Here is a 57016-nt window from a genome sequence, read left to right on the forward strand (position 1 = left end):
TCGTCGGCAAGCCGATGGCGCAACTGCTGCTCGGCGACAGCTGCACCGTGACGATCGCGCATTCCCGCACGAAGGATCTGCCCGAGGTCTGCCGCCGCGCGGACATCGTGGTCGCGGCCGTCGGCCGGCCGCAGATGGTGAAGGGCGACTGGATCAAGCCGGGCGCGACGGTGATCGACGTCGGCATCAACCGCATCCCCGCGCCCGAACGTGGCGAGGGCAAGATGCGTCTGGTGGGCGATGTGGATTTCGCCTCGGCGGTCGAGGTCGCGGGCGCGATCACCCCGGTTCCGGGCGGTGTCGGTCCGATGACCATCGCGTGCCTTCTGGCCAACACACTCACCGCCTGCTGCCGGGCGAACGGCCTCGCCGAACCCGAAGGCCTGACCGCCTGAGGTCTGCTCCGATCCGCTCCCTGCCCGGACGGGTCGAACCGGCATCCGCCGGCCCTGAAACTGCACCCAACACACAAGAAAATCCAACGGGAGTTCACCATGTCCAGATACTGCCTCACCGTCGCCTGTCCGACGAAGCGCGGCATCGTCGCCGCGATCTCGACCTATCTGGCCGAGACCGGCTGCAACATCACCGACAGCTCGCAATACGATGACACCGGCACCGGGCGGTTCTTCATGCGGGTCAGCTTCGCCTCGGAGCAGGGCCTCGCGCAGGCCGACCTCGAAGCCGGTTTCGCCCCGATCGCCAAGGAATTCGCCATGGCCGCGAAGTTCCATGATGAGCGCGAGAAGATGAAGGTCATCATCATGGTCTCGCGCTTCGGGCACTGCCTGAACGATCTGCTGTATCGCTGGCGCATCGGCGCGCTGCCGATCGACATCGTGGCGGTGATCTCGAACCACATGGACTATCAGAAGGTCGTGGTGAACCACGACATCCCGTTCCACTGCATCAAGGTCACCAAGGAAAACAAGACCGCCGCCGAGGCCGAGCAGATGCGCATCGTCCACGAGGCCGGGGCCGAGCTGATCGTGCTCGCGCGCTACATGCAGATCCTGTCGGATCAGATGTGCAAGGAAATGTCGGGCCGGATCATCAATATCCATCACTCCTTCCTGCCGTCGTTCAAGGGCGCCAACCCCTACAAGCAGGCCTATGAGCGCGGCGTGAAACTGATCGGTGCGACCTCGCATTACGTGACCGCCGACCTCGACGAGGGTCCGATCATCGAACAGGACACCATCCGCGTGACCCATGCGCAGTCGCCCGACGATTACGTCTCGCTCGGCCGTGACGTGGAAAGCCAGGTGCTGGCGCGGGCGATCCACGCCCATATCCACCACCGGGTGTTCATGAACGGCAACAAGACCGTGGTGTTCCCGGCCTCGCCCGGCTCCTACGCTTCGGAACGGATGGGCTGAGGCTCGCCGCATCCCGGCCTCTCTTCGCGCGAAGGGGGGCTGGATCGCGCGACGGGGCCGGTCTATCCTCGCTTTGCCCGATTTTCGGGCGGAACCGAAGGAAGCCTGCAGTGACCGTCCCCTCGCGCCTTTTCGCTGACACCCCGGCCCTCGGGGCGACGGTGCGTCAGGTGCTCGACACGCTGAAGGGCCGGATCGTCGCCGGGGAATATCCGCTCGACGCGCGCCTGCCGTCGGAACGCCAGCTCGCTCAGGACATGGGGGTGGCGCGCAATACGGTGCGCGAGGCCCTCGATATTCTGGAAGGGCAGGGGATGATCCGCCGCCGTGCGGGCGCGGGCACCTTCGTCGCTCATGACCCGGCGGGCAGCAAGGCCTCGACCGCGCCGGTCGCGGCCGAGACCGGGCCGTTGCAGCTTCAGGTGATGCGCGGGATCCTGGAACCCGAGATGGTGCGCCTCGCCATCGTCGCCATGCCGCCGCGCCGGATCGAGGCGCTCGGCGCTGCGCTCGGCCGGATGGAAGAGGCATCGGGCGATGTCGCGGCCTTCCTGCGCCTTGAGGAAGAGTTCCACCGCCTGATCGCCGAGGCGACCGGCAATCCGCTGCTGATCGCCTGTTACGCGCTGGTGATCGAGGCGCGGCGGCAGGAATTCCGCACCGCTCTTTATCGCCGCCGCCTCGGCCCGGCGCGGATCGCGGCCAGCCTGCGCCGCACGCGCGCGCTGTTCGACGCCATCGCCGCGCGCGACATCGAGACCGGCTGCGAGCTGATGCGGCTGGGGCTGGTCGAGGATCAGAAGATCCTGCTCGGCGAGGACGACTGAGCCGCGATCTTGCCGCGCGCGCGGTGCTGCCAGCTTTGCCCAAGCTCCGCCATGTGCCGCATCAGCACCCCGTGATGGCGCCCGAGCCAGCCGAGAACCGAGCCGAATTCCGCGATCCTCGCCCGGCCCTCGCGCAGGCGCACCACCGGCCAGTCACCGACGAGCGCGTTGTCGATGCCGTAAAGCTCCGCCCCCCACCATTCGGCCGGGCCGAAGATATGCGGCATCTTCTGGCCGCGCTGCATCGCCGACAGCACCCGCACCGGATCGGCGCTGCCCGCGACCTCGGCCGCGCCGTGCCACAGATCGAGGATCGAGGCATATTCCCAGCTCACCGCCGACCACAGCCCCGGAAACCGCCGGGTGTAGCTGTCGAAGAAGCTGCGCGGGTTGCGGAAGAAAAAGGCGGTATCGGCCAGCATCGGATCGTCGAAATCCGGGAACTGGAAGGTGTAGCGCGCCATGAACCCGGCCGAGGTGCGCGCGATCATCTTCGGATAATCGTCGGCGGTGCAGGCGATGACCTCGCCGCGGAAGCCGCGGGCATGGGCGGCCTCGGTCAGCGCGGCGATCATCGGCGGGGCTGACGAGCACCAGCACAGCACCTCGGGGTCGTCTTGCAGCATCGCGGCGACGATGCCGTCTGCGTCATGATTGTCGGGCGCATAGCGGATCTCTCGCAGCCGGGTGAACCCCGCGACCTCGAAGGCCGCGCGATAGACCGCGAGCGAGGGCAGCCCGAGGCTGTCGGTCTGCGCGCACAGGGCCACCCGTTTCAGCGCCGGACGGTTGCGCGCCAGCCACTCCACCCCGGTGACGTTGAACAGCGGATGCAGCTCCGCCGGCGCGATCAGCGAGGGCGTGTCCGGCCCGAGGTCCGAAGGCAGCAGCGTCGCCACCAGCGCGCGGCGCGCCATCAGCCAGGGCAGCGCCGGCGCCAGCGTATCGCCGCCGAGCGTCAGGATCAGCCGCGCCCGGCGCAGTTCGATCAGCTCGCGCGCGGCCTCGAACGTGGTCTCGGGGGAGAGCGCGCTGTCGCGGGCGACGATCTCGATCGGCCGCGTCCGCCCGCCGAGGGTCAGCCCGCCGTGATCGTTCATCTCCTCGGCCCACAGCTCGGCGCCGGCGAGACCGGGCCGCCCCCAGCCCGACTCGGGCCCCGACAGCGGCGCGAGAAAGCCGATCCGCACCGGCGCCGTGTCGCGCCCGCGCGGCAGCGATCCGGCGGCGGCAAGGCGCAAGGCGAAGGAGGCGCTGCCCATAAAATCACCCGAAGCAGGACGGAGGCGGAAGTCTTGGCCCATTTTTGCGTCACATGAACATTCAGGCAAGAAAAATAATTGACAGGAAACACCACCGTGCCGGCTTAATTGGTCCATACCGAATGAGCCAATAATCATAACAGGTCCAATTCGGAACAAGAACAGACCAACAGGGAGACTACCATGACCAAACGCGTTGCCGTGATCGGTGCCGGTCCCTCGGGCCTTGCCGCGCTGCGTGCCTTTCAGTCCGCCGCCAGGAAAGGCGCGGAAATTCCGGAGATCGTCTGTTTCGAGAAACAGTCGAACTGGGGCGGGCTGTGGAACTACACCTGGCGCACCGGCGTCGACGAGAACGGGGAACCGGTTCACTGCTCGATGTATCGCTACCTGTGGACCAACGGTCCGAAGGAGGGCCTCGAATTCGCCGATTATCCGTTCGAGGAACATTTCGGCAAGCAGATCGCCTCTTACCCGCCGCGCGCGGTGATGTTCGATTACATCGAGGGGCGGGTGAACAAGGCCGGCATCCGGCCGTGGATCCGGTTCAGCTCGGTGATCCGCTGGGTCGAATACGATGCGGACGCGGACGATTTCACCATCACCGTGCACGACATGACGAAAGATCACGTCTACAAGGAGCGGTTCGACAACGTCATCGTCGCCTCGGGCCATTTCTCCAGCCCCAACGTGCCGGACTACCCGGGCTTCGATCACTATTACGGCCGCATCGTCCATGCCCATGACTTCCGCGACGCGCGCGAATTCGCCGGTCAGGACGTGCTGGTGGTGGGCTCGTCCTACTCGGCCGAGGACATCGGTTCGCAGTGCTGGAAATACGGCGCGAAGACGGTGACCTCGTGCTATCGCTCGGCGCCGATGGGGTTCGACTGGCCCGAGAACTGGGAAGAGAAGCCCGCCCTCGTCAGGGTCGAGGGCAAGACCGCCTTCTTCAAGGACGGCAGCTCGCGCCATGTCGATGCGATCATCCTGTGCACCGGCTACAAGCACTACTTCCCGTTCCTGCCCGACGAGCTGCGGCTGAAGACCAAGAACCGCCTCGCGACCGCCGACCTCTACAAGGGCGTGGTCTATGTCCACAATCCGAAGATGTTCTACCTCGGGATGCAGGACCAGTGGTTCACCTTCAACATGTTCGACGCCCAGGCCTGGTATGTGCGCGACATCATCCTCGGCCGGATCGCGGTGCCCGCCGACAAGCAGGTGCTGATGGCCGACGTGGCCGAGCGCGAGGCGCGCGAGGAAGCCTCGGACGAGGTGAAATACGCGATCGAGTATCAGGGCGATTACGTCAAGGAGCTGATCGCCGACACCGATTACCCGAGTTTCAACGTCGATGGCGCGATCGAGGCCTTCCTCGAATGGAAGCACCACAAGAAGGACGACATCATGGCGTTCCGCAACCACAGCTACAAATCGGTGATGACCGGGACGATGGCGCCCGCCCATCACACGCCGTGGAAGGATGCGCTCGACGACTCGATGGAAGCCTATCTCGCGAACTGAGCTGTCCTCCTCCGGGGGGGCCTCGGTCCCCCCGCCTTTTTTCCGTGCAGGAGACGAGATGACCCTGACGTTCAGCGATGCCCCGTTCCGTCCGGGCCCGCCGCGCGCGGCCCCCGCCCGCCGGGTCGCAGGCTTTTCCCGCGCCCCGGGGACGGAGCGGTATTCCGTGCCGGGCCGTGGCGCCATCGTGGTCGAGATCGCCGCCGGCGACCGGATTTCGGTGACGAATGACGAGGGCGGCCAACGCTGCGAGCTTGTGGCCGCGCATCCCGATGGCCGGCTCGATTGCGGCCTTCTGGGCTGGCAGGCCGATACCCCGGCCGAGGGGCTGCGCGCCCTGCTGCCCGATCTGCCGAAACTGCGTCTGGCGCTTGCGCGCCGGGCGATCGGGCTGACCGACGCGCGCGCCATCGGGCTGTTCGGGGCGACATCGCGCGCCGGCGAGGCGGCGGCCTTCGTCGCGCAGGGGCCGGGCTGGCTGATCGTCGCCGCACCCGCCGCGCCGATGGCGGCGGAGGGGCAGGACACCGCGACGCCCCTGTCGCTGAGCGTCCAGCGCGCCGCGCCGCGCGCTTTGGCACATTTCGCGCTCCCGGATCCTCTGGCCGATCCGAAGATCGACCTGCGGGTGAAATCCTCGAGTGCCGAGGCCTATCTGGTGCGCGCGGGCGATTACATCCAGATCCTCGACGTCGACGGCCGGCAATGCACCGATTTCCAGTGCTTCGACGCCCGCAAGCTCGACCGCGGGATCGTCCATCCGCTCGACGTCACGGTGACGCGCACGCTGCTCGGTCACAATTACCCGATGCCGGGGCTGCACGGGAAATACTTCGATCAGCAGATGCAGCCGCTGGTCGAGGTGGTGCAGGATACCTGCGGGCGGCACGACACTTTCGGGCTGGCCTGCTCGGCCAAGTATTACGACGACATCGGCTATCCCGGTCACGCCAACTGCACCGACAATTTCAACCGCGCGCTCGCCCCCTATGACATCGAGGGTCGCGCCGGCTGGATGGCGGCGAACTTCTTCTTCAACACCGGGATCGACGCGCATGGCGTGATGTATGCCGACGAACCCTGGTCGCGGCCGGGCGATTATGTGCTGTTGCGCGCGCTCAGCGACATCGTGTGCGTGTCCTCGGCCTGCCCGGACGACACCTCGGCCGCCAATGGCTGGAACCCGAGCGACATTCACGTGCGCAGCTATTCCGGGGCCGAGCGGTTCAGCCGCGCCTCGGCCTGGCGCCCCACCCCCGACGCGGAGCCGATCATGACGCGTGAAAGCGCCTTCCACCCCCGTTTCGCCGCGATGACGCGCGATTTCGTCGACTATCGCGGCTTCTGGCTGCCGAACTCCTTCCCGGGCTGCGATCCGGTGGAAAGCTACTGGGCGGCGCGCGAGGGCGTCGTGGTCATGGACCTGTCGGCGCTGCGCAAGTTCGAGGTCACCGGCCCCGACGCCGAGGCGCTTCTGAACTGGGTGCTGACGCGCGATGTCTCGAAGCTCGGTCACGGGCAGGTGGTCTATTCGGCGATGTGTCACCCGCATGGCGGCATGATCGACGACGGCACGCTGTTCCGTCTGGGCGATCAGGCGTTTCGCTGGATCGGCGGCACCGACGAGGGCGGCGTGTGGATGCGAGAGCAGGCCGAGGCGCTCGGCCTCAATGTGCTGGTGCGCTCCTCGACCGATCAGATGCACAACATCGCGGTGCAGGGGCCGAAATCGCGCGCGCTGATGTCGGAGATCGTCTGGACCGCGCCGCATCAGACCGCGATCGCCGAGATGGGGTGGTTTCGCTTCACCGTCGGGCGGATCGGCGGGCCGACCGGGGCGCCGGTCGTGGTGTCGCGCACCGGCTACACGGGCGAACTCGGCTATGAGATCTTCTGCCACCCGAAGGATGCCGGGGCGGTCTTCGACGCGGTTTGGCGTGCGGGCGAACCTCTGGGCATCCGGCCGATGGGGCTTGCCGGCCTCGATCTGTGCCGGATCGAGGCGGGGCTCGTCTTCGCGGGCTACGATTTCAGCGACCAGACCGACCCGTTCGAGGCCGGCATCGGCTTCACCGTGCCGCTGAAATCGAAGACCGCCGATTTCGTCGGCCGCGAGGCGCTGATCCGGCGCAAGGAAACCCCGGCGCGTCGCTTCGTCGGGCTGGAACTCGACGGGCAGGAGCCCATCGCGCATGGCGATTGCATTCGCATCGGCCGCGCGCAGGTGGGCGAGGTCTGCTCGGCCATGCGCTCGCCGCGCACGGGGACGTGGATCGCGCTCGCGCGAGTCGATGTCTCGGTCTCGGCGCCGGGAACGGCGGTCGAGGTCGGCCGGCTCGACGGTCATATCAAGCGCCTCGCCGCCCGCATCGCGCCCTTCCCCTACTACGACCCGAAGAAAGAGCGGCCCCGTTCGTGAGGGCCGCCGCACCATCAACCGACAGGACAGAACAATGACTGCATCTTGGAGATTCTCGACCCTCGCCGAGCGCCACCGCGCGCTTGGCTCGAAGCTGGAAGACTGGTCCGGCATGGGCACCGCCTGGAGCTATGACGGCGACCCCGTGGCGGAATACATGGCGATCCGGACGAAGGCCGGGCTGATGGACGTCTCGGGGCTGAAGAAGGTGCATATCACCGGCCCGGGCGCGAGCCATGTCATCGACCGCGCCACCACCCGCAACGTCGAGAAGCTGATGCCGGGCCGCGCGGTCTATGCCGCGATGCTCAACGACGCCGGCAAGTTCATCGACGATTGCGTGATCTACCGCACCGGCCCGAACGCCTTCATGGTGGTGCATGGCTCGGGTCAGGGGTTCGAGCAGCTGACCATGGCCGCCTATGGCCGCGATGTCTCGGTTCGGTTCGACGACAACCTGCACGATCTGTCGCTGCAAGGGCCGCTCGCGGTGGATTATCTGGAGAAATACGTCCCCGGCATCCGCCAGCTGCGTTATTTCGGCCATATGCAGACCTCGCTTTTCGGGGTGCCGGCGATGATCTCGCGCACCGGCTACACCGGCGAACGGGGGTATGAGCTGTTCGTGCGCGGTCAGGACGCGCCGATGGTCTGGGACCGCATCCTCGAGGAAGGTGCTGCGATGGGCATCATCCCGTGCCGGTTCACCACGCTCGATCTGCTGCGCACCGAAAGCTATCTGCTGTTCTTCCCCTATGACAATTCCGAGATGTATCCGTTCGAGGACGAGCCCTGCGGCGACACGCTGTGGGAACTGGGTCTCGATTTCACCGTCTCGCCGGGCAAGACGGGCTTTCGCGGCGCCGAGGAGCATTACCGCCTGAGGGGCAAGGAGCGCTTCAGGATCTGGGGGCTGAAGCTCGCGGGCGATGTCGCGCCCGAGAACGGCGCGCCGGTGCTGCGCGACGGCAAGAAGGTCGGCGTGGTGACGCAGGCGATGCACTCGCCGCTCAACGACTGGACCGTCGCCATCGCACGCCTGCCGGTCGATTGCGCGAACGAGGGCACGGCGCTGACGGTGCAAAGCGCCGAAGCCGGCGAGATCGCCGCCACCACCGCCGCGATGCCGTTCTTCGACATCGACAAGGCGCGCCGCACCGCGAAGGACTGATCCGTCCGCCGGGGCACACCAGTGTCCCGGCTTTCGTTCCGTTCCGTCCGCTGACAGGGAGATGGACATGCCACGAACCGAATTCAGCCCCGCGATCTTCAGCCGCCCGGTTTATCCGGGGCTGATCTCGCAAGGGGCGGTGCCGGCGATCATGCTGGCCGAAGGCGCGGGCGCCGAGGCGCTGATCGACCTTGCGCTCGCCGATGCCTCGGTGATGGACCGCGCTCATGTGATCTATATCCCTGCGCGCGGCGACAGCGCGACGGGGGCGCGCCTTGGCCAGCTCGGTGCGAAGATGTATCACGAGGCGCCGAGCTATGCCGCCTGCCTAGAACGTTATCGCAAGGCGCTGGCCGATGCCCATATGGGCACCTGGCTGTATCTGGCCGGCAGCGAAGGGCTGATCGGTCAGGCCGCGGCCGAGGCGACGGCGGCAGGTCTGCCCGCCGACGCCATCCTGAGCGAGCATCGCGGCCCCGTCACCCGCCGGATGCAATGCGTCCATTGCAAGGGCATCACCGAAGAGGTCGCGACCGATCCCTTCACCTGCGCCCATTGCGGCCGGTCGCTCTTCGTGCGCGACCATTTCTCGCGCCGCCTCGGCGCCTTCCAGGGCGTCGCCATCGACGCCGAGACCCCCGGCATCGTCCCCGAACCGCGGAGCATTCAACGATGAGCGCCCAGGTGCTGCAAGTCGCCGAGGTCGAGGCGCTCTCGCCCCTCGTCACCCGGTTCCGTTTCGTCCATCCCGAGGGAGAGGCGCTGCCGTTGTTCTCGGGTGGCGCGCATGTCGTCGTCGAGATGCCCGATGGCGCGGTGCTGCGGCGCAACGCCTATTCGCTGATCTCGGATCCGCTCGACGGCTCCGGCTACGAGATCGCGGTGCGCCGCGACGAGGCCGGGCGGGGCGGCTCGCGCTTCATGCACGCTGAGGTTGCGGTGGGCGATCTGCTGCGGGTGGGGGCGCCGGTCAATCTGTTCGCGCTCGATCTGCGGGCGCGCCGGCATGTGCTGATCGCGGGCGGCATCGGCATCACGCCGTTCCTCGCCCAGATCAGGCAGCTGATCCGGCTGCAACTGCCGTTCGAACTGCATTACGCGGTGCGCTCGCGCGCCGAGGCCGCGGCGGCGCGGCTGCTGCCCGATCTCGCGCAGGTGCATCTGCATATCTCGGAAGAGGGCAGCCGGATGGACCTCGGCGAGATCCTCTCGGGTCAGCCGCTCGGCACGCATGTCTATGTCTGCGGCCCCGAGGGGCTGGTCGATGGCGTTCTCGACACCGCGCGCTGTCTTGGCTGGCCGAAGGGGGCGCTGCATTCCGAGGCCTTCCTCGCCCCGCCGCCCGGCGAGGCGTTCGAGGTCACGCTGGCGCGCTCGGGCCGCAAGATCGCGGTCGGCCCGCATCAGAGCCTGCTGGAGGCGCTCGAAGCCGCCGAGGTCGAGGTGCCCTGGCTGTGCCGCGGCGGCGCCTGCGGTCAGTGCGAGACCCATGTGACCTCCTGCTCGGGCCATATCGAGCACCACGACCACTGGCTGAGCGACGAGGCCCGTGCCAGCCAGAGTGCCATCATGCCCTGCGTCTCGCGCTTTCGCGGGGCGGATCTGACCATCGACAGGTGATCCCATGACCATGCGTTTCAACGACGAGACCTTCCGCGGCGATTACACCTTCCGCAATTCGCCAGAGGCCGTGCGCCGCTTCCCGTTCCCCTTCGATCAGGACAGCTACATGTATTCCGTCAACATCGAGCCGCACCGCAAGACGCGGGCGGGCTCGGTGTTCGAGCATCGCTTCGATGTCGACGAGCATTACGTCGCCGAGATGCGCGACCGGGCGATCACGCTCGAACGCGATCCGCTGCGCTGCCAGTCGCTGCCGCATATGGAGCTGGCGGGGTGGGATTTCCTCGAACTGGTGATGACCTCGAAGGCCGAGGATTACCCCGAGCTGTTCACGCTGAACCGCGACGGCGATCGCTGGCACTGGATCAACCGCCCGCTCGGGATCGAGCAGCGGTTCACCTTCCTCGACGCGACGACGCTGCCCTGCGGGCCGATGGAATACATCACCCGTCAGACCCAGGGCGATCACGCGCTTCTCGATCAGCGTGACGGCAATCTGTGGATGGATGCCGGGATGGTGACGGCGCAGGCGGACTGGTCGCTCGATTTCGACATCGGGATGAACTTCTTCGAATGGCACGCCCCGGTGCCGAAGGCGAACGAGATGGGCGTGTTCCAGCGCGCGCTGAAGTTCCTTCTGAACCTGCAGCAGGGCGCGCCGGTCAGGCGGCTGAACTGGACGATGACGGTGAACCCGCGCCTCGACACCAGCCCCGAGACCTATCCCGAATGGGGCCCCGAGAAGCGCACCGTCACCCCCGAGACCGTGGGCGCGAAGCAGCATCTGCGCGTCGAGCTGCAGACGCTGTGGCGGCTGCCGCGCTCGAACGCCATCGCCTTTCCGATCCGGTGCTATCTGTGTGCGCTCGACGACATCGTGACGGTGCCGAAATGGGGCCGGCGGCTGCACCGGGTCTTGCGCGACCTGCCGGACGAGCTCGCCGAATACAAGGGCTTCGCCGTCAATCGCGGCGTGATCGTCGATTACCTCGCGCGCTTCGATGACGGGGCCGAGACTTCGCCGGGGATCTTCCCCGACTGAGGCCCCGGCCGATCTTCAGACCGGTCTTTCCGGGGGCGGAGAGTCCCCGGCAAAAGGACAGGGGCGGCCCGCTTGAGAGGCCGCCCCGCCGCTGAACGCCCGCCCTGCCCGCGGGGGTTCCCGCCCGACAGTTTCCCGGTCGTCGCACCTGTTCGCGACCGGGACTGTCGGGTTTGGTCCGTTCCGCCGGCCGCTGCACGCATCGACGCGCGAGGAACCGGGGGAGGGCAGGGCGGCGGACCGCCCGTGCCGTTTCGGTCGTTTCGTTTCGGGGTTCGGGCGCGGGTCCGGGCCCGCGCCCTTCCGGCTCAGCCGGCGAACTTGTCCGATGTCATCTTGGCCGGGGCGCTCATCGCACCCGCACCTTCCATCGCCGCCGCGACCGGATAGACCGCGCCGCCGCCGAACACGCTGTCGGTCAGACGATAGGCGGATTCGCCATGCGCCGAGGTATCGAGGCCCTCGTATTCCTCTTCTTCCTCGACCCGCAACCCGCCGCAGACCAGCGCGGTGATCTTCAGCGCGACGAAGGTCATCACCACCGAAACCGCGATGCTGAAGGCGATGATCGCGACCTGCGGCACCATCTGGGTGAGCAGCGTGCGTCCCTCGGGGAAGCCCGTGCCGCCCAGAACCGGCAGCGCGAAAATCACCGTCAGGATGCCGCCCACCGCGGCGCCGACGCCATGCACGCCGAACACGTCGAAGCTGTCGTCATAGCCGAGACGCGGCTTGATCGCCTCGACGGCATAAAGGCAGATCGGTGCGGTGATCAGACCGACGGCCATCGCTCCGCCCGGGCCGACATAGCCACAGGCCGGGGTGACCGCGACGAGGCCGGCAATCGCGCCGGTGACCGCGCCGAAGGTGCTGGCGCGCTTGCGCAGCGCCCATTCGGTCAGCATCCAGCCAAGCGCACCCGCGGCCCCGCCCAGCATCGTGTTCACCATCAGAAGCGCCGACAGCCCGTTCGCCGCATAGGCGCAGCCGCCGCAGAACGCGAGCCAGCCGACCCACAGCATCGCACCGCCGGTATAGGTCATCGTCATGTTGTGCGGCGCCATCATCGTCGTGCGGTAACCCTTGCGCGGGCCCACGACCAGCGCGCAGACCAGAGCCGCGATGCCCGCGTTCAGGTGCACGACATTGCCGCCCGCGAAATCGAGGATCCCCATCCCCATGACCCAGCCGCCGCCCCAGGCCATATGCGCCATCGGCACGTAATCGAGCAGGAACCACAGCGCCATGAACACCATCACCGCCGAGAACTTGATGCGTTCCGCAAAGGCGCCGATGATGATCGGCGGGGTGATCGCGGCGAACATCATCATGAACAGTGCATACAGATATTCCGGCAGCGTCAGCACCAGATCGTCCGGGGTGATCCCGGTCAGGAACAGCTTGCCGAACCCGCCGATGACCGCGTTCAGCGGGCTTTCGGTGAAGGCCAGCGAGTAGCCCACCGCGGTCCACAGCACCGCGATCAGCGAGATCGACGCGAACACCTGCGTCAGCACCGACAGCGCGTTCTTGGCGCGCGCCATGCCGGCATAATACAGCCCCAGCCCGGGCAGCATCATCAGCATCACGATCAGTGCGCAGGTCGACACCAGCGCGGTATCGCCCGCACTGAACGCGGGTGCGGCATCCTGAGCGTGAACGGCGACGGGCAGGATGCTCAGGATGCCCGCGGCTCGAATCAGTTTTCGAAGGTGCATTGGTTTTCCCATGTTGGATTGGCAGATGCCTCCATCATGGGGATGGTGAAATTTTGGAAAAATAGTTTCCGCTGGGTAAAGTCACGAAAAGTCTTCAGAGACCATATTGGGGTCAGATTTCGGGCAGATGCGCAAATTCGCATCACTGCTGTATCAATCGGCCCATCCGGTCGGAGGCGGTGCGGTGGGGGGTGTTTCGCCTGCCGCCGCCTCGCGGACCATCTGCATGAACGCCAGAAGGGCGGTCGTCGGGCGGGTCGCGGCGGGGGTCAGGAACCAGGTGCACTGTGCGATTCGCGGCCGGAACGGGCGCAGGCACAGGCGCGGCTCCGGGTGCAGCGCGATCGGGAAAGGGTTGACCAGCGCGACGCCGACGCCTTGCCGGACCAGCTCGATCGTCAGCACGGCGGTGTCGACCTCGAGCACCGACGACGGATGCAGCCCGGCCGCGAACAGCACGCTGTCCTGTGCCGCACGTGCCGAATGGCGTCGGGTCTGGGCGATGAACGGCACCCCGTCGAGATCGGCCGGAGTGATTTCGCTGCGCGCCGCCAGCGGGTGATCGCAGGGAATGGCGCACACCATGTCCGCGGCATGAAGCGTCTCGGCCTTGACGCCGGCGTGCGAGGGCTCGGTGTCGACGATGGCCAGATCGCACCGCCTGTCGGCCACGTAGCTGACAAGAATATCCCCGGAATTCACGTCGACGATCAGGTGCTGGCCGGGGTGGCGACGGGTGAAGCCGGCGACCACGCCGGGCAGGAACCGATGCGCGATGGTGGGGGGCGCGGCAATGCGCAGCGGGCGCGCGCTTTGGGCCAGCGTCTCGTCCGGATCCTCGATCCGGGCCAGCGTCTCGAACAGGGTGTCTAGCTCGGCGTCGATGCGGCGCGCTTCGGCCGTGGGGAAGAGGCGCCCGCCCCGGCGGTTGAACAGCGGCTGAGCGAGCCGCGCCTCGAGCTGGCCGAGGCTGCGGCTGATCGCCGGTTGCGACAGACCGAGGCGCTCGGCCGCGGCGATGGTGGTGCCGCGTTCGACCAGCGCGCGCAGCACTTCCAGCTCGCGCAGCGTCACACCGCTTCGGGTCAGATGGTCCTTTGGATCGGTCACGATATTGTATACGAAATGGTTATGGCTTTTTGTGTTGACAATTACTTAAACGGATAGAATACGAGACCGCAAGCTCCATCAGACGAATAACGCACAAATATAGACCAGTTTGTGCATAATATTTAACCAAAGTGGTTGGGGCTGGTCTGGTCCGGGGGCGAAGGCTTGCCCCGTTCCGGGGGCCATGGCCTGATGAAACCAGCGGGCGCGCTGCGGGCCGGGGCCGGGCTGCAGCGGGACAGCCGCGCAAAGACAGACGGGGAAAGACCACCATGCTGAACCGACGTTCCTTCGTTGCAACCGTGACCGCAGCGACGCTGCTGGCGGCCACCGCCGCGCGTGCCGAAGATGCGCTTGCCAATATCGAGAAGACCAAGACCATTCGCATCGCGGTGCCCACCGATTACCCGCCCTACGGGTTCGCCGGGCTGGACCTGCAGCCGCAGGGCCTCGATATCGACATGGCCAAGCTGATCGCCGACAAGATGGGGGCCAAGCTGGAAATGGTTCCGGTGACCAGCGCGAACCGCATCCCCTATCTGCAGACCGCGCAGGTGGATCTGGTGATCTCGACCCTCGGCAAGAACGCCGAGCGCGAGAAGGTCATCGACTTCAGCCATGCCTATGCGCCGTTCTTCCAGGCGGTCTATGGGCCGAAGTCCATGGAGATCAAGGATTTCGCCGCGCTTGACGGCAAGACCATCGCCGTTGCCAAGGGTGCGATGGAAGAGACCGAACTCGCCAAGCTCGGCCCGGCCGGCATGGTGTTCAGCCGCTACGAGGATCAGGCGACCGCGACCGCGGCCTTCGTCGCCGGTCAGACCCAGCTGATCGCCACCTCGACCTCGAACGCGGCGCTGATGGCGCAGAAGAACCCGCAGCTCGACGCCGAGATGAAGCTGATCATCAAGGAAAGCCCCTGCTTCGTCGGCATCAACAAGGGGCAGGATGCGCTGCTTGGCAAGGTCAACGAGATCATCCTCGCCGCCAAGGCGGATGGCACGCTCGACAAGCTGAGCATGAAATGGCTGAAGAAGCCGGCGGGCGATCTGCCGCTCTGAGCCGAAAGGGCGATCCGGATGACAGTCCAACTTGACTTCATGGCGGTCCTCAGGGACTGGCCGATGCTGGTGACGGGTGTCGTCTGGACGCTCGGCCTGACGGCGGTGGCGGTGGTCCTCGGGCTGCTGGTCGCCGTCTTCTGTGCCTGGGCGCGGGCGAACGGGCCGAGATGGCTGGCCTTCGTCGTCGGCGCTTATGTTGAACTGATCCGCAACACGCCGTTCATCGTGCAGCTGTTCTTCGTGTTTTTCGGCCTGCCCGCGGCCGGGGTGCGGCTGTCGCCGGTGACGGCTTCGCTGCTCGCGCTGACGCTGAACCTCGCGGCCTATGGCACGGAGATCATCCGCGCCGGGCTCGAGGCGACGCCGCGCGGCCAGATCGAGGCGGGTCTGTCGCTGGCGATGAGCCGGGTGCAGATCTTCACCCATGTGATCTTGCCGCCCGCGCTGAAGAAGGTGTGGCCGGCGCTGGTCAGTCAGATCATCATCGTGATGCTCGGCTCCGCCGTCTGCGGCCAGATCGCCACGCGCGAGTTGAGCTATGCGGCCAATGTGATCTCGGCCAGCACCTTCCGCACCTTCGAATCCTACATCGTCGCGACGGCGATCTACCTCGGACTCGCCTGGGCCGTGCGCCGGGCGCTGAACTGGGTCGGTCCGCGCTTCATCTTCGGGAGGTGACGCCATGGTCGATTTCACCCTGTGGGATATCCTGCGCAACCTGCTGCTCGCAGCGCGCTGGACCGTCGTTCTGTCGCTGATCGCCTTCGCGGGCGGCGGGATCGTCGGTCTGGTGCTGCTGTCGCTGCGGCTGTGGCGCGAACGCTCCTTCGCGCGGCTGTTCAACGGCTATGTCGGCCTCTTCCAGGGCACACCGCTGCTGATGCAGCTGTTCCTGAGCTACTTCGGTCTTCGCCTGTTCGGCATCGAGGTCTCGGTCTGGGTCTCGGCGGGTCTGGCGCTGACGCTCTATACCTCGGCCTTCCTCGCCGAGATCTGGCGCGGCTGCGTCGCGGCGATCCCGAAAGGGCAGTGGGAGGCCTCGACCAGCCTCGCGCTCAGCTTCTACGAGCAGATGCGCTACGTGATCCTGCCGCAGGCGCTGCGCATCGCGATCCCGCCGACCGTGGGCTTCGCCGTGCAGGTCATCAAGGGCACGGCGCTTGCTTCGGTCATCGGCTTCGTCGAGCTGACGCGGGCCGGCAACATGATCGCCAATGTCACCTACGCCCCCTTCACCGTCTTCGCGCTGGTCGGGATGTGCTATTTCATCCTGTGCTATCCGATCAGCCTTTACGCCCGCTTTCTCGAAAGGAAGATGAATGCCGTCCGTCGTTGAAGCCTCGGCCCCTGTCATCGTCGATATCGCGGGGCTGCACAAATCCTATGGCGATGTCGAGGTGCTCAAGGGCATCGACCTGCGCGTCCAGAAGGGCGAGGTGGTCTGCATCATCGGCAAGTCGGGCTCCGGCAAGTCGACGCTGTTGCGCTGCATCAACGGGCTGGAGGTGTTCCAGGACGGCGGGCTGACCGTCGACGGCCGGCCGCTGTTGCATGACAACGCCGCCGCGATGCGCGACCTGCGCCAGCGCGTCGGCATGATCTTCCAGAGCTTCAACCTGTTCCCGCATCTGACGGTGGGGGCGAACGTGATGCTCGCGCCGACGCTGGTGAAGAAGTCCGCGCGCCCCGATGCGGCGGCGCAGGCGCACCGGCTGCTTGACCGGGTGGGGCTGGCCGACAAGTTCGACGCGATGCCCGATCAGCTCTCGGGCGGTCAGCAGCAGCGCGTTGCGATCGCGCGGGCGCTGGCGATGGAGCCCGCGGTGATGCTGTGCGACGAGATCACCTCGGCCCTCGATCCCGAGCTGGTCGGAGAAGTGCTGCGCGTCGTCGAAGGGCTGGCGAACGAAGGCATGACGCTGATCATGGTCACCCATGAGATGGCCTTCGCCCGCAAGGTGTCGAGCCGCGTGGTGTTCATGCACCAGGGCCGCGTGCACGAGATCGGCACGCCAGACGAGCTGTTCGGCGCGCCGAAGACGCCGGAACTGCAACAGTTCCTGTCCTCGCTGCACAACTGAGGCCGGGACGCGATTTTTCCGGGGCCGCCCGTCGGGCGGCCCTTTCGTCTGCCCGGCACCTGCGGGATTTCAGGCAGGGATCGCGGTGCGGATCTTGCAGTCCGCGCACTCCTGGCGACGGCGATAGCCGGGGGAAGATGTCGTCACTGCCTGCTTTTGCGGCGTTACGCCTGAAAGAGCATCATTTCCGTTGCCCCCTGCAAGACGGATCGGTTGCCGAGGTTGACCGGCCCGGGAGCCGATCATAGACCGAACCAAATCCCTTCGCGAGTTTGATAAGTTATGGCCTCACGCGTCACCCTGCGACAACTCGAATATTTCGTCGCCGTCGGCGAGGCGGGCTCGATCGCGTTGGCGGCGGAGCGGGTGAACGTGTCCTCGCCCTCGATCTCGGCAGCGATCGCGCAGCTGGAATCCGAGTTCGGCTTGCAGCTTTTCGTGCGCCGCCATGCGCACGGGCTGTCGCTGACGCAAGGCGGCCTGCGCTTCATGGAGCGGGCGCGGGCCGTGCTAGAGCAGGTCAGGGCGCTGAACGAGCTGGCAAACGATATCTCGGGCAAGGTGCGCGGGCCGCTGAACGTCGGCTGTCTGGTGACCTTTGCGCAGATCGTGTTGCCACAGCTGCGGCGCAGCTTCGTCGATCTTTATCCCGAGGTCGCATTCCATCAGTTCGAGCGCGACCAGCAGGAAATCATCGACGGGCTGCGCGCCGCGCGGCTGGATCTGGCGCTGAGCTATGACATGAATATCCCCTCGGACATCGACTTCGTGCCGCTGATGGATCTGCCGCCCTTCGCGCTCCTGCCCGAAGACCATGCGCTTGCCGGGCGCGACAGCCTGACCCCCGAGGATCTGGCGCCCTGGCCGATGGTGCTGCTGGATCTGCCGATCAGCAGCGAATATTTCCTGTCGTTCTTCGAGACCTCCGGCGTGGCTCCGTCGATCGCCGAGCGCACCCGCGACATCGCGGTGATGCGCTCGCTGGTGGCGAACGGTTTCGGCTACGGGATGCTGAACGTGATGCCGCGCACCGAAATCGCTCCCGACGGGCGCCGCCTGCGCTTCGTGCCGCTGAGCGGGCATGTGCGGACGCTGAAGCTCGGTCTGCTGACGACCGGGGGGGCGCGCAATTCGCGCACCATCTCGGCGTTCATAGATCACGCCTGCACCGAGATTACCCCGGAAAATCTGCCCGGCCTGCAATTGCATACTGCGCGCGGCTGAGCCCGGGCGGGTTTGCGGGTCTGGCGCGGGCAGGGGGCTCTGCCCCCGTCTCCTCCGGAGACTCCCCCGGGATATTTGCGGAAAGGCGAAAGGGGGGGCGGGAAAGGTGCCCGCGATGTTAGTCTTTTCCTAAGCGGTGATGATCGAGGTCTTGCTTTCCGGGGCGGGCCGGGCCGCCGCAGGGTGGGCAGGTCATTGCGCCTGAGCCGGAAGGACCCTCCATGCTGCACGATCCCGTCGCTGAACTTGCCGCCATGGCGGCTCTGCCGCTGGAGCGCGCCGGCGCGATGCCGGTGTCGATCTATACCTCGCCCGAATTTCTGGCGCTGGAACAGTCGCGGATCTTCGCCCGAAGCTGGCTTTGTGCCGGGCGGGCGGATGCGCTGAAGGCGCCGGGGGATTACCTGACCCTCGATATCTCCGGGGAGCCGGTGATCGTGCTGCGCGATGCGAAGGGCGCGCTGCGGGCGATGTCGAACGTGTGCCGGCACCGGATGTCGGTGTTGCTGGAGGGGCGCGGTCATGTCGCGGCGATCACCTGTCCCTATCACGCCTGGACCTATGCGCTCGACGGGTCGCTGCGTGGCGCCCCGGCGATGGAGCTGAACGAGAGCTTCTGCAAGCAGGACGTGGCGCTGCCGGGGATCCGTTGCGTCGACTGGCAGGGCTGGATCATGGTCACCCTCGATCCCGATCTGCCGGAGCCTGCGGAACTCCATGCCGATGTCGATAAGCTGGTCGGTTATCTCGACATGGGATCCTATACCGAGACCTTCCGCGAAGAGCACCGTTGGAACACCAACTGGAAGATCCTCGCCGAGAATTTCATGGAAAGCTATCACCTGCCGATGTGCCACCGCGGCACCATCGGAGGGGCGAGCCGGCTGAGCGAGATGGTCTGTCCCGAGGGATTTTCGACCTTCAACTATCACCACATCCTGAAGGACGACTCGGTGCCGCTGGCGCTGGCGCATCCGTCGAACACGGCGCTGACGGGCGAGGAACGGCGCCGGACCTGGCTGTTGTCGATCTACCCCTCGCTGCTGATCACGCTGACGCCCGGCTATTTCTGGTATCTGTCGCTGATGCCCGACGGCACCGATCACGTGAAGATCCTGTATGGCGGCGGGCTGTCGCCCGATTACATGGCCGATCCCGAGGCGCCGAAGCATTTCGCCGCGCTCAAGGGGCTGCTCGATCACGTCAATGATGAGGATCGCGGCTGCACCGAACGGGTCTGGCGCGGAATGCAGAGCCGGTTCGCGGTGCCGGGCGCGCTGTCGCATCTGGAGCGGCCGAATTACGAATTCGCGCGCTGGATTTCCCGTATGATTGCGGTGGAGTGACGCCCGCGACCTGCCCGGAGCAGGTGCGAGAACAGATATGGAAGCGGCCCGGTTCATGCCCCTCTCCGATGCGACCGGGCCGGGGCGGGCATTGCGGGGCTGCCCGAATCCCTGAGCCCGGTCGCTGCGCCGTCGCGTCATCGCGGCGCGGTGACTTCCGGCGCAGGGCAGAGTTCGTGTAGCCTCTCCGCGCGAGGCCCCGGCACAGCCGGAGGCCGGCCATCGGGAGAGAGCGGGCGATGACGAATACCAGACTGAAAGACCTTGCGGCGCGATATCTGAACAAGAGCGTCGATACCCTCGCCGAGGAAGAACAGCGCGTCCTGCGCCAGATCGCAGAGCACCGGCCGACCAGCCGCGACGCCGGGGCGGTGGCAGAGGAGCAGGCGACCTTCGGCGACCGGACGGCCGACAAGGTGGCGGCCTTCGGTGGCTCCTGGACCTTCATCATCCTGTTCACGGTGGTGCTGGCGGGGTGGATGATGCTCAACAGCGGGGCGCTGGCCTGGCTGGGGCTGTCCTTCGACCCCTATCCGTTCATCTTCCTGAACCTGATCCTGTCGACCATCGCCGCGATACAGGCGCCGATCATCATGATGAGTCAGAACCGGCAGGCCGACAAGGACCGGGTGGCGGCGGGGCTCGATTACGAGGTCAACCTGCGCGCCGAGATCGAGATCCTGCGTCTGCACGCCAAGATCGACGACGTGATCCTTGCCCGGCTGGACGCGATGTCGGCGCAGCAGGAGGCGCTGATCGCCGAGGTTCGGGCGCTGGCAGCACAACCCGGTTCCGCCCCCGAGACCCGGGGCTGAGGCGACGTTTTCTCAGACCGTTGCGATATCGTAGCCGGTTGAGCGCCCGCCTGCCTCACGGCGGATGATCGCGCCGATCTCGGCCAGCCGGGTCAGATCGCGCGTGGCCGTCGCGCCCGAGACATCGGCGATCTTCGCATAGCTGCGCGCGCTCAGCCCCTCGGCGATGCGGCGCGGGCCCTGCCCGAACAGCCGGCGCAGCACGGTTTCCTGACGCGGCGACAGCTCTGGCCCGAAGCGCAGGAAATAGCGGTTGCGGGCGAGCAGGAAGACCGCTTCGCCGCGCGCGCCATCGGCCGCGCGGGCGAGGCAGCCGAGGAACCAGGCGACGAAGGGCGTGGCGTCGATGCCCGCCGGGCCTTCGCGGCGGCCATCCTGAAGCGCCTGATAATACTGGCGTTTTTCTACTTCGATCCGGCGCGACAGCGAGAACGGCAAGACCCGCTCGCGGGCGAAGACATGCTCGATCAGCGCCCGGCCGATCCGGCCGTTGCCGTCCGAGAACGGGTGGATCGTCTCGAACCACAGATGCGCCAGCGCGGCGCGGATCGCCACCGGCAAGCGGGTTTCCGTGCCGAGCCAGTTCAGCAACCGCTCCATCTCGGCCGGCAGGCTTTCGGGCGGTGGCGCGATGAACAGCACGTCCTGCCGGCCCGCGGCGGCGGAACGCACGATCTCGATCCCGCTGCGGCGCCAGCGGCCGGGGTCCTCGATCTCGATGCCGAAGAACAGCAGCCGGTGCCAGGCTTGCAGGGTTTCGGCGCTCATCGGGGCGGTGGCGGCGCGGGCTTCGATCATCACCGAGGCGATGGCGTCCGAGCGCCGCGCCAGCGCCTCGCCGTCGCGGTGGCGCAGCGAGGCGATGACCGAAGCCTCGATCTCGTCCGGATCGAGCGCCACCCCCTCGATGCCGAAGGACGCCAGCGCCTCGCCGACGATGCGGCGCAGACGCAGCTCTTCGGCCTCCGCCGGCGAGAGGCCCTGTTCGAGGCCGGAAACCTCACCCATCGCGGCCATGGCTTCGGCCAGCGCCGGGGCGACTGCGGCGGCGTCATAGGTGAAATTCGGCCAGTGTGCGCTTTGCCAGATCCAGGCCATGAGGCGATTATCCCGATTATTCGCCTCATATTGATGTAATTTGTGAGGCGAATAAAGCCGATATTCGCCTCAGATCGTGTCGGTGCCAAAAATTTCCCGCTCATCGAAAGCCGCGACGAAGCCCGGCTTGCCGAGGAGGAAGCGCATCCGCCCCTCAAGCCCCCGGTCTGCCCACTCAAGCGTCGAGACCGCGCCGAGCGCAGTGACCACCGGCCACATGCCCATCACGTCCCAGCTCGATTCGCCGCAGCTGACATAGCCGTCGATCTCGCCCGTCGCGAGTTCGGCCATCGTCGCGGTGCAGCAATTGCCGATCCGCACCATGGCGCGGCCGCCGTGGCGCAGCGCCGCCATCGCGCGCATCCCGTCCGCCACCGGCTGGCCCCCGCCAAGCCCGAGCCCGGCCGAGGCGATACCGGCGCGAAACGGGGAGAGAGCCGCGAGCGGGCGGCCATCCAGCCACGCCCCCACGTCCGGCCCGCCCGCGAACAGCCGCCCGCGCGCGGGTTGCAGCACCGCGCCGAGCACCGGCCGCCCATCCGCGAACAGCCCGACCGAGACGCCCCAGTCGATGCCGCCGCGCACGAAGTTGAAGGTGCCGTCGATCGGGTCGATCACCCAGACCCGGCCCGAGGTTCCGGCGGCGCGCCCGCCTTCCTCGCCGTAAATCCCATCCTCGGGGAACAGCGCGCCGAGCCGGGCGGAGATCAGCGCCTCGACCGCGCGGTCGGCCACGGTGACCAGATCGAGATGCCCCTTTTCGGCGATCTCTGCGGCGGAGAGGCGGCCGAAATGCGTCAACGCCAGCGCGCCCGCCTCTTCGACGACCGGGATCAGATCGGATAACATGCGGGGTTCCTTCAATGTTTCAGGCTCAGATCCGGGGTGACGCGGTGCACGCTTCGTCCGCCCGCGGCGTCGAACAGATGCAGACGGTAGCCGTAGGCGGACGTGGACAGTCCGGGCTCGTTGTCGGCATCGAGGGCGAGAGCATATTCGAAGGCGGTGCTGGAGGCGGCGAAGACCGTGGCCTTGCCCCAATGGGCGATGAACGGGCGGTGCACATGGCCGCACAGCACCGTCACCGGGCCGGGGGCCGCCTCGATCAGCGCAAGCAGCGCCTCCGCCCCCCGGGTCAGCCCGTTGCGGTCGAGCGCGCCGAGGTTCGCCGCGCAGGGTGGGTGATGCAGTGCGATCACCGTCGGCCCGGCGAAACGCTCGTTCAGCTTGCCTTCGAGCCAGCCGAGCTGCCGCGCATCGAGACGCCCGGCCACCTCGCCCTCGACCAGCGTGTCGAGGCCGAGCACCCGAACCGGCCCGATCTTCGTCTCGCTGCACAGCATGTCGGGGGCGGCGAAGGCCACCTCGGGAAAGGCCGCGTGCATCGGCGCGCGAGCGTCGTGATTGCCGGGCAACAGCACGACGGGCAGGCCGAGCGGCGCCAGCACCTCGCGCAACAGCGCGTAATCCTGCGCCGTGCCGCCGTCGGTCAGATCGCCGGTGATGACGACAAGCCCGATCGCAGGGCGAAACGCCGCCAGATCTGCGACGAGCGCGCGGGCGCGGCCGACCGCATCGGCGCGCACATGGCCCCCGGCCTGCCTGCCCGCCGCGATATGCAGATCCGAGATATGGGCAAGGAGAAACGGAACATCGGACATCGGCGGCCTCGGTCGGGTTGCGGGCGGGCGCACGATGCCCTGCGCCGGACGAAAGGGAAACGTCCCCGCGGCTGTCGGAGACGACTGGCGGCCTTTTGCGCGCCTGCTGTGACAGCGCGATGACAGTTCGCCGGTCGTCCGGGCGGAATTTCACGGCCGGTTTCCGGCACCGCACCGTTTCGCCCGGCCCGCTCACGGGCGGTCAGCCGAACGTGACGGGCGCCCCTCTGGCCGGCCGGAACGCGCAACAGCTATAGTGTGTGGCAAACCGCAATTCCTGCCCGGGACAAAGCCTTGGAAACCATCACCACCGTCTTGCTGCTTCTGGTTGCCGTCGTGATCAGTGCCGCCGCCGCGCGGATGCTGCCGCGCGTGCTTCCTTTGCCGCTGATCCAGATCGCCATCGGCTTTGCGGTCAGCGGTATCACCGGCAGCGGCATCCGGCTGGAGCCCGACATCTTCTTCCTGCTGTTCCTGCCGCCGCTGCTGTTCCTCGACGGCTGGCGCATCCCGAAGGAGGGATTGTTTCGCGATATCGGCACGGTTCTGGAACTTGCCTTCGGGCTGGTGGTGTTCACCACGCTCGGCATCGGGTTCCTGGTGCACTGGCTGATCCCGGCGATCCCGTTGCCGGTGGCTTTCGCGCTGGCCGCGATCCTGTCGCCGACCGATCCTGTCGCGGTGACGGCGATTGCCGCGCGGGTCAACGTGCCGCGCCGGCTGATGCACGTGCTGGAAGGCGAGTCGCTGCTGAACGACGCATCGGGCCTCGTATGTATGCGTTTCGCGGTGGCGGCGGCGATGACCGGAGCGTTCTCGCTTGCCGACGCGGCGGCGAGCTTCGTGTGGCTGGTGCTCGGGGGACTGGCGATCGGCATCGTGGTCACCTGGATCCTCACCTGGAGCAAGAACCGCGTCGCGCGCGACTATGGCGAGGATACCGGCTCGCAGATTCTCGTCAGCCTGCTCATTCCCTTCGTGGCCTATCTGGCGGCGGAGAAGGTCGGGGGATCGGGCATTCTCGCGGCGGTCGCGGCGGGCATGACGATGAGCTACTCCGAGCAAAGCGGCCGCGCCCTCGCCACGACGCGGATCCGGCGCAACGCGGTGTGGGACATGGTGCAGTTCGCCCTGAACGGCATGATGTTCGTCGTTCTGGGCGAGCAGCTGCCCCGCATCGTCGCGAGCGCCGCTCAGGTGGTTTCGGAAACCGGCCATGTCAGCCCGCTGTGGATGATCGTCTATGTGCTGTTGATCAACGTCGCGCTGGTGGCGCTGCGGTTTCTGTGGGTGTGGGTGGCGCTGCGCTTCAGCATCCGTGCCGCGCTGAAGCGCGGAGATCCGCCGCCTGCGCCGGGCTGGCGGCTGGTGGCGGCGACCTCCGTCGCGGGGGCGCGCGGCGCGATCACGCTGGCCGGTATCCTGACGATTCCCTTCCTCCTGCCCGACGGCGATCCGTTTCCGGCGCGCGATCTGGTGATCTTCCTTGCCGCTTGCGCGATCATCGTGTCGCTGGTGCTGGCCTCGGTCGCGCTGCCGCCGTTGCTGAAGGGGCTTGCCGTTCCCGCCGAACCGCACGAGCGCCAACAGGAGGATGCGGTGCGCGCTGCCGCTGCCACGGCCGCCATCGAGGCTGCGCAGGCGATGATGCGCACGCTGCCTCGCGATGGCGCCGACAACGACCTTTACACCCATGCCTCGGCCCGGCTGATCGACTACTACAAGGAGCGCATTGCCGGCTATTCCGCCAAGGAGCAATCCGACATGGACCGGTTCCGCGCTGCCGCCCGGGCCGAGCGCGAGGTCTGGCTCGCTGCGCTGCAGGCCGAACGCGAGGCGATCTACCGCGAGGCGCGGCGCAATGCGGTCCCGGATGACGTGGCGCGCCGGCTGGTCCATGAGGTCGATCTGCTGGAGACGCGGGCGCAGGAAAGCTGAGCGCCCCCGCGCCGGGCACGCAGGAGCCGTGCGAGAGGGCGGTCATGCTCTGGCATCCGGCAGGGGCAAAGGCTATGACAGCCAGAGGTTCCGGGCGCAGGTCGGCCGGGACGGCGGTGCCCGGCCGCTGTAAAGTGTCGGGACAAAACAGAACACGACTACCCCAGGGGGTTTTCCATGACTTTCACTTCGGGTTTCCGCTGCCTCGTCGCTGCTGCGGTCACGGCCGTCGCCGCTTTCGGCGTTGCCGCCCAGGCCGACGAGATGGCCGACATCAAGGCCGCCGGCGTCATCAACGTCGGTATCTTCCCGGACTTCCCGCCGTTCTCCTCGGTCGCGGCCGACATGAGCACCGTGGGCTATGACGTCGACGTCGCCAATGACATCGGCAAGGTTCTGGGCGTCAAGGTCAAGCTGGTGCCGATCAACGGGCAGAACCGCATCGCCTTCCTGAACGACAAGCGCGTCGACATGCTGATGAGCGTCGGCTACTCGGACGAGCGCGCTCAGGCCATCGGCTTCGCCGGCGCCTACGCGCCCTATTACATCGCGGTCATCGGCCCGCAGGCGACGAAGATCGAGGGCCCGGCGGACATGGCCGGCAAGACCATCGCGGTCAATCAGGGCACGCTTGAGGATACCTCGCTGACCAAGGCCGCCCCCGAGAGCGCCACGATCCGCCGCTTCCCGAACTATGCCGCGGTGATTCAGGCCTTCATCTCGGGCCAGACCGATCTGATGGCGGTTGGCAACAACGTCGGTGCCCAGGTGCTGGAGAAGCAGACCGCGCTGAAGCCCGAGGAGAAGTTCCAGCTGATGTCCTCGCCGTCGCATATCGCGGTGCGCAAGGGCGAGGATGCGCTGATCTCCACCATCGACGGCGCGATCAAGACCATGATCGACGATGGCACGCTGAACGCGGCGTCCGAGAAGTGGCTGAAGACGCCGATGAAGGTCGAGAACCTTCAGACCAAGAACTAAGAGCGAAGAACGGGCGGGACGATGGGCTCGGGTCTGGATTTCGGCTGGCTGCTGACGGGGTGGCGCGCGCTTGTCGAAGGCGCGGGCATGACACTGTGGCTGACGGCCTGTTCGACGGTGCTGGGGCTCGCGATCAGCGTCCTTGGCGCCGCCGCCCGGCGCGGGCGCATCGGCTGGCTGAAGGCCACCGTCGGCGTCTATGTCGAGGCGATCCGCAACACCCCGTTCATCGTCCAGCTGTTCTTCATCTACTTCGGGTTGCCGAGCCTCGGGGTGAACCTGAACCCGGTGGTGGCGGCGATCGTCGCGATGACGCTGAACGTCGGCGCCTATGCGACGGAGATCGTCGCCTCGGGGCTGGCGGCGGTCGCCGTCGGTCAGCGCGAGGCGGCAGAGGCACTCGGGCTGAAGCCGCGGCAGGTTTTCGTCAAGGTGGTGCTGCCGCAGGCGATGGCGGTGATCTTCCCGGCGCTGGCGAGCCAGGTGGTGATCACCATGCTCGATTCGGCCGTGGTGTCGCAAATCTCGGTGCGCGAACTGACGATGCGCGCGAACCTGATCCAGAGTCAGACCTTCCGCCCGTTCGAGACCTTCCTGATCGCCGCGGCGATCTATCTGGCGCTGTCGATCGCGCTGCGCCGCGTGCTGAACCGCATCGCGGCGCGCTATCTGGGGCCGGGGCTGACATGATCGAATTCACCCTGTGGGATATTCTGCGCAACCTGCTGTTCGCGGCGCGCTGGACGGTGCTGTTGTCGGTCGTCGCTTTCATCGGCGGCACGGTTGTTGGGCTTGCGGTGCTGTTCGCGCGGATCTCGGAGCATAAGCTGTGGCGGCGCGCGGCCTTCGGTTACATCGAGCTGTTTCAGGGCACGCCGCTGCTGCTGCAGCTGTTCCTGATCTTCTTCGGCCTGCCGCAGTTCGGTGTGCAGATCGAGCCCTGGACGGCGGCGGCGCTCGGGCTGACATTCTATGCCTCGGCCTATCTGGCCGAGATCTGGCGCGGCGGGGTCGAGGCGCTGCCGATAGGGCAATGGGATGCCGCCGCGGCGCTTGGTCTTAGGCGCTGGCAGGAGCTGCGTCTGGTCATCCTGCCGCAGGCGTTTCGTATCACGCTCGGTCCGACGGTCGGGTTTCTGGTGCAGCTCATCAAGGCGACGGCGCTGGCCTCGATCCTCGGCTTCGAGGAGCTGGTGCGCACGGCCGACGCGCTGAACAACGCGACATTCCAGCCGTTCCGCGTCTATGGCTTCGTCGCGGTGATCTATTTCGTGCTGTGTTTCCCGCTCGCGCGCTTCGCGCGGCGGCTGGAAGACAAGGGCCCGGTGCGGGCCTGAGGCGGGGAGAGGGGGCTTTGCCCCGCGGAGAAGTGATAAAGAGGGGGCTCTGCCCCCTCGGGCTTCGCCCTCACCCCCGGGATATTTTTCGCGAATCGAAAGGGATGGCGGGGTGTCTTCGCGGAGCGGGGTTCACCGGATCGGGGTGGTGCATTCGATCTCGATGTCGAAGCCCGGCCAGGGACCGATGCCGACGCAGCTGCGTGCCGGGAAGCCGTTCGGGAAATAGTCGCGGTAGACGCTGTTCATGCGGGCCGTCAGGGCGGGGTCGGTCAGATAGACCGTAGCGCGGATCGTGTCGGCGAGCGTGCCGCCGCCGGTTTCGAGCGCGAAGGCGAGCGCCTCGAGGCTGAGACGGGTCTGGGTTTCGATGTCGGCCGAGACGATGTCGCCGGTTTGCAGGTCGATGGGCGGCATCCCGCAGGTATAGAGCATCCCGTTCGTGCGCACGAGTGCGGCGACCGGTGCGCCGATCCGGCGCAGCGTGTCCGAGATCACGGGAACCTCGATGATCGTCCTGTCCATGGCGAGTCCTTTCGTCGTTCCGGGCCGGTTTGCCCCGCTTTCGGGGCGCGCGTCCAGAGCGATCCGCGCGCCCCGACGTCAGCGCGGGGACGGCGCGGGTGTGGAGGCGGGCAACGCGACGTCCGTGGTGGCTACGCGATATGTCTTGATCCATGTCAAGGCAGGCGGCACTATCTGGCTGCTCATTGTTTGTGCATTTCAGCAGAATCTTTGCCCGGAGGGCGATATGGAACAGAACGGCGAGACAGCAGGACGTCCGGTGTCGGACAAGCTGCATCTGGGGGCGCTGGTTGCGCTGGTGATCGGTTCGATGATCGGTTCGGGGGTGTTCAGCCTGCCGCAGAACATGGCGGCAGGCGCCGGCGCGCTGGCGATCCTGATCGGCTGGGGCATCACCGCGGTCGGTATGCTGGCGCTGGTCTTCGTCTACGAGACGCTGGCGACACGAAAGCCGGATCTCGATTCCGGTCCCTATGCCTATGCCAAGGCGGGCTTCGGCCCGTTCATCGGTTTCAACAGTGCCTGGGGCTACTGGATCAGTGCCTGGGTCGGCAACGTATCCTATGCGGTGGTGGTGTTCAGCGCGCTGTCCTATTTCTTCCCCGCCTTCGGCGACGGAAATACCTGGCAGGCGATCCTCGGCGCCTCGGTCCTGGTCTGGGCGGTGCACTTTCTGATCCTGCGCGGCGTGCGTCAGGCGGCGATCGTCAACACCGTCGCGACCATCGCCAAGATGGCGCCGATCGTGCTGTTCGTGATCGTCATCGCGCTGGCCTTCAAGGTCGACGTGTTCGCGCTCGACTTCAAGGGATCGGCGAACCTCGGCTCGATCCTCGATCAGGTGAAGAGCACGATGCTGGTCACGCTCTGGGTGTTCATCGGCATCGAGGGGGCAAGCGTCTATTCCGCCCGCGCAGCCAAGCGGCGCGACATCGCGCGCGCCACGGTTCTGGGCTTCGTGACCTGCATCGTGCTTTATGCGCTGATCTCGCTGCTGTCTCTGGGCATCGTCAGTCAGGCCGATCTGGCGGGGATGAAGAACCCCTCGATGGCCGGGGTGATGGAGAAAGTCGTCGGCCCCTGGGGTGCGGTGGTGATCAACCTCGCGCTGGTGGTCTCGGTTCTCGGCGCCTATCTGAGCTGGACGCTGCTCGCCGCCGAGGTGCCCCATGTCGCGGGCAAGGACGGCACGATGCCCGCCTTCTTCGCCGCGGAAAGCACGCGCAAGGTGCCGGTCACCTCGCTCCTCATCACCAACCTTCTGGTGCAGGCCTTCCTGATCGTCACCTTCTACGCCCACAGCACCTATCAGGCGTTGTTCTCCATCGCTTCGGGCATGATCCTCGTGCCCTATATCTTCTCGGGGGCTTATGCCGCAAAGCTGGCGATCACCGGTGAAAGCTATGCACCGGGCGAAAACCGGCTGTGGCCGATGCTGATCGGCGGGCTGGCGACGGTCTACGGCATCTGGCTCGTCTATGCGGCGGGGCTGTCTTACCTGTTCATGTGCGCCATCCTCTACGCGCCGGGGCTGGTGTTCTATGTCTGGGCACGGCGCGAGAAGGACGCCCGCGTCTTCACTCCTGTCGAGGCCGTTCTGGCCGCGGCGCTGGTGCTGGTCGGCCTTTATGCCGGCTACGAGATGTGGACCGGCGCGGTCAGCGCGCTGTGACATCTGAAATTGCGACGAAGGGAGGACCTGTCATGACCGATCTCGGTGTTCATTCGGAAACCGGGCGGCTGCGCGAAGTGATCGTGCACCGCCCCGACCTCAGCCTGCGGCGCCTGACGCCCGACAACTGTCACGATCTGCTGTTCGACGATGTGATCTGGGTGAAGCGCGCCCGGCAGGAACATGACGTTCTGGTCGACACCCTGCGCGAGCGCGGTGTGAAGGTGCATCTGTTCGGCGAGCTGCTCGGCGAGACGCTGGCCGACGAGACCGCGCGCCAGTGGCTTCTGGAACGCCGGATCGGTCCGGATATGGTGGGCTATGACATGGGGCCGCAGCTGCGCGACTGGCTCGGTCAGATGCCGGCGGCGGAACTGGCCGACCGGCTGATCGGCGGCATCACCCGCGCCGAGCTGCCCTTCGCGCCGGACGGGTTGTTCGGGCAGACGCTGCTTGGCCAGGACTTCGTGCTGCCGCCGCTGCCCAATCAGCTGTTCACCCGCGATTCCTCGTGCTGGATCTATGGGTCGGTCTCGGTCGGGCCGATGTTCTGGCCCGCGCGCCGGCCCGAGACCGCGAATGCCGAGGCGATCTATCGCTTCCACCCGCGGTTCCGCGATGCCGGCATTCCCTTCGTCACGCCGGACAATCCGGGGATGCACTGCAGCCTCGAAGGCGGCGACGTGATGCCGATCGGCGGCGGCGTGGTGCTGGTGGGGATGGGCGAACGTTCGACCCCGCAGGCGGTGGGCAGCCTCGCGCGCAACCTGTTCGCGACCGGGCAGGCCAGCCATGTCATCGCCGCGCTGATGCCGCGCGACCGCTCGTTCATGCACCTCGATACGGTGTTCACGCTGTGCGACCACGACCTTGCGACGATGTATCCGCCGGTGGTGGACCGGATCCGTCCGTTCTCGATCCGGCCGGGGGAGGGCGAGCGCTCCGTCACCGTGACCGAGGAGAAGCGCCCCTTCGTCGAGGTCGTGGCCGAGGCCATGGGGCTGAAGAAGCTGCGCATCGTCGCGACCGGCGGCGACGGCTACGAGGCCGAGCGCGAGCAGTGGGACGATGGCAACAACGTCGTCGCGGTCGAACCGGGCGTGGTGATCGGCTATGACCGCAACGTCTACACCAACACTCTGCTGCGCCGTGCGGGCGTCGAGGTCATCACCATCGAGAGTGCCGAACTGAGCCGCGGGCGCGGCGGCGGTCACTGCATGACCTGCCCGATTGCCCGCGATCCCGTGTAAGGAGGCCCCCGATGCCGATCAATCTGCATGGCCGCAGCGTGCTGACGCTGGCCGATTTCACCCCGGACGAGATCCGTTTCCTGCTGCGTCTGGCGGCGGATCTGAAGACCGCGAAGCTGTCGGGGTCCGAGGTCCCGCGGCTGAACCGGCGCAACATCGCCTTGATTTTCGAGAAGGATTCGACGCGCACGCGTTCGGGATTCGAGGTGGCGGCCTTCGATCAGGGGGCGCATGTCACCTATATCGGCCCCTCGGGCAGCCATATCGGCCATAAAGAGACGATGAAGGATACGGCCCGCGTTCTCGGCCGGATGTATGACGCCATCGAATATCGTGGCTTTTCGCAGAAGGATGCCGAGACGCTGGCGCAGTTCTCGGGCGTGCCGGTGTTCAACGGGCTGACCGACCAGACCCACCCGACGCAGGTTCTGGCCGATTTCATGACGATGCGTGAATTCACCCACAAGCATCTTTCCGACATGGTGCTGACCTTCACCGGCGAGGGGCGCGACAACGTGGCGCTGTCGCTGGCGATCGGGGCGGCGAAGGTGGGGATGTCGTTCCGCATCGCCTCGCCGCGCGCGCTCTGGCCCGAGGAAGCGTTCCTCGACCGGATCCGCAAGATGGCGGCCGAAACCGGCGCGCACTTCGAGATCACCGAGGATCCGGTGGCCGCGGTGAAGGGGGCGGATTTCATCTACACCGACGTCTGGCTGTCGATGGGCGAGGATGCCGCCGTCTGGGCCGAACGGATCCGCCTGCTGACGCCCTATCGCGTCACCGCCGATCTGATGCGCGCGAGCGGCAACCCCTACGTCAAGTTCATGCACTGCCTGCCCGCCTTCCACAACGCCGAGACCGAGGTCGGTGCGCAGGTGCTGAAGGATTACGGCATCGACTGCATGGAAGTGACCGAGGAGGTGTTCGAAAGCCCCGCCTCCATCGTCTTCGATCAGGCGGAGAACCGGATGCACTCGATCAAGGCGCTGCTCGTCGCCACGCTCGGGGGCTGAGGCGATGCGGATCGTCGCGGCCCTCGGGGGCAATGCGATCCTGCGCCGGGGCGAGCCGATGACCGGCGAGACTCAGCGGGCGAATATCCGCACCGCGGCGCAGGGTCTGGCGCAACTGGTGACGGCGGGGCATTCGCTGGTGGTGACGCATGGCAACGGCCCGCAGGTCGGCCTGCTGGCGCTGCAATCGGCGGCCACGCCGCAATCGCCGTTTCCGCTCGACGTGCTCGATGCCGAAAGCGCGGGGATGATCGGCTATGTGCTGCAGCAGGAGCTGGGAAATGCGCTGCCCGACCGGCTGGTGACGACGCTGCTGACGCAGGTGCGCGTCGATCCGGCCGATCCCGCCTTCGGCCATCCGACGAAGCCGATCGGCCCGGTCTATGAGCAGGCCGAGGCGCAGGCGCTCGCCGCGGCGCGCGGCTGGCAGGTGGCGCCCGATGGCGACAAATGGCGCCGCGTCGTCGCCTCGCCGGCCCCGCTCGCGATCCTCGAGGCCGAGGTGCTGAAGATCCTCGTCGGGCAGGGCGTGATCCCGATCTGCGCCGGCGGTGGCGGCATCCCGGTCGTCTCGTTGCCGCAAGGTGGGATGACCGGGGTCGAGGCGGTGATCGACAAGGATCTCGCCAGCAGTCTGCTGGCGCGCCAGATCGGCGCCGACATGCTGCTGATGCTGACCGATGTCGCCGCAGTTTATCGCGGCTTCGGCACGCCCGGGGCCGAGGCGCTCGGCCAGGTTCATCCGGACGATCTTTCGCCCGCGGATTTCCCGGCGGGGTCCATGGGGCCGAAGGTGCGCGCGGGCGTCGAGTTCGTCCGCGCAACCGGCGGGCAGGCCGGGATCGGCCGGCTTGAAGATGCCGCGGCCATCGTCGCGGGTCAGGCCGGCACGCGGATCGTCCCCGCCTGACAGCGGCCGGGAAAGACCCATCCACCCCCGCTTTCGCCTTCGTGCGAGTGGCGGGGGGGGATGATTCACCGGGCAGGAGTTGCCCAGAGTCGCCCAACAAACAGGCACTGACGCGAAATTCCGGCCTTCCTGGTCCGGGATCTGTCTTTTGGACTTTATCGCAAACCAATTCTGCACATTGTTTTGAACCAATTGCTGGATTTGGTCATGACTCACCCGAACGTTTCCCTCTCTGCTGCCCCGGCGCCGGGCGAGGCGGTTTCCCGGCCGGAGACCGACGCCGCCCACGCATTGGCAGAGTTGCGCCGCTATCTGACCAGCGGCGCGGCGCAGGATAGTGAAAAGCTGCCGACCGAGCGCGCTCTGGCGGAGACCCTGGGCGTCGGCCGTCATGCGCTGCGCCGCGCGCTCGACGTGCTGGAGACCGAGGGGCTGATCTGGCGCAAGCAGGGGGCGGGCACCTTCCTCGGCAGTGCACCCGATCCGTTCACCGGCCGTATCGCCTCTCTCATCCCGATGACGAATTACGAAGAGGTGATGGAGGTCCGCGTCCGGCTGGAGCCGCAGATCGCCCAGCTTGCGGCGCTGCGCGCCACGCCCGAGCGGCTGGCGCGGCTCGAACAGATCCTGACCCGCCTCGATGACATCGCCGATGCCGAGGGCCGCGAATTGTGGGACGGCGCGTTCCATCGCGAGATCGCGGTGATGGCCGGAAACCAACTGCTGCTGTCGCTGTTCGACATCGTGAACCGGGCGCGGCGCGACAAGATCTGGCAGGCCCTGCGCGAGAAGGCCCGCACGCAGGTGCCCTATTCCATTGCCGACACGCAGCGCCAGCACCGTGCCATCGTTGCCGCCATCGCCGCCGCCGACCCCGAGCGCGCCGGGGCCACGATGCACGAACATCTTCTGGACATCCAGATGCGGCTTTTGCGGCTGACCAGCCTGATGCCGGCTGCCGCCCGTCCGCCCATTGCGACCAGTGAGGAACAGAAACAATGAATTTCAAGATGTTGGCATCCACGGCCCTGGTGGCGGGCCTGCTGGCGGGGGGGGCTCAGGCGGCCGATCTGAAGATCGCGCTGCAGGACGATCCGGATGTGCTGGACCCGGCGCAGTCGCGCTCTTTCGTGGGGCGGATCGTCTATGCGGCGATGTGCGACGCGCTGGTCGACATCGACGCCGATGTGAATTTCGTGCCGAAGCTCGCGACGGACTGGAAATTCTCGGATGACGGGCTGAAGCTGGTGATGAACCTGCGTCAGGGCGTGAAGTTCCAGGATGGCGAGGACTTCAACGCCGATGCGGTCGTCTACACGATCAATCGCAACATGACGATGAAGGAGAGCCGTCGCAAGTCCGACCTCGCCTCGGTCGAGAAGATCGAGAAGACCGGCGATTATCAGGTGACCTTCACCCTCAAGCAGCCCGATGCTTCGCTGGTGGCGCAGCTCTACGACCGCGCCGGCATGATCGTCGCGCCGAAGGCGGCGGAGGCGGAGGGTGCCAATTTCGGCGCGCATCCGGTCTGTGCCGGCCCCTTCAAATTCGTCGAGCGCGTGCCGCAGGACCGCATCGTGCTGGAGAAGTTCGACGGCTACTGGAACGCCAAGGACATTCATTTCGACAAGGTGACCTATCTGCCGATCCCCGACACCACGGTGCGTCTGGCAAACCTGCAATCGGGCGATGTCGATCTGGTGGACCGGATCGCCTCGACCGATGCCGATACGGTGAAGGCGAACCCGAAGCTCGGCTATGCCGAGGTCGCGGGGCTGGGCAACATGGGGATCTATTTCAACCTGGCCAACGGCACCGGTGCGAAGAATCCGATGGGTGAGAACAAGCTGTTGCGGCAGGCGTTTTCGCTGTCGATCGACCGCGATGCGATTGACGAGGTGGTGTTCAACGGCGCCGCGCTGCCCGGCAACCAGCCCTGGCCGCCGACCTCGGTGTGGTATGACAAGACCCATCCGGTTCCGCCGCGCGACATCGACAAGGCGCGTGCGCTGGTCAAAGAGGCCGGTTTCGACCGTGTGAAGGTGACCATCAAGCACGCCAACAACCCCGTCGTCACGCAGGCGATGCAGATGATTCAGGCAATGGCCGCCGAGGCGGGCTTCGACGTCACGTTGCAGTCGACGGAATTCGCCACGCTGCTCGACGATCAGTCCTCGGGCAATTTCGAGGTCAGCCGGTCCGACTGGTCGGGCCGCCCCGATCCGGACGGCAACGTCTATCAGTTCTTCACCACGAAGGGCGGGCTGAACGATCCGAAATATTCCAATCCCGAGGTCGACCGGCTGCTGAACGAAGCCCGCGCCTCGACCGATCCGGCGGTGCGCAAGGCGAAGTATGACGCTTTCGTCGGCCATCTGCTGGAGGACAACCCGATCGTTTACCTCGGCACGCAGAAGTATCTTTATGGCTTCACCGCGAAGCTGAACGGCTTCAAGCCGCTGCCCGATGCGATGATCCGCCTGCAGGGCGTCAGCAAAGCCGACTGACATTTCCTCAGACACTGACCCGTGCGGGCGAACCGCGCGGGCCGCCTTGCCGTTTGCCGGACAGCCCAGGAATGCACATTTTCATCGCCAAACGCCTGCTGATCGCGATTCCGACGCTGATCCTGGTGTCGATCTTCGTGTTCACCTTGCAGAAACTGCTGCCGGGCGATCCGGTTCTCGCGCTTGCCGGTGAGGAACGCGATCCTGCCACGCTCGACGCGATCCGCGCTCAGCTGCATCTGAACGATCCTATCGTCGTGCAATACGGCCGTTGGATCTGGGCGGCGCTGCAGGGCGATCTGGGAATGTCGCTGCGCACCAACACGCCGGTGACGCAGCTGATCGCGCAAAAGCTGCCGGTGACCATCCAGCTTGCGGTGATGTCGATGATCGTCGCGGTGCTGTGCGGCATTCCGGGGGGCATCTACGCGGCGGTGCACAAGCGTCGCAAGGGCGATTACATCGTCAATATCCTTGCGCTTTCCGCGCTGTCGATCCCGAACTTCTGGCTGGGTATCATGATGATCCTGCTGGTGTCGGTAAATCTCGGCTGGCTGCCGGCTTCGGGCTATGTCTCGCCGGTCGAAAACTTCTGGCTGTCGATGAAGACGATGCTGATGCCCGCGCTGGTTCTGGGCACGGGGCTGAGCGCGACGCTTCTGCGCCATACCCGGTCGTCGATGTCGGGGGTGCTGAAATCCGACTACATCCGCACCGCGCGCGCCAAGGGCCTGCGCCCGCGCGAGGTGATCCTCGGCCACGCGTTCCGCAACGCGATCCTGCCGATCATCACGCTGATGGCGCTGTTGTTCGGCGAGCTTCTGGCCGGCGCCGTGCTGACCGAGCAGATTTTCACCATCCCCGGCTTCGGCAAGCTGACGGTCGATGCGGTGTTCACCCGCGACTATGCCGTCGTGCAGGGCGTGGTGATGTGCACGGCCGTCGCCTTCATCGCGATGAACCTGGTGGCCGATGTGCTTTACGCCTTTCTCAATCCCCGCCTGAGGGCCAAGCTATGAGCGATACCTCTGCCGCGCTGCCGCCGCGTGCGTCCTCGCGCGTGCTGCGCAGCCTGCGCCACAACCCGAGCGCCATCGCCGGTGCGGCGATCATCCTGCCCATCGTGATCCTTGCGCTTCTCGCCCCGGTGCTGCCGATCCCATCGCCCGACGCGACAAGCTGGACCGCGATCCGCAAGGCGCCCTCGGCGCTCCACTGGCTCGGCACGGACGAGCTTGGCCGCGATATCCTGTCGCGGATGATCTGGGGGGCGCGGGCTTCGCTTCTGGCGGGGGTGGTGTCGATCGCCATCGCACTGGTGACGGGGGTGCCGCTCGGCATTCTGGCGGGTTATTTCGGCGGCTGGGTCGACATGGTGATCTCGCGCGTGACCGAGGCCCTTCTGGCGCTGCCGTTTCTCATCATGGCAATCGCGCTTGCCGCTTTCCTCGGGCCGTCGCTGACCAATGCGATGATCGCCATCGGGCTTTCGGCGATGCCGGTGATGATCCGGCTGACCCGCGGCCAGGTCATGGCCGTCAAGGCCGAGGATTACGTCGAGGGCGCCCGTGCCATCGGTCTCAATCACCTTGAAATCATGTCGCGCTACGTGTTCCCGAACATCGTGCCGCCGATCATCGTGCAGGCGACGCTGACCATCGCCACCGCGATCATCGCCGAGGCCTCGCTGTCCTTCCTCGGCCTCGGTCAGCAGGCGCCGGCCCCGTCCTGGGGGGCGATGCTGAACACGGCGAAGAACTTCCTGACCCAGGCGCCCACCTATGCGCTTTTCCCCGGCGTCGCGATTTTCCTGACGGTGGTGGGGTTCAACCTTCTCGGCGACGGGCTGCGCGATGCGCTCGACCCGCGCGAGCAATAAGACAGAAAGACGGATCATGGCTGCTTTCACCACCCGCCCCGAACTGACCGGCACCTTCGGCATGGTCACCTCGACCCATTGGATCGCGACGGCGGTCGGTATGGCGATCCTGGAAAAGGGCGGCAACGCCTTTGACGCCGCGGTCGCGACGGGCTTTGCGCTCAACGTGGTCGAGCCGCATCTGAACGGTGCGGGCGGCGATCTGCCGGCGGTGTTCTATTCCGAGAAGACCGGCAAGGTGCAGGTGCTGTGCGCGCAGGGGCCGGCGCCCGCCGGCGCCACCATCGCGCATTACCGCGCCGAGGGGCTCGATCTGATCCCCGGCGACGGGTTGCTCGCGACGGTCATTCCGGGCGCCTTCGACGGCTGGATGCTGATGCTGCGCGATTACGGCACGATGACGGTGCGCGACGTTCTCAGCCCCGCGATCCACTACGCCGAGACCGGGCATCCGGTGCTGGAACGCGTGGCGAATTCGATCGAGGCGCTCGGCGCGTTCTTCAAGACCGAATGGCCGACCTCCTATGAAACCTGGCTGCCGGGCGGCACGGCGCCGAAGACGGGCGCGTTGTTCCGCAATCCGGTCCTTGCCCGCACCTGGACCCGGCTGATCGAGGCGGCCGAGGCCGTCGAGGGCCGCGAGGCGCAGATCGACGCTGCCCGCGATGCCTTCTATCGCGGCTTCGTGGCCGAGGAGATGCAGGCCTATCTCGACACGGCCGAGGTGATGGACGCGAGCGGCCGGCGCCACCGCGCAGTGCTGAACCGCGATGACATGGCCGGCTATCATGCCACCATCGAGGATCCGGTGCGCGCCGACTATGGCGACTGGACGGTGTGCAAGACCGGCCCCTGGGGTCAGGGCCCGGTGCTGCTGCAGACGCTGGCGATCCTGAAGCACACCGACATCGCGTCGATGGCCCCCGACGGCGCGGATTTCGTCCATACCGTGATCGAGGCGATGAAGCTCGCCTTCGCCGACCGTGAAGTCTATTACGGCGATTCCGGGTTCAGCGAGGTGCCGCTCGACACCCTGCTGTCGGATGCCTATGGCGCCGAACGGGCGAAGCTGATCGGCCCGGCCGCCTCGCTTGAACTGCGTCCCGGCCATGTTCCGGGCTTCGAGGCGCAGATCGAGCGCACGATGGCCATGCTCGCCGCGCGCAAGGGCGGTGCGGTCTACGAGCCGACGATGGCGCATCTGGCGAATTCCAATGACAAGCCGACCGAGAAGCGCGGCGACACCGTGCACATGGATATTGTCGACCGCTGGGGCAACATGGTCTCGGCGACGCCCTCGGGCGGGTGGCTGCAAAGCTCGCCGGTGCTGCCGACGCTCGGTTTCTGCCTCAACTCGCGGGCGCAGATGTTCTGGCTCGAAGAGGGGCTGCCGGCCTCGCTGGCGCCGGGCAAGCGGCCGCGGACCACGCTGACGCCCTCGCTCGCGCTGCTGAACGGGCGCCCGACGCTCGCCTTCGGCACACCGGGCGGCGACCAGCAGGACCAGTGGCAGCTGTCGTTCTTCCTGCGCTACGTCCATCACGCGCTGAACCTGCAACAGGCGATCGACCTGCCGCTGTTCCATTCGACGCATTTTCCCGGCTCGTTCTTCCCGCGCACCATGGCGCCCGGCCAGATGATGATCGAGGACCGGATCGGCGCGGAGGTGATCGCCGATCTGCGCGCTCGCGGTCACGAGGTGAAGGTGGCGGGGCCGTGGGACATCGGCCGTCTGACCGCGGCACGGCGTGATGCGGACGGGCTGCTTCACGCCGCGGCGACGCCGCGTCTGATGCAGGCCTATGCCGCCGGCCGGTAGCACAACCAACCGCCGGGCGGGGGTCCGCCCGGTCGGACAGCACAGACAGGAAGACCTCCGATGCACCCAAGCCTTGCCCCCGACAGCCTTGCCTCCGATGCCCGGCCGATGGCCGATACGCCCGTGCTGTCGATCCGCGGGCTGACCACGGCGTTTCGCACCGATGACGGCTGGCGCGAGGTGATCCGCGATATCTCGTTCGATATTCACGCCGGCGAGACGGTGGCGGTGGTGGGTGAAAGCGGCTCGGGCAAGTCGGTGACCTCGCTTTCGGCGATGCGGCTTCTCGATCCGCATCTGTCGCGGGTCTCGGGCGAGGTGCTGCTGAACGGGCGCGATCTGCTGCGGCTGAGCGAGGCCGAGATGGAGAACGTCCGCGGCAACGACATGTCGATGATCTTCCAGGAGCCGATGACGTCGCTCAACCCGGCCTATACCGTCGGGCGCCAGATCGCCGAGGTGCTGATGCGCCACAAGGGGCTGAGCCGCCATGACGCCCGCGCCGAGACCATCCGCATGATGGAGCGCGTGCGTATCCCCAACGCCGCCGGCCGCTTCGATCAGTATGCGCATGAGTTCTCTGGCGGGATGCGGCAGCGGGTGATGATCGCGATGGCGCTGGCCTCGCGCCCGAAACTGCTGATCGCGGACGAACCGACGACGGCACTCGATGTCACGATTCAGGGCCAGATCCTCGATCTGATCAAGGAATTGCAGGCCGAGGAGGGCACCGCCGTCCTGTTCATCACCCATGACATGGGCGTGGTCGCCGAGATCGCCGATCGCACCGTGGTGATGTATCGCGGCGATCTGATCGAGACCGGCCCCACCGGGAAGATCTTCGCCGATGCGGCAGAGCCCTATTCGCGCGCGCTTCTGGCCTCGGTGCCGCGGCTCGGCGCGATGGCGGGGCAGGTGGCGCCGCTGCGCTTCCCGAAAGTCGACATGGAGACCGGCGCCGTTACGGCCGAACCCCCGCTCGCCCGGTCCGTCGATTACACCGCCGCGCCGATCCTGAGCGTGCGCAACCTCGTCACCCGGTTCGACGTGCGCGCGGGCATTCTCAACCGCCCGGTCGGCGCCGTTCACGCGGTCGAGGGTGTCAGCTTCGATCTCTGGGCCGGCGAGACGCTGGCCATCGTCGGGGAATCGGGCTGCGGCAAGTCCACCACGGGCCGTTCGTTGATGCGGCTGATCGAGCCGCGCTCGGGCTCCGTCACGCTTGAGGGCCGCGATCTGCTGAGCCTCGGCGGGGCGCAGCTGCGCGGGATGCGGCGCGATGTGCAGATGATCTTTCAGGATCCGTTCTCCTCGCTCAACCCGCGGATGACGGTGGGGCAGGCGGTGGCCGAGCCGATGGTGAAACATGGCATGATCGGCCGTGGCCGCGCCGGGCGTCAGCGGGTGGCGGAGCTTCTGGAACAGGTCGGGCTGCCGGCTGCCGCGATCGACCGCTATCCGCACGAGTTTTCCGGCGGGCAGCGCCAGCGCGTCGCCATCGCCCGCGTGCTGGGGCTGGAGCCGAAGGTGATCGTGGCCGACGAGGCGGTCTCGGCGCTCGATGTCTCGATCAAGGCACAGGTGTGCAACCTGTTGATCGACCTGCAGGAACGGCTGGGCATCGCATTCCTGTTCATCAGCCACGATATGGCCGTGGTCGAGCGGATCAGCCACCGTATCGCGGTGATGTATCTGGGCGAGATCGTCGAGATCGGCACCCGCGAGGCTCTGTTCGCGAACCCGCAGCATCCTTACACGAAGCGCCTGATCGCGGCCGTTCCCGTCCCCGATCCGGCCCGGCGGCGGATGCGGCGCGATGCCGGGGCGAGCGAGCTGAAAAGCCCGGTTCGCGCCCTAGGCTACGAGCCGCCGGCGCGCCACTGGGCGGACCTCGGCGGCGGCCATCTTGTCATGCAGGCAGAGTGATCGCGGCCCGGGGAGGGCTCAGCCCTTTGCCCATTCCCGGATCAGCAGGCCCAGTTCCTGCGGGCGGAATTCGCGCAGCGCGATCCCTTCCTCGGTGGCGCTGAGCGCCTCTGCCGGGCCGGGATCCTCGCTTGCAGGCAGCCAGACCATCAGCAAATCGTGACCGAGCTGCGTCTGAAGACCCGAAATCACCCCGGCCATCGAGGTCGGGGCCATCGGATCCGAACGGGTGTGGATCTCGGTTTGGGGGGCTTCCGTGGCTGGCGCGGTCCCGACCGGGGCTTCGGTGACAGAGGTAAGTGTGACCGCAGTTTCGGAAACCGGGATCGCGGAGATGGCGGGCGCCGGGTCGGCGACCGGGGTTGGCTGGTCGGGCTCCAGCACGATGGTGGCGGGGAGCCCCTCGTCTTGCCCGAAATTTCCGTCGAGCAGCTCGAACCGCTGGGTCAGGTCGTGATCGCGGGCGAGAAACTGCCGGATACAGCCGTTCAGCCGGGCGGCCACGGCCTCGCGCCCGGCGGCGTCGATCTGGTCGAGATGCAGGTTCACCTCGGCATTGCCGGGGATCTGCAGCGTAATGCCGTAGATCCGACGCCAGCCCGCGTCGATGCCCAGACGGTTCTCGCCACAACCGAGCCAGATCCGTTGCGGCAGGACGGTATCGCCGATCGCACGCGCCAGCAGCAGTTGCTTGCGGCGCAGCGGCAGCCCGGCGGCGATGATCCCGCCCGGGCCTTCGTCACGGCGCAGCTGTGCCTTGTGCTGAAGCGTGTTCACCGTTGCCATCCTCCCCTCCGGTCAGAGTGCCGCGACCACGCCGTCCATCGCCATGCGCGACTTGGCCAGAACCATGCCGACGTTGGCGTCGCGGGTGGTCACGAAAACCGCGACATGCTCGGGATATTTCTTGGTGCGGATGAAAACGTGCAGCAGGTTGGTGCTGAACACGAGGATCTCCTGGAAATAGCGCGGCCGTTCGTTCGACTCGCCACGGGACTTGGCGAAGGCCGCCTCGATGTGCCGGATCGAGGGTCCCTCGAACATGTCGGCGGTGACGGCGGCAACCATGTCGAGCACTTCCTGCGGATGGGTGTCGAGCGTCTTGCACGACAGAAGCATCCCCGACGTCATGTCGATATAGGCGCCGGCGACGCACTCGGGGATGGATTTCATTGCAACGGCGATGGCGTTGTCGAGGGTTGACATGGCTGTCCTTCTTTCATCAGGTTTGCATATTTATTTTATTGCAAATCAGTTTGTTGGTGGTTTGCAGTCAGGGAGGGATCCAGGATCCGGTCATTCATCTGAACGGCCAGATCCCAGGCCCAGGTGTCGCGGTCGGGCGCATAGGCGAACCGGTCCAGGGCTGCGCGCGCACGCTGGAAAAGCGGGGCCTCGGGGCTGTCTGGGGCTGTCGAGCGCAGAGCGTCGAGACGGCGCGTCATCTCGCTCCAGAGCCGGCCTTCCCCTGCCTCCGGGTCGAGCGCGATGGCTTCGAGGATGTCGAAGGTGTCGCTCCAGCGGGGGGCGGGACGCAGCTCCGGAGCGGGCGTATCGGGCGGCAGACTGTCCGCCGGCGTCAGCACCAGGACCGGACGCGGCGTCTCCCGGGCGGCTTCGATTGCCGCCACGATCCGGCTGGCACCGCTGCCTTGCCAGGTTGCATCCTCGGACAGCCCGGCCTGAATGGCGCTGCCCGCCTCGATCATGACGAGCGCGGCGAACCGGTCGCGGGTCAGCACGGCGACGCGGGCGCGCACCTTCTCGCGCGCGTCGGCACTGAGCAGATCGCTGCGCATCACCGCGATCACTGCGTTGTGAAACAGCCGGGGCGGCAGGGTCTCGATGAGGTCGGATTCGCTCAGGCACCAAGCACGTTGCGCCATGGTGCACCAGATCAGCATATCGGCGCTTTCCAGCTCGGCCCGGGCGGCCGGGTCGAGGTGGCCGTTCTCGTCGATCGGGATTTCGACCAGTGTGATGCCGTTGCCCATCGCCAGCGAGATCGGCGGCTGGCGCGACCAGGTGACCCCCACCGGCATCACCGGCTGGCGCAGCAGCAGGTTGACCAGCGACGATTTGCCGGAGTTGAACTCTCCGGCGATCGCGACGCGGAACGGGGCCGGATCCACGGCCGGAGGGGTGCGCAGGTCAGTCACAGGCATGACGGATCAGACCTTGCCCGGCACGGCCCCGGCAGCGGCGGGGGCGGCTGCCACCAGATCGCCGAAGTCGCGCTCCAGAGCCTCGCGTGCGGCGCCGATCACCGCGACACGGGCCGAGATGGCCTCGGCGCGGCGGGTGCGCTCGGCCTGGATCTGAGCGATGCGTTCGCGCGTGCCGCTTTGCGTCAGGGCCAGTGCGTCGGATTTCAGCGCACCGGCTTCGGATTCGATCAGCACATGCGCCGCCCGGGCAAGATCCGCCAGCCGGTCCATCGCCGCCTTGTTGCGTGCGGCCAGCGCCTCCTGAACGGTGCGGTTCAGGGCTTCGACTGCGGGGCGCATCTCGGCGTGAATGATCTGGCTCAGCCGCTCCATCGCCTCCTCGGCACTCATCGTCCGGGCACGCCAGAACTTCCAGCCACGCTGTGCGGTGAAGTCCATCTCGACCAGCGCGGAATGCGGCTTGAAGCCGGGCAGGATCTCGTCCGAGGGCAGGCTGTCGAGGATCTTCGAAACATCCATCTCGCCGGCAATCGGGCGGATGCGGTCGTTCAGCGCCTCAGCATGGCGCATCAGGATGCGGTCGATCTCGATGCGGGCATTGCGATAGCCGGACATCACCTGTGCCTCGACCCGGCGGCACAGTGCCTCGATGTCGATTGACCAGCGTTCGGGGGCACCTTCGGCCTGCATCGCGGTGCCGAGGGCGCGGACCTGCTCCTGCACGAAGGCGTTCAGCGTCGATTGCACGACATTCGACACCGACACGATCGCCACATCGCCATTCGCCAGAATGGCGTTGCGGCCATGCCCCGACACCGCGTCGAGGCCCCGGCCCACGTCCGACAGTGCCGTCAGGCGGGTGTCGATGCGCTCTTTCTCGACGGCGATCAGGTTCGGGATGTCCGAGGTGTCCACCAGATGGCTGCGTTCCTTGCCAAGCCGCGCGCTGAGCAGCTTGTCCATCAGATCCAGCGCGGAATCGCATTCCGTCGCGGCTTCGGACAGGGCGGCGCGGATCGGTCCGGCCTCGATCAGCTGCGACAGGCAGGCCGCCAGCTGCGGCAGACCCGAGGCGCGATAGATCCGTTCGCGTGCGGTGCCGCCTTCGGGCGCCAGATGCGCGACCGCGGGCGCAGCCACGGCTGCCTCGACCTCGGCATCCGTCCCCAGAAGCGCCATCCGCCCCCAGCCCGCGCTGCCCGCAAGCAGCACATAGCCGGTCTGGCCGAGTTCATCCTTCAGCCGGGCATCGAGTGCGCCGAGAAGCTCGGGCACATCCTTCACCGGATCGGGCAGCTCGTCGATGCGGTTGACGAAAATCACCGTGCGCTTGCCGCGATGCACCGACAGCATCTTCAGCAGCGCCACATCCGCCGGACCGAGCGCCTGATGCGCCGAAAGCGTCACGACGAAGATGTCGGCGTGCTTGAAGCTCGAGGTGGTGATCTCGTCGCGCACCAGGAAGGGATCGTTGATGCCGGGGGTGTCGGAAACTGTCACCGGCACCCGGAACGGTCCCGGCGGCAGGAAGATCGAGGCGCTCTTGGTGATGCCCGAGAACCGGCCGGCGGTCGATCCGGGGTTGGTCTCGGCGTCATAGCCGGCGCTGACGTAACGCTCCAGCACCTCGGGGGTGATCTCGTTGAACCGATGGGTCTTGCCCAGAAGCAGCCGGTAAAGCGCGCCGAGGCGGCGCTCGGCGTTCTGCTGCATCTCCAGCACCTGGCGTTCGAGGATATCGCGGCGGAAGCCGGGCAGAAGCTCCTCGGTCAGGCGGCGGGTTTCGGCGTCGCCTTCGATCATCCGCAGCCATTCGGACTCGCTGAACAGCTGGAATTCGCCGCCCGAGGCCGGCTTGTTGGGGTGGCCGAAATACAGGTTGGTGATCACCGCGGTCCAGGGGTTGACCTCGGTCGGCAGGAAATTTCCGAGCCCGGTCAGTGCGTTGATCAGCGAGCTTTTGCCCGATTTGACCTGACCGACGACCGAGACCGTCGCCGAGGCGGCCCGCAGCCGTTCCAGCGCGCGCCCGATCAGCGGTTTGGCTTCGGCCTCGTCGCCGGCGGTGGCCGGGGCGAGATCGCCGGCGAAGGTGTCGATGCGGCGACGCGGGGACTCGGCAATCGGATCAATGGAAAAGGTCATCACAGGTCGTCCATCCAATCAGGCCCGGAGGCCGACAACCGTCGGGCGCATCGACTGCTCGGTCAGCAGACGGCAGCACTCGCCGGTGAATTTCATCAGCGCCTCGCGGCTTTCGGTCTCAAAGGTGGGTTCGACCGAGCCGCGGATCCCCGCGATGAGCCGGCCGAGCGCGGCGGTCATCTCGTTCAGGCGGTGATCGAGCGTTCCGGCGCCGGTGTCGGCGCGTCGGAACGGGATGATCGAGCGGCGCGCCGGCGCAGGGGCGATGTTGATCAGCGGTTCGTCGAGGCCGCAGGGCAGTGCGATGCGCGGAGGCGCGAAATCCGGCACCGGCAATGTCGCATCGTCGACGCCGAAGCGGGCGGCATAGATTTCCGTGGTGCGGGCAGCGGTTTCGGCCGCAATCTGGCGCAACGCCCGGATCACCTCGGTCGAATACCACAGGTAGGTGGCGCGCAGATGCAGGCGCAGTTCCGTCGTGCTGCACGCCCAGTCGGCATCGGCGCCGCGGGTCTCGACCCACGAGGTCAGGCGCCGGGTGCACAGGTTCTGGAATCCGCCCTGACGGCGGTCCATGCGCAGATCGAGTTCCAGCTTCAGCCGCTCCAGCGCCTTGTCGCAGGCCTCGCCCGCCTCGGAGCGGATCGCGGCGATCCGCGCTCCGAGGTCGTCGGGCAACAGTCGCAGCGGCGGCTGCGCCGAGGGGGCGGCAGCCTGCTGGCCCTCCATCAGCGTCATGATGCGCCTGGTCCGCGCGAGAACGGTTTCCCGCAGCATCCGGCCTTCCGCGGCGGCGAAATGGGCCGAGATCGCGGCACGCAGCGCGACGATGCCGTCGCCCGTCGCGGCCTGCCCGGCGAAGACGGGCACGTCGTCCAGCCCCTCGACCGCGAGCCAGCCGACGAGCGCGGCGGTTTCCGCAGTGCTGCCGGCCGGGCTGTTGACGAAGCAGATCGTCTCGGCCGGATGACGGGCATAGACCTTGCGGATCAGGGCCGCCTCCGGAACCGACGGCACCGCGCCCGAGCCGAGCACGACCAGACACAGCTGCGGCTGGGTCAGAACGGCGTCGATGTCGGGGGTCTGCCGAAGACTCAACAGCGCCGGAACTGCCGGCTCGCCGTTGTCGGAAACCGGGCGCAGCGCCCGAACCGTGCCGCCTTCGGGCAGAGACTGCCCTGCGATGGCGGCCAGCACCCCGGGCTTGCCCACGCTCTCGGAGCCGAACAGGGTGACCGTGACGCGGAAGGCGTCGATCGCCCCGATGACGTCGCGCGCCTGCGTGGCGGCGATCGGCGAGGCGATCAGCGCGATGTCGGCGAGTCCGGCGCGAACGGTGGTCAGCGACCGCTCCAGCTCGCGCAGCGGGCCGAAGCCGTCGTCGTGCTGCACGGGGGTGGGCCCGGAAAGGATGGGTCCGTCGGTCATGGCAATCGCTCCCTCGGTTCAGCAAGGCCGCCAGAGAACGGGCGATCCCCGCAAGGTTCCGGCACGCGGCACACTGGTTAAAGACGGACAAGCACGGCACCGGCCGGTGTGGCCCCGCGTTTTCCGGTTGCCCGGCGGAACCGCGCGATTCTCGTGACGCGAAAGTCAATTTCCGTTCGGGAGTATTCTACACCCCCGGGGCCACGTCAATACGATGCAGAGGCCTGTATATATTGCATTTCCGATGCCGGATAACGCGTCCGTCGGGGCTTGGCCACACGGACGGAGCCGGCCTTCGGAATGTGTCGCTAACGTCTTGAAAAGGTAGTGCTGCTGCCGGCATTGGCCGTGCAGGGCCCCGGCCGGCAGCGGGGCCGCGCCGGTGCCGGTTCCCGCAGCGTTTCCGCCGGTCCGCGATGCGATTGTTTCCTGCCTGCGTTGAGGAAATCTTCAGACATGTGATTTTACAATCGGCCGTGTGCCCTGCTATCGCGCACCGCCTGACCGCCTGACCGCCTGACCGCCTGACCGCCTGACCGCCCGAGGATCCGCGTCCGAGACGAGTGTAACCAGCCATGTCCTATACGCTTCAGCTTTACTCCACGCAGAGCGTGGCGGTGACCCGGGTCAGCACCGGGGCCTCGATGATGGCAAACGATCCGGTCTCTTCGGCCTATGGAGATGCGTTCTCGTGGGAACTCAGCGGCGATCCGAACCCGTCGGCGGCGCTGAGTTTCGGAACCGCGAACGCCTCGGTCAGCTTCGATGACGGCGACGGGCTGTTCAGTTCGAATCCGGTCGCGAACGACACCGTGCAGGACCAGAAGCTCGCCGCCACGACGACGATCGACGGCACCACCTATACCGCGAACGGCGACACCGTGCTGTGGCACAGCCCGGCCGCGATCTACGTCAAGTTGCAATATACCGTCACGCTTTATGACGCGTCGGGGACGGTTTACACCATGGCCGGGGTGTCTGTCGTGCAGGGCTGGTCGCCAACCGTCGCGGGGGTGGCTTTCATCGGTGCAGCACCGCCGGCGGGGACGGTATTGTATTACCACCTTGGCCAGTCCACCTATATCAACAACCCCGATGCCGCGCCGCTGACCAGTTCGCTGACTGCGGCGACGGGTTCGGCGTCGCGCACGCCGGTGCCCTGTTTCGCTGCCGACTGCCGGCTCGAGACGGAGGACGGACCGTGCCCCGCCGGCGAAATCCGCCCCGGAATGCGTGTGCTGACCCGCGATGGCGGGTTGCAGCCGGTGCTTTGGGTGGGGGGCCGTTTCCTCGACGCTGCGGCACTGGCGCAGCAACCGGGGCTGCGTCCGATCCGGATCCGGGCGGGGGCGCTCGGTCCTGGGTTGCCGGCACGCGATCTGGTCGTCTCGCCTCAGCACAGGGTGCTGCTGCGCTCGAAAATCGCAGGGCGGATGTTCGGGGTATCCGAGGTTCTGGTGCCGGCGATCCGGCTGTTGCGGGTCAGCGGTGTCGAGGTGGCACAGGACATGGCCGAGGTGCACTATGTCCATCTGCTGCTCGACCGTCATCATATTCTGCTGTCGGAGGGGTTGGAGAGCGAATCTCTCTATCTCGGGGCTGAGGCGCGCAAGGCGCTCTCTGCGCCGGCGCTGGAGGAAGTGCTGACCCTGTTCCCCGAGCTGCGCACACCCGGGGTGCTGCCATTGCCGGCGCGGCGTCTTGTCGCCGGCGGGCGGGCGCGGAAACTGGTCGAACGCCATGTGCAAAATTGCAAGCCTCTGGTCGCCTGAGTTCATGGGAGAGGGCCGGCAGTCAGAGGCTGGCAGGGCAGGGACTGCTGGAGCCGCGACGACGGATCTTCTTTGCCGGCCGGTGCGACAGGGCAGATAGCGGCGTTTGGCGGATGAGGGCCCGGCTGGAAGGGGCGTCGCCGGGGCGATGGGGAGGATTAGCGCGACGGGGACAGAACGGCGCCTGAAAAGCTCAGGCGGCGGCGCTCCACAGCCGGAACCGGCCCTGTCCGGTCAGTTCGCGGATCATGCCATGGCTCTGCATCCGTGCCAGAAGCCTTTCGGCGCTGTCGCGGCTGATCCCGGCCAGAACGGCCGCATCCTCGGTATCGAGAAGCGGACGCGCGCGCAGGGCCTCGACCATGCGCAGCGGCGTGCCGCCCTTCCATCCTGAAACCACCGCCGATGTGGCCTTTGCCCAGTCATCGACCCGGCGCACCGACATCAGCGCCGACATCGCGCCATTTCCCGTTGCGCCGAGCCAGCGCGACAGCCGCTCGTCCGCCTCGCCCCCCGAGGTCCAGACCGCACGCGCCGCCGCCATCGGCGCGAAGCCGAGGAGGCGGTTTTCCTGCGCCGCGATGCGCGCCGCCGCCACCGCGGGTTCGGCGACCGAACCCGGCGCCGAGAGCCCCGCGAGCTGCCACAACCGGAACGCATAGGCCGCGCGGGTCAGCGGATGGGCACCCGCCATCTCGTCCATGCCGGCGCGGAACTCGGCCTCGGCGGCGTCGAATTCGGGCCCCGCCGGGCGGGTGCGGGCGCTTTCGGGCAGGGCGGCGGGGGCCTCGGTCTCATGCAGGCCGAGAAACCCGCGCAATCCCTCGGGCGCGCCCGGCCGTGCGCTCAGCCGGCGCAGCGCCCATCTTGCGCGGCCGAGGTCCGCCGCCAGCCCCGGCACCCCGCCGCGCCCCATCATGTCGCGCCCGATCTGTTCGCGACGCACCCGGCCGCCTTCGGCGAGGATCATCGCCTCGGCCTCGATCAGCGCGAGCCGCGTCACCATGCCTTCGCCCGATCCCTCGACGACCGCATCGAGGCGCGCCAGATCGGCCGCCGCGCGGGCAAGGTCCGCCGCAAGCCGCGCCTCGGCCGCCAGCCATTCGGCGGGGTCCGCCAGACTGCGCACCGCGCGGCGCGGGATCGGCAGGGGAGGCTCGTCCTCGTCGGTGGGGGGCAGGAACCAGGGATCTTCGTCCGCCGTCTCGTCGCGGTCGTAGATCGAGCGCGGCGCGCTCTCGTCCATATCGGGCAGGGGGTGTTTCATATCCGCAAAATAGCACGCTCGCGCGGTTCGTGCAGCCTTTTCCGGCGCTGCCGCGGCGGCAAACCTACGCCGAAAGGCGTATATGGCCCGACCGCCCCCCGGCCTAGGGTGCAGCTACAGGACAGGGCGCGACACCCCCCGCGAACCCGTCCGGCCACAACCGGCCGCGCCTGAACGCCGGCCGCAACCACACAGGGAAAGGGACTTCCACGATGAAGATGGCATTCCACACGCTGTTCGGCGCGCTTGCCGCCTCGACGATGCTGACCTGCGCCGCTCAGGCCGAGGACACCAAGGTCGGCGTGCTGCAGTCGCTCTCGGGCACCATGGCGATCTCGGAAGTCACCGTGAAGAACGCCGAGCTGATGGCGATCGACGAGATCAACGCCGCCGGCGGCGTCATGGGCAACAAGATCGTCCCGGTGGTCGAGGATGGCGCCTCCGATCCGGCGATCTTCGCGCAGAAGGCGACGAAGCTGATCACCGACGACAAGGTCGCCACGGTGTTCGGCGGCTGGACCTCGGCCTCGCGCAAGGCGATGCTGCCGGTGTTCGAGCGCACCAAGAACCTGCTGTGGTATCCGGTGCAGTTCGAGGGCAACGAATGCTCGCCCAACATCATGTATTCGGGCGCCCAGCCGAACCAGCAGATCGTGCCCTCCTATGACTGGGCGAAGGCCAAGGGCTACAAGAAGATGTTCCTGGTCGGCTCGGATTACGTGTTCCCGCGCACCGCGAACCTGATCCTGAAGAAGCATATCGCCAAGGACGGCCTGACCATGGCGGGCGAGGAATACGTGCCGCTCGGCGGCACCGACTTCTCGGCGGTCATCGCCAAGATCCAGGCCGCGAAGCCCGAGATCATCATGAGCACGCTCAACGGCGACTCGAACGTGTCGTTCTTCAAGCAGCTCGCCGCCGCCGGCCTGACCTCGGAGAAACTGCCGGTGATGTCCTTCTCGATCGGCGAGCAGGAAGCCAAGGCCATGGGCACCGAGCTGGTCAAGGACAGCTTCGCCGGCTGGAACTACTTCCAGAGCCTGCCGGGCGAGGCCAACGCCAAGTTCGTGAAGGATTATCAGGCGAAGTTCGGCGCCGATGCCGCGATCACCGACCCGATGGTGCATGGCTACCTCGACGTCTACGCCTGGAAGGCCGCGGTCGAGAAGGCCGGCAGCTTCGATCCCGACAAGGTGCGCGCCGCCGCGGTCGGCCTGAAGTTCCCCTCGCCGATGGGCGACGTCGAGTTCGCCGCGAACCAGTCGCTGGTGCAGCCCGCCCTCGTCGGCAAGCTGAAGGCCGACGGTCAGTTCGAGATCGTCTGGCAGTCGGAAGGCGCGATCCAGCCCGATCCCTACGATCCGGTCGCCTTCCCGGGCAAGAGCTGCAAGCTGCACTGAGCCGCCGAGATCCGGGGCCGGGGCGCGCGCCGTCATGGCCGTGCGCCCCGGCCTTTCCTTTGAAACATCCGATTTTCACCCCGACACCCGGAGAGAGTGACCATGATGGACCTTCCCCTTCTCGTCGGTCAGGTGTTCAACGGCTTCAGCGTCGCCTCGCTGTTCATCCTCGCCACGCTCGGACTCGCGCTCAGCTTCGGGCTGATGCGGGTCATCAACATGGCGCATGGCGAGATGCTGATGCTGGGCGGTTACCTGGCCTATCTGACCTTCCTGCTGGTTCCCGGCCCGCTGGCCATCCTGATCGCGCTGCCGGTCGCGTTTCTGGGTGCCGCGGCGCTTGGCGCGGTGCTCGAGGTGACGGTGATCCACCGGCTGGCGTCGCGCCCGCTCGATACGCTGCTCGCGACCTGGGGGGTCAGCCTGATCCTGCAACAGGCGGCGCGCTCGATCTTCGGGGCCATCGGGGTCAGCGTGACGGCGCCCGGCTGGCTGAACCACACGATCAGCATCGCCACGGGGCCGCTCGCCGGGCTGACGCTGCCGGCGACGCGGATCTTCATCATGGTGGTGGCGGTGGCGGTGCTTCTCGCGCTCGGTCTGTTCATCACCAAAAGCCGCATCGGCCTGCTGGTGCGCGCGGTCAACCAGGACCGGATGATGGCGGCGGCCTCGGGCATCGACGTGCGCCGGGTCGATCTGGTGGTGTTCTCGCTCGGCACCGGGATCGCGGGGCTTGCGGGCGTGGTGCTGGCGCTGCTCGGTCCGGTCACGCCCTCGGTCGGGCAAAGCTACATCGTGCCGGCGTTCCTCGTGGTGGTGCTCGGCGGGCTCGGCTCGATGGTCGGCACGACCGTCGCGGCGCTGATCCTCGGGATGGTCTCGGCGCTCAGCCAGATCTTCCTCGACGTCAGCACCTCGCAGGTGCTGGTGCTGCTCTTCGTCATCGTGTTCCTGCAATTCCGTCCGCAGGGCGTCATCGCCGTGCGCTCGCGCGCGCTGGAGGACTGAGCCATGCCGAAATATCTGTCGCAACTGTGGATCGTCGCGCTGGTGCTGGCCGTCGCCGCGCCCTGGCTGATCTCGTCTTATGAACTCAGCCTGCTCGGCCGGTTCCTCGCCATGGCGATCCTCGCCATCGGGCTGGTGCTGCTGTGGGGCGAGGCGGGGATCCTGTCGCTCGGTCAGGGGGTGTTCTTCGGCCTCGGCGGCTATGCCATCGCGATGCACATGAAGCTGGTGTCACTGCCCGAGGGCGAGCTGCCCGATTTCATGATGTGGTCTGGCCTCGACGCGCTGCCCTGGTGGTGGGTGCCCTTCGCCAATCCGGTCTTCGCGCTGGTTGCGGTGGTGGCGCTGCCGGCGATCGTGGGGGCGCTGTTCTCCTGGCTGGTGTTCCGCCGCCGCATCGTGGGGACGTATTTCTCGCTGATCACCCAGGCGCTGGCGCTGTGCTTCGCGACGCTTCTGGTCAGCAAGCAGGACGTCACCGGCGGGTTCAACGGGCTGACCGATTTCAAGACGCTGTTCGGGCAGGATCTGGCATCGCCCGGCGCCCCCATTGCGCTCTATTTCGTCACGCTCGGCTTCGTGGTGCTGGCTTTCCTCGGTGCGCGCTGGCTGATCGGGTCGCGCTACGGCATCTTGCTGCGCGCCACCCGCGACGGCGAGAACCGGGTGCGGTTCCTGGGCTACAATACCACGCCTTACAAGGTCGTCGCCTTCGCCATCGCCGCGGCGCTTGCCGGTCTTGGCGGTGCGCTCTTCACCCTGCACGCCGGGGTGATCTCGCCCGCCCTCGTCGGTGTCGTCCCCTCGATCGAGATGATCGTCTGGGTCGCGGTCGGCGGGCGCTACAGCCTGTGGGGCGCCGTCGCCGGCGCGCTGATCGTGAACTTCGCCAAGGACGAGATTTCCTCGGCCCTGCCCGAGGCCTGGCTCTACGTCCTCGGTGCCGTGTTCATCCTTGTCGTGACGCTGCTGCCCAGGGGGATCGCCGGCCTCGTCCGCGATCTGGCCGGGCGCCGCGCCCTCGTCGCCACGAAGCCCCAGGAGGTGCAGAAATGAACGCCGCCCTCGCGAACGCCACCCCCGCCGATCCCTTCATCCTGAAGGTCGATGGCATCACCGTCGATTTCGACGGCTTCAAGGCGATCGACAATTTCTCGATGACGCTGGAACGCGGTCAGCTGCGGGTGCTGATCGGGCCGAACGGCGCGGGCAAGTCGACGCTGTGCGACACGATCATCGGCCGGGTGCGCGCCGCCTCGGGCCATGTCTGGCTGAACGGCGAGGACATTACCGCGCTCCCCGAGTTCGAGATCGTGCGCCGCGGCATCTGCCGCAAGTTCCAGACGCCGGGGGTGCTGCCCTCGCTCACCGTGCGCGACAACCTCGCGCTCGCCGCGCGGCGCGACCGGCGCTGGTGGACCGGCTTCGGCCATGCCGTCGATGCCACCGAGCGCGTCCGCGTCGACGAGATCCTCGCCGCCATCGGCCTTGAGGACCGGGCGACGACGCTCGCCGGGCTTCTGGCGCATGGCGAGAAACAGTGGCTCGAAATCGGCATGGTCGTCGCCACCGGGGCGGAGCTGCTGCTGCTCGACGAACCCACCGCCGGCATGGGCCCGAACGAGACCAGCCGCACCGCGAAACTCATCAAGTCGCTGCTCGGCAAGCACGCGGTTCTGGTGATCGACCACGACATGAAATTCGTCGAGGAACTCGGCGGCAAGGTCACGGTGATGCATCAGGGCAAGTTCCTGAAGCAGGGCACGGTCGAGCAGATCCGCAACGACCCGGATGTGGCGGCGGTCTATCTCGGCCGCTCGGAACGCGAGGAGGCCTGAGATGGACACGCTTCTGAAACTCGACAAGGTCTCGGCCGCCTATGGCCAGTCGCAGGTGCTGTGGGACATCGACCTCGCCATCGCGCGCGGCGGGGCGACGGCGCTGATCGGGCGCAACGGCGTGGGCAAGACCACGCTTCTGAACACCATCATGGGGGTGCACCGCTGCTCGGGCGGGGCGATCACCTTCGACGGCGAGGACGTGACACGCACCCCGGCGCATGGCCGCTCGCGCGCGGGCATCGGCTTCGTGCCGCAGGGCCGCCACATCTTCCCGCATCTGACGGTCGAGGAGAACCTGCTCTCCGGCCTCTCGGCGCTCGAAGGGCGCGGACGCGGGCTGATGGGGCAGGGCATCCCCGATCACATCTTCGACCTGTTCCCGAAACTCGCGCAGATCCGCGCCCGCAAGGGCGGCGTGCTCTCGGGCGGCGAGCAGCAGCAGCTCGCCATCGGCCGCGCGCTCTGCGGCCAGCCGAAGCTCCTCCTCCTCGACGAACCGACCGAGGGCATCCAGCCCAATGTCGTGCAGCAGATCGAGGCGGCGCTGCGCCGCGTGCGCCGCGAGCTCGGCGTGACCATCGTGATCGTCGAGCAATATCTCGACTTCGCCTGGTCCTTCGCCGACGATTATTGCGTGCTGCTGAACGGCCGGGTGGAGCGTCAGGGCAGCACCCGCACCGACAGCGCGGCCGACGTCGCCCACCTGGTCAACGTCTGAAACCGAAGCCCCCGCGCCGCAATCCGGCGCGGGCTCTTCCCCTTTCGGCTTTCCATAAATATCCCGGGGGAGTCTCCGAAGGAGACGGGGGCAGAGCCCCCTTCTTCCCCCACCGCCCGCGCTACCCCCGCTCGGCCAGCGCCTTCACCGCCATCGCGGCCGCTGTCGCCCGGTTCTCGGCGCCCATCTTGTCGAACACCTGTTCGAGGTGCTTCTTCACCGTCCGCGGGCTGATTCCGAGGATCTCTGAAATGTCGAGGTTCGCCTTCCCCTCGGCAAGCCACAGCAGGATCTCGGCCTCGCGCCCGGTCAGCCCGAAGCGCGTGCGCAACAGCCCCTCGCGCAGGCCCGGCGTCTCCTCGCTCACCCGATAGAGAAACTCGTCCGGCCCGATGGCGTTGAGCCAGGCGAAATCCACCTGCCGCGCGCCGAGGCGCAGCGTCACCACCTGCCCCCCGCCCGCGCCGCCAAGCGCCAGAAGCCGTTCGGCGAAACTCGGGCTCAGCCCCGGCGCGCCGCCCTCGCCTGTCCCGAACAGCTCGCCGAGCAGGCTCTCGGTGCGCGGCGTGCACCACAACAGCCGGCCGCGCCCGTCGATCGACAGCAGGTTGCGCCCCGTCGCGTCGAGCGCCGCCCGTGCCCCGAAGGCCACCCGCGCATTCGCCAGATGCACCCGGATCCGCGCCACCAGCTCATCAAGCACGATAGGCTTCGTCACGTAATCCACCCCGCCCGCGGCCAGCCCCTCGACCACATGCTCGGTCTCGCTCAGCCCGGTCATGAAGATCACCGGGACATGCTCGGCGCCCGGCGTGCGCTTGATCGCGCGGGTGGTCTCGAAGCCCGACAGGCCGGGCATCACCGCATCCATCAGGATCAGGTCGGGCGTGATGCGCTCAAGCCTGCGCAAGGCCGCCTCGCCGCTCGTCGCGACCAGCGCGGTCATGCCGGCCTGTTCCAGCGTCTCGGTCAGAAGGCCCAGATTGTCGGGGGAATCGTCGACGATCAGGATGCGGTCGCGCCGCGTGGCATCGGGGGTCATCGGTCCTCCCTCAGGATGGCGGCGAAACCGTCGAGATCGAATGCGTCGAGCTTCGCCCGCAACCGCGCGAGCAGGCCGGCATCGGCGAAACCCGCCGCCTCCATCGCGTCGAGCTTGTCGCGGATGCCCCGCACATAACCGATTTCCGCCAGATTGCCGAGTTCGTCGAGGTCTCGGGCGGGATCGGTGGCGGTCGGGGCCGGGCCGGGCGCTGGCGCGTGCGCCTCTTTGGCCGGCGCAAGGTCGAGGGGCTCCGGCCCGCTCACGTCAGACCCGTGCAGCCACGCCAGTCCCAGCAATTCGCCGATCTGGGCGAGCAGCCGCGCCTCGGTGAAAGGTTTCGCCAGGAAGGCGTCATAGCTGCCATCGGTGCTGCGCCCCTCGGTCGCCGGGCGGTCATAGGCATTGGCCGAGAGCATCAGGATCCGGGTCTCGGGCCAGGTCGCGCGGATCCGCGCCGCCAGCTCCCAGCCGTTCATCTCGGGCATGAACACATCGAGGATCGCCAGATCCGGCACCAGCCCGGGCAGCAGGCGCAGCGCCTCGGACGCGCTCGGCGTCACCGTCACCACGAAGCCGAGCGGCGCCAGCAACTGCCGCATCAGCCCGAGGTGCAGCTCGTCATCGTCGACCACCAGCACCTTGCGCGACGGCCCGGCATAGCCGCAGATCAGCTGGCCCCCGGTGGTTTCCGCCCGCTCGGGGGCGGCGGCGAACAGCAGCACCCGCACGGTGACCGTGGTGCCGGTGCCGGGGCTGCTGCGGAACTCCATCTCGCCGCCCATGATCTCGGTCAGCAGCTTGGTGATGGTCAGCCCGAGCCCGGTTCCCGGCACCGCACGCGCCGCACTCGACGAGCCGCGCTCGAACGGTTTGAAGATGCGCTCGATGTCCTCGGGCGGGATGCCGATGCCGGTATCGGCGATCTCGAACAGGCAGGTGTGGCCCTTGTAGCGCACGGTGAAGGTGACCTCGCCGGCCTCGGTGAATTTCACCGCGTTCGACAGCAGGTTGATCAGGATCTGCTTCAGCCGCTTGGCATCGGTCAGCACGGTTTCGGGCAGGTAATCCGGGCACTGATAGCGGAACGCGATGCCCTT

Annotated in this window: 50 protein-coding genes and 1 pseudogene (1 of these 51 cut by a window edge); 36 read left to right on the forward strand and 15 right to left on the reverse strand. The window is 67.1% G+C overall.

Going from position 1 to position 57016, the window contains the following annotated elements; all coding sequences use genetic code 11:
• From CG50_RS10070 to CG50_RS10080, 3 genes and pseudogenes are all read left to right on the forward strand, one after another.
• Positions 1-395, forward strand: a pseudogene (locus tag CG50_RS10070) (bifunctional methylenetetrahydrofolate dehydrogenase/methenyltetrahydrofolate cyclohydrolase); the annotation flags it as partial.
• Between the two features lie 99 nt (positions 396-494).
• Positions 495-1379: a formyltetrahydrofolate deformylase gene (gene purU / locus CG50_RS10075; protein ID WP_036637782.1), complete on the forward strand. Its 885-nt coding sequence runs from the start codon at positions 495-497 to the stop codon at positions 1377-1379.
• Positions 1380-1489: 110 nt separating this feature from the next.
• Positions 1490-2206: a FadR/GntR family transcriptional regulator gene (locus CG50_RS10080; protein ID WP_036637784.1), complete on the forward strand. Its 717-nt coding sequence runs from the start codon at positions 1490-1492 to the stop codon at positions 2204-2206.
• Here the strand turns inward: CG50_RS10080 and CG50_RS10085 are convergent.
• A complete protein-coding gene (locus CG50_RS10085; RefSeq protein WP_036637786.1) occupies positions 2176-3468 on the reverse strand; it encodes an ABC transporter substrate-binding protein in 1293 nt (430 codons plus the stop codon). The two genes, CG50_RS10080 and CG50_RS10085, sit on opposite strands and share 31 nt — an antisense overlap.
• A gap of 183 nt (positions 3469-3651) precedes the next feature.
• Here CG50_RS10085 and CG50_RS10090 point away from each other — a divergent pair, with 183 nt between their 5' ends.
• From CG50_RS10090 to CG50_RS10115, 6 genes are all read left to right on the forward strand, one after another.
• Positions 3652-4995 (forward strand): NAD(P)-binding domain-containing protein, encoded by a 1344-nt coding sequence (locus CG50_RS10090; protein ID WP_036637788.1) that lies wholly within the window; start codon positions 3652-3654, stop codon positions 4993-4995.
• Between the two features lie 58 nt (positions 4996-5053).
• On the forward strand, positions 5054-7414 hold the full coding sequence (locus tag CG50_RS10095; RefSeq protein WP_036637790.1) for a DUF1989 domain-containing protein: 2361 nt from the start codon (positions 5054-5056) through the stop codon (positions 7412-7414).
• A gap of 34 nt (positions 7415-7448) precedes the next feature.
• Positions 7449-8585 (forward strand): aminomethyltransferase family protein, encoded by a 1137-nt coding sequence (locus tag CG50_RS10100; protein WP_036637791.1) that lies wholly within the window; start codon positions 7449-7451, stop codon positions 8583-8585.
• Between the two features lie 67 nt (positions 8586-8652).
• Positions 8653-9261, forward strand: a complete 609-nt coding sequence (locus CG50_RS10105) for a dimethylamine monooxygenase subunit DmmA family protein (RefSeq protein WP_036637910.1) — start codon at positions 8653-8655, stop codon at positions 9259-9261.
• Entirely contained in the window at positions 9258-10205 is a 948-nt protein-coding gene (locus CG50_RS10110; RefSeq protein WP_036637793.1) for a PDR/VanB family oxidoreductase, read from the forward strand. Before CG50_RS10105 ends, CG50_RS10110 begins: the two co-directional genes overlap by 4 nt.
• 4 nt (positions 10206-10209) lie before the next feature.
• The gene (locus CG50_RS10115) at positions 10210-11250 is read left to right on the forward strand and encodes a heme-dependent oxidative N-demethylase family protein (protein ID WP_036637794.1); all 1041 of its coding nucleotides are present in this window, start codon (positions 10210-10212) and stop codon (positions 11248-11250) included.
• 308 nt (positions 11251-11558) lie between these two features.
• On the opposite strand, the gene CG50_RS10120 is transcribed toward CG50_RS10115, so the two are convergent.
• Both CG50_RS10120 and CG50_RS10125 read right to left on the reverse strand, forming a co-directional pair.
• Positions 11559-12968 carry an ammonium transporter gene (locus CG50_RS10120; RefSeq protein WP_036637796.1) on the reverse strand — a complete coding sequence of 470 codons (1410 nt, stop codon included), beginning with the start codon at positions 12966-12968 and terminating at the stop codon, positions 11559-11561.
• A gap of 153 nt (positions 12969-13121) precedes the next feature.
• Positions 13122-14078 (reverse strand): LysR family transcriptional regulator, encoded by a 957-nt coding sequence (locus tag CG50_RS10125; protein ID WP_081880378.1) that lies wholly within the window; start codon positions 14076-14078, stop codon positions 13122-13124.
• A gap of 272 nt (positions 14079-14350) precedes the next feature.
• On the opposite strand from CG50_RS10125, the gene CG50_RS10130 reads away from it, so the two are divergent.
• The 7 genes from CG50_RS10130 to CG50_RS10160 all read left to right on the forward strand — a co-directional run bounded on the left by CG50_RS10130 (position 14351) and on the right by CG50_RS10160 (position 20608).
• Entirely contained in the window at positions 14351-15139 is a 789-nt protein-coding gene (locus tag CG50_RS10130) for a transporter substrate-binding domain-containing protein (protein WP_036637798.1), read from the forward strand.
• Positions 15140-15157: 18 nt separating this feature from the next.
• A complete protein-coding gene (locus tag CG50_RS10135) occupies positions 15158-15820 on the forward strand; it encodes an amino acid ABC transporter permease (RefSeq protein ID WP_036637800.1) in 663 nt (220 codons plus the stop codon).
• 4 nt (positions 15821-15824) lie between these two features.
• On the forward strand, positions 15825-16478 hold the full coding sequence (locus CG50_RS10140; protein WP_036637802.1) for an amino acid ABC transporter permease: 654 nt from the start codon (positions 15825-15827) through the stop codon (positions 16476-16478).
• Positions 16462-17223 (forward strand): amino acid ABC transporter ATP-binding protein, encoded by a 762-nt coding sequence (locus CG50_RS10145; protein WP_036637804.1) that lies wholly within the window; start codon positions 16462-16464, stop codon positions 17221-17223. The genes CG50_RS10140 and CG50_RS10145 overlap by 17 nt, the downstream gene beginning before the upstream one ends.
• 282 nt (positions 17224-17505) lie before the next feature.
• Positions 17506-18447, forward strand: coding sequence for a LysR family transcriptional regulator (locus CG50_RS10150; protein WP_036637805.1), 942 nt, complete (start codon positions 17506-17508; stop codon positions 18445-18447).
• 221 nt (positions 18448-18668) lie between these two features.
• The gene (locus tag CG50_RS10155; RefSeq protein ID WP_036637807.1) at positions 18669-19793 is read left to right on the forward strand and encodes an aromatic ring-hydroxylating oxygenase subunit alpha; all 1125 of its coding nucleotides are present in this window, start codon (positions 18669-18671) and stop codon (positions 19791-19793) included.
• 239 nt (positions 19794-20032) lie between these two features.
• Positions 20033-20608: a DUF1003 domain-containing protein gene (locus CG50_RS10160; RefSeq protein ID WP_036637809.1), complete on the forward strand. Its 576-nt coding sequence runs from the start codon at positions 20033-20035 to the stop codon at positions 20606-20608.
• A gap of 12 nt (positions 20609-20620) precedes the next feature.
• Here the strand turns inward: CG50_RS10160 and CG50_RS10165 are convergent, their stop codons facing one another.
• From CG50_RS10165 to CG50_RS10175, 3 genes are all read right to left on the reverse strand, one after another.
• Positions 20621-21706 (reverse strand): Fic family protein, encoded by a 1086-nt coding sequence (locus tag CG50_RS10165; RefSeq protein ID WP_036637811.1) that lies wholly within the window; start codon positions 21704-21706, stop codon positions 20621-20623.
• Positions 21707-21775: 69 nt separating this feature from the next.
• On the reverse strand, positions 21776-22555 hold the full coding sequence (locus tag CG50_RS10170) for an inositol monophosphatase family protein (protein ID WP_036637813.1): 780 nt from the start codon (positions 22553-22555) through the stop codon (positions 21776-21778).
• A gap of 11 nt (positions 22556-22566) precedes the next feature.
• Positions 22567-23367: a phosphodiesterase gene (locus tag CG50_RS10175; protein ID WP_036637816.1), complete on the reverse strand. Its 801-nt coding sequence runs from the start codon at positions 23365-23367 to the stop codon at positions 22567-22569.
• Between the two features lie 294 nt (positions 23368-23661).
• Between CG50_RS10175 and CG50_RS10180 the strand changes: the two genes are divergently transcribed.
• From CG50_RS10180 to CG50_RS10195, 4 genes are all read left to right on the forward strand, one after another.
• Complete coding sequence (locus CG50_RS10180; protein ID WP_036637818.1) at positions 23662-25305, forward strand: Na+/H+ antiporter; 1644 nt, start codon at positions 23662-23664, stop codon at positions 25303-25305.
• Between the two features lie 177 nt (positions 25306-25482).
• Positions 25483-26286, forward strand: a complete 804-nt coding sequence (locus tag CG50_RS10185) for a transporter substrate-binding domain-containing protein (protein ID WP_036637820.1) — start codon at positions 25483-25485, stop codon at positions 26284-26286.
• Between the two features lie 21 nt (positions 26287-26307).
• Positions 26308-26976, forward strand: a complete 669-nt coding sequence (locus tag CG50_RS10190) for an amino acid ABC transporter permease (protein ID WP_036637822.1) — start codon at positions 26308-26310, stop codon at positions 26974-26976.
• Positions 26973-27623, forward strand: a complete 651-nt coding sequence (locus CG50_RS10195) for an amino acid ABC transporter permease (RefSeq protein ID WP_036637824.1) — start codon at positions 26973-26975, stop codon at positions 27621-27623. Before CG50_RS10190 ends, CG50_RS10195 begins: the two co-directional genes overlap by 4 nt.
• 132 nt (positions 27624-27755) lie before the next feature.
• Here CG50_RS10195 and CG50_RS10200 read toward each other — a convergent pair whose 3' ends face one another.
• Entirely contained in the window at positions 27756-28148 is a 393-nt protein-coding gene (locus CG50_RS10200; protein WP_036637826.1) for a RidA family protein, read from the reverse strand.
• A gap of 226 nt (positions 28149-28374) precedes the next feature.
• Between CG50_RS10200 and arcD the strand changes: the two genes are divergently transcribed.
• The 10 genes from arcD to CG50_RS10250 all read left to right on the forward strand — a co-directional run bounded on the left by arcD (position 28375) and on the right by CG50_RS10250 (position 41124).
• Positions 28375-29820 carry an arginine-ornithine antiporter gene (gene arcD, locus CG50_RS10205; protein ID WP_081880379.1) on the forward strand — a complete coding sequence of 482 codons (1446 nt, stop codon included), beginning with the start codon at positions 28375-28377 and terminating at the stop codon, positions 29818-29820.
• 32 nt (positions 29821-29852) lie between these two features.
• A complete protein-coding gene (locus tag CG50_RS10210) occupies positions 29853-31070 on the forward strand; it encodes an arginine deiminase (protein WP_036637828.1) in 1218 nt (405 codons plus the stop codon).
• An 11-nt stretch (positions 31071-31081) separates the two neighbouring features.
• On the forward strand, positions 31082-32083 hold the full coding sequence (gene argF / locus CG50_RS10215; protein ID WP_036637830.1) for an ornithine carbamoyltransferase: 1002 nt from the start codon (positions 31082-31084) through the stop codon (positions 32081-32083).
• A 4-nt stretch (positions 32084-32087) separates the two neighbouring features.
• Positions 32088-32993 carry a carbamate kinase gene (gene arcC / locus CG50_RS10220; RefSeq protein WP_036637839.1) on the forward strand — a complete coding sequence of 302 codons (906 nt, stop codon included), beginning with the start codon at positions 32088-32090 and terminating at the stop codon, positions 32991-32993.
• 207 nt (positions 32994-33200) lie between these two features.
• Positions 33201-33995, forward strand: a complete 795-nt coding sequence (locus tag CG50_RS10225; RefSeq protein ID WP_081880380.1) for a FadR/GntR family transcriptional regulator — start codon at positions 33201-33203, stop codon at positions 33993-33995.
• 8 nt (positions 33996-34003) lie between these two features.
• A complete protein-coding gene (locus CG50_RS10230) occupies positions 34004-35500 on the forward strand; it encodes an ABC transporter substrate-binding protein (protein ID WP_152559485.1) in 1497 nt (498 codons plus the stop codon).
• A 71-nt stretch (positions 35501-35571) separates the two neighbouring features.
• The gene (locus CG50_RS10235; protein WP_036637842.1) at positions 35572-36519 is read left to right on the forward strand and encodes an ABC transporter permease; all 948 of its coding nucleotides are present in this window, start codon (positions 35572-35574) and stop codon (positions 36517-36519) included.
• Positions 36516-37379 carry an ABC transporter permease gene (locus CG50_RS10240; RefSeq protein ID WP_036637843.1) on the forward strand — a complete coding sequence of 288 codons (864 nt, stop codon included), beginning with the start codon at positions 36516-36518 and terminating at the stop codon, positions 37377-37379. Before CG50_RS10235 ends, CG50_RS10240 begins: the two co-directional genes overlap by 4 nt.
• Before the next feature lie 16 nt (positions 37380-37395).
• Positions 37396-39198 carry a gamma-glutamyltransferase family protein gene (locus tag CG50_RS10245; protein ID WP_036637844.1) on the forward strand — a complete coding sequence of 601 codons (1803 nt, stop codon included), beginning with the start codon at positions 37396-37398 and terminating at the stop codon, positions 39196-39198.
• Between the two features lie 60 nt (positions 39199-39258).
• Positions 39259-41124: an ABC transporter ATP-binding protein gene (locus tag CG50_RS10250; RefSeq protein WP_245615683.1), complete on the forward strand. Its 1866-nt coding sequence runs from the start codon at positions 39259-39261 to the stop codon at positions 41122-41124.
• A gap of 18 nt (positions 41125-41142) precedes the next feature.
• Here the strand turns inward: CG50_RS10250 and CG50_RS10255 are convergent, their stop codons facing one another.
• The 5 genes from CG50_RS10255 to CG50_RS10275 are packed head-to-tail and all read right to left on the reverse strand — an operon-like array spanning position 41143 to position 46865.
• The gene (locus CG50_RS10255) at positions 41143-41910 is read right to left on the reverse strand and encodes a hypothetical protein (protein WP_036637845.1); all 768 of its coding nucleotides are present in this window, start codon (positions 41908-41910) and stop codon (positions 41143-41145) included.
• Positions 41911-41922: 12 nt separating this feature from the next.
• On the reverse strand, positions 41923-42330 hold the full coding sequence (locus tag CG50_RS10260) for a hypothetical protein (protein WP_036637846.1): 408 nt from the start codon (positions 42328-42330) through the stop codon (positions 41923-41925).
• 35 nt (positions 42331-42365) lie between these two features.
• Complete coding sequence (locus CG50_RS10265; protein ID WP_152559486.1) at positions 42366-43289, reverse strand: hypothetical protein; 924 nt, start codon at positions 43287-43289, stop codon at positions 42366-42368.
• A gap of 6 nt (positions 43290-43295) precedes the next feature.
• Complete coding sequence (locus tag CG50_RS10270) at positions 43296-45437, reverse strand: dynamin family protein (protein ID WP_036637848.1); 2142 nt, start codon at positions 45435-45437, stop codon at positions 43296-43298.
• An 18-nt stretch (positions 45438-45455) separates the two neighbouring features.
• On the reverse strand, positions 45456-46865 hold the full coding sequence (locus tag CG50_RS10275; RefSeq protein ID WP_036637849.1) for a hypothetical protein: 1410 nt from the start codon (positions 46863-46865) through the stop codon (positions 45456-45458).
• A gap of 575 nt (positions 46866-47440) precedes the next feature.
• Here CG50_RS10275 and CG50_RS10280 point away from each other — a divergent pair.
• Positions 47441-48637 carry a Hint domain-containing protein gene (locus tag CG50_RS10280; protein WP_152559487.1) on the forward strand — a complete coding sequence of 399 codons (1197 nt, stop codon included), beginning with the start codon at positions 47441-47443 and terminating at the stop codon, positions 48635-48637.
• 193 nt (positions 48638-48830) lie between these two features.
• Here CG50_RS10280 and CG50_RS10285 read toward each other — a convergent pair whose 3' ends face one another.
• On the reverse strand, positions 48831-49904 hold the full coding sequence (locus tag CG50_RS10285) for a hypothetical protein (protein ID WP_152559488.1): 1074 nt from the start codon (positions 49902-49904) through the stop codon (positions 48831-48833).
• 212 nt (positions 49905-50116) lie between these two features.
• Between CG50_RS10285 and urtA the strand changes: the two genes are divergently transcribed.
• The 5 genes from urtA (at position 50117) to urtE (ending at position 54874) form a co-directional block, all read left to right on the forward strand.
• On the forward strand, positions 50117-51304 hold the full coding sequence (gene urtA, locus CG50_RS10290; protein WP_152559489.1) for an urea ABC transporter substrate-binding protein: 1188 nt from the start codon (positions 50117-50119) through the stop codon (positions 51302-51304).
• 102 nt (positions 51305-51406) lie between these two features.
• Positions 51407-52315 carry an urea ABC transporter permease subunit UrtB gene (gene urtB / locus CG50_RS10295; RefSeq protein ID WP_211248599.1) on the forward strand — a complete coding sequence of 303 codons (909 nt, stop codon included), beginning with the start codon at positions 51407-51409 and terminating at the stop codon, positions 52313-52315.
• A gap of 3 nt (positions 52316-52318) precedes the next feature.
• A complete protein-coding gene (urtC, locus tag CG50_RS10300; RefSeq protein ID WP_051909878.1) occupies positions 52319-53371 on the forward strand; it encodes an urea ABC transporter permease subunit UrtC in 1053 nt (350 codons plus the stop codon).
• Complete coding sequence (gene urtD, locus CG50_RS10305; protein WP_051909880.1) at positions 53368-54153, forward strand: urea ABC transporter ATP-binding protein UrtD; 786 nt, start codon at positions 53368-53370, stop codon at positions 54151-54153. The genes urtC and urtD overlap by 4 nt, the downstream gene beginning before the upstream one ends.
• Position 54154: 1 nt before the next feature.
• The gene (urtE, locus tag CG50_RS10310) at positions 54155-54874 is read left to right on the forward strand and encodes an urea ABC transporter ATP-binding subunit UrtE (RefSeq protein ID WP_036637851.1); all 720 of its coding nucleotides are present in this window, start codon (positions 54155-54157) and stop codon (positions 54872-54874) included.
• A gap of 121 nt (positions 54875-54995) precedes the next feature.
• Here urtE and CG50_RS10315 read toward each other — a convergent pair whose 3' ends face one another.
• Both CG50_RS10315 and CG50_RS10320 read right to left on the reverse strand, forming a co-directional pair.
• Positions 54996-55916, reverse strand: coding sequence for a response regulator (locus tag CG50_RS10315; protein ID WP_036637853.1), 921 nt, complete (start codon positions 55914-55916; stop codon positions 54996-54998).
• Positions 55913-57016, reverse strand: partial view of a hybrid sensor histidine kinase/response regulator gene (locus CG50_RS10320; protein WP_036637855.1) — the 3' end only. 2310 nt of this gene lie beyond the right edge of the window; only the last 1104 of its 3414 coding nucleotides appear in the window; the start codon falls outside the window, past its right edge; its stop codon occupies positions 55913-55915. The genes CG50_RS10315 and CG50_RS10320 overlap by 4 nt, the downstream gene beginning before the upstream one ends.

The sequence above is a fragment of the Paenirhodobacter enshiensis genome (genome assembly GCF_000740785.1).
Taxonomy (GTDB): Bacteria; Pseudomonadota; Alphaproteobacteria; order Rhodobacterales; family Rhodobacteraceae; genus Rhodobacter; species Rhodobacter enshiensis.

What these genes read in the sequence shown, in the direction of transcription:
- purU (WP_036637782.1), top strand. Translation starts at nt 495, where the DNA reads ATGTCCAGATACTGCCTCACCGTCGCCTGTCCGACGAAGCGCGGCATC.
- CG50_RS10085 (WP_036637786.1), bottom strand. Translation starts at nt 3,468, where the DNA reads ATGGGCAGCGCCTCCTTCGCCTTGCGCCTTGCCGCCGCCGGATCGCTG.
- CG50_RS10090 (WP_036637788.1), top strand. Translation starts at nt 3,652, where the DNA reads ATGACCAAACGCGTTGCCGTGATCGGTGCCGGTCCCTCGGGCCTTGCC.
- CG50_RS10095 (WP_036637790.1), top strand. Translation starts at nt 5,054, where the DNA reads ATGACCCTGACGTTCAGCGATGCCCCGTTCCGTCCGGGCCCGCCGCGC.
- CG50_RS10100 (WP_036637791.1), top strand. Translation starts at nt 7,449, where the DNA reads ATGACTGCATCTTGGAGATTCTCGACCCTCGCCGAGCGCCACCGCGCG.
- CG50_RS10105 (WP_036637910.1), top strand. Translation starts at nt 8,653, where the DNA reads ATGCCACGAACCGAATTCAGCCCCGCGATCTTCAGCCGCCCGGTTTAT.
- CG50_RS10110 (WP_036637793.1), top strand. Translation starts at nt 9,258, where the DNA reads ATGAGCGCCCAGGTGCTGCAAGTCGCCGAGGTCGAGGCGCTCTCGCCC.
- CG50_RS10115 (WP_036637794.1), top strand. Translation starts at nt 10,210, where the DNA reads ATGACCATGCGTTTCAACGACGAGACCTTCCGCGGCGATTACACCTTC.
- CG50_RS10120 (WP_036637796.1), bottom strand. Translation starts at nt 12,968, where the DNA reads ATGCACCTTCGAAAACTGATTCGAGCCGCGGGCATCCTGAGCATCCTG.
- CG50_RS10130 (WP_036637798.1), top strand. Translation starts at nt 14,351, where the DNA reads ATGCTGAACCGACGTTCCTTCGTTGCAACCGTGACCGCAGCGACGCTG.
- CG50_RS10135 (WP_036637800.1), top strand. Translation starts at nt 15,158, where the DNA reads ATGACAGTCCAACTTGACTTCATGGCGGTCCTCAGGGACTGGCCGATG.
- CG50_RS10140 (WP_036637802.1), top strand. Translation starts at nt 15,825, where the DNA reads ATGGTCGATTTCACCCTGTGGGATATCCTGCGCAACCTGCTGCTCGCA.
- CG50_RS10145 (WP_036637804.1), top strand. Translation starts at nt 16,462, where the DNA reads ATGCCGTCCGTCGTTGAAGCCTCGGCCCCTGTCATCGTCGATATCGCG.
- CG50_RS10150 (WP_036637805.1), top strand. Translation starts at nt 17,506, where the DNA reads ATGGCCTCACGCGTCACCCTGCGACAACTCGAATATTTCGTCGCCGTC.
- CG50_RS10155 (WP_036637807.1), top strand. Translation starts at nt 18,669, where the DNA reads ATGCTGCACGATCCCGTCGCTGAACTTGCCGCCATGGCGGCTCTGCCG.
- CG50_RS10160 (WP_036637809.1), top strand. Translation starts at nt 20,033, where the DNA reads ATGACGAATACCAGACTGAAAGACCTTGCGGCGCGATATCTGAACAAG.
- CG50_RS10165 (WP_036637811.1), bottom strand. Translation starts at nt 21,706, where the DNA reads ATGGCCTGGATCTGGCAAAGCGCACACTGGCCGAATTTCACCTATGAC.
- CG50_RS10170 (WP_036637813.1), bottom strand. Translation starts at nt 22,555, where the DNA reads ATGTTATCCGATCTGATCCCGGTCGTCGAAGAGGCGGGCGCGCTGGCG.
- CG50_RS10175 (WP_036637816.1), bottom strand. Translation starts at nt 23,367, where the DNA reads ATGTCCGATGTTCCGTTTCTCCTTGCCCATATCTCGGATCTGCATATC.
- CG50_RS10185 (WP_036637820.1), top strand. Translation starts at nt 25,483, where the DNA reads ATGACTTTCACTTCGGGTTTCCGCTGCCTCGTCGCTGCTGCGGTCACG.
- CG50_RS10190 (WP_036637822.1), top strand. Translation starts at nt 26,308, where the DNA reads ATGGGCTCGGGTCTGGATTTCGGCTGGCTGCTGACGGGGTGGCGCGCG.
- CG50_RS10195 (WP_036637824.1), top strand. Translation starts at nt 26,973, where the DNA reads ATGATCGAATTCACCCTGTGGGATATTCTGCGCAACCTGCTGTTCGCG.
- CG50_RS10200 (WP_036637826.1), bottom strand. Translation starts at nt 28,148, where the DNA reads ATGGACAGGACGATCATCGAGGTTCCCGTGATCTCGGACACGCTGCGC.
- arcD (WP_081880379.1), top strand. Translation starts at nt 28,375, where the DNA reads ATGGAACAGAACGGCGAGACAGCAGGACGTCCGGTGTCGGACAAGCTG.
- CG50_RS10210 (WP_036637828.1), top strand. Translation starts at nt 29,853, where the DNA reads ATGACCGATCTCGGTGTTCATTCGGAAACCGGGCGGCTGCGCGAAGTG.
- argF (WP_036637830.1), top strand. Translation starts at nt 31,082, where the DNA reads ATGCCGATCAATCTGCATGGCCGCAGCGTGCTGACGCTGGCCGATTTC.
- arcC (WP_036637839.1), top strand. Translation starts at nt 32,088, where the DNA reads ATGCGGATCGTCGCGGCCCTCGGGGGCAATGCGATCCTGCGCCGGGGC.
- CG50_RS10225 (WP_081880380.1), top strand. Translation starts at nt 33,201, where the DNA reads ATGACTCACCCGAACGTTTCCCTCTCTGCTGCCCCGGCGCCGGGCGAG.
- CG50_RS10230 (WP_152559485.1), top strand. Translation starts at nt 34,004, where the DNA reads ATGTTGGCATCCACGGCCCTGGTGGCGGGCCTGCTGGCGGGGGGGGCT.
- CG50_RS10235 (WP_036637842.1), top strand. Translation starts at nt 35,572, where the DNA reads ATGCACATTTTCATCGCCAAACGCCTGCTGATCGCGATTCCGACGCTG.
- CG50_RS10240 (WP_036637843.1), top strand. Translation starts at nt 36,516, where the DNA reads ATGAGCGATACCTCTGCCGCGCTGCCGCCGCGTGCGTCCTCGCGCGTG.
- CG50_RS10245 (WP_036637844.1), top strand. Translation starts at nt 37,396, where the DNA reads ATGGCTGCTTTCACCACCCGCCCCGAACTGACCGGCACCTTCGGCATG.
- CG50_RS10250 (WP_245615683.1), top strand. Translation starts at nt 39,259, where the DNA reads ATGCACCCAAGCCTTGCCCCCGACAGCCTTGCCTCCGATGCCCGGCCG.
- CG50_RS10255 (WP_036637845.1), bottom strand. Translation starts at nt 41,910, where the DNA reads ATGGCAACGGTGAACACGCTTCAGCACAAGGCACAGCTGCGCCGTGAC.
- CG50_RS10260 (WP_036637846.1), bottom strand. Translation starts at nt 42,330, where the DNA reads ATGTCAACCCTCGACAACGCCATCGCCGTTGCAATGAAATCCATCCCC.
- CG50_RS10265 (WP_152559486.1), bottom strand. Translation starts at nt 43,289, where the DNA reads ATGCCTGTGACTGACCTGCGCACCCCTCCGGCCGTGGATCCGGCCCCG.
- CG50_RS10270 (WP_036637848.1), bottom strand. Translation starts at nt 45,437, where the DNA reads ATGACCTTTTCCATTGATCCGATTGCCGAGTCCCCGCGTCGCCGCATC.
- CG50_RS10275 (WP_036637849.1), bottom strand. Translation starts at nt 46,865, where the DNA reads ATGACCGACGGACCCATCCTTTCCGGGCCCACCCCCGTGCAGCACGAC.
- CG50_RS10280 (WP_152559487.1), top strand. Translation starts at nt 47,441, where the DNA reads ATGTCCTATACGCTTCAGCTTTACTCCACGCAGAGCGTGGCGGTGACC.
- CG50_RS10285 (WP_152559488.1), bottom strand. Translation starts at nt 49,904, where the DNA reads ATGAAACACCCCCTGCCCGATATGGACGAGAGCGCGCCGCGCTCGATC.
- urtA (WP_152559489.1), top strand. Translation starts at nt 50,117, where the DNA reads ATGAAGATGGCATTCCACACGCTGTTCGGCGCGCTTGCCGCCTCGACG.
- urtB (WP_211248599.1), top strand. Translation starts at nt 51,407, where the DNA reads ATGATGGACCTTCCCCTTCTCGTCGGTCAGGTGTTCAACGGCTTCAGC.
- urtC (WP_051909878.1), top strand. Translation starts at nt 52,319, where the DNA reads ATGCCGAAATATCTGTCGCAACTGTGGATCGTCGCGCTGGTGCTGGCC.
- urtD (WP_051909880.1), top strand. Translation starts at nt 53,368, where the DNA reads ATGAACGCCGCCCTCGCGAACGCCACCCCCGCCGATCCCTTCATCCTG.
- urtE (WP_036637851.1), top strand. Translation starts at nt 54,155, where the DNA reads ATGGACACGCTTCTGAAACTCGACAAGGTCTCGGCCGCCTATGGCCAG.
- CG50_RS10315 (WP_036637853.1), bottom strand. Translation starts at nt 55,916, where the DNA reads ATGACCCCCGATGCCACGCGGCGCGACCGCATCCTGATCGTCGACGAT.